This window comes from Flavobacterium nitratireducens (assembly GCF_029625335.1).
Lineage (GTDB): Bacteria > Bacteroidota > Bacteroidia > Flavobacteriales > Flavobacteriaceae > Flavobacterium > Flavobacterium nitratireducens.
The window spans coordinates 2,191,377-2,249,047 of the sequence record NZ_CP121111.1 but is presented as its reverse complement, the minus strand read 5'-3'; the positions used below and the strand labels follow the sequence as shown (position 1 = coordinate 2,249,047).

The window sequence follows — 57,671 nt, the reverse complement described above, 5'->3', positions numbered from 1 at the left end:
GTATTCCAGACATTGTTGATGACATGGCTTTTACCCAAGGTATTTATACGGATGAATACATGGTTGAACGCATGTTGCAGGTTATCCACCAATTAGAGCCATCAGGTGTAGGGGCTCGTGATTTGCAAGAATGCCTTTTGTTACAACTCAAGCACAAAACACCAACGGATTCGGTTGATTTAGCCGCTGATATTATCGAAAATCAATTTGATGCTTTTACCAAAAAACATTACGACAAATTGATTCAGAAATACAATGTTTCTAACGAACAGCTTAAAAAAGCAGTTTACGAAATTGAAAAACTGAACCCAAAACCAGGAGGAAGTTTTACAGGAAACAACAAAATCACCGAAAATGTAGTTCCTGATTTTGCCATTCGAATCATTGATAATGAACTCGAATTGACTTTGAATGGACGCAACGCTCCTTCCCTACACGTTTCTAAAGATTATCAAGAAATGTTACAAACTTATAAAGACTCTAGGGACAAATCGGGAGCTCAAAAAGAGGCAGTTCAGTTTATCAAACAAAAATTAGACTCGGCCAAATGGTTTATTGATGCCATCAAACAGCGTCAGGAAACCCTTTTTGTAACCATGAATGCCATTATGCATTATCAGGAAGAATATTTCTTTAGACGGTGACGAAACCAAGTTAAAACCGATGATCCTAAAAGATATTGCCGATATTGTAGGTCTGGATATTTCTACTGTTTCTCGAGTGGCCAACAGTAAATATGTGGAAACACCTTATGGCACCAAACTGATTAAGGAATTTTTCTCGGAAGCAATGAAAAATGATCAGGGAGAAGATGTTTCAACTCTTGAAATTAAAAAAATCCTTCAAAATGTTATTGAAGAAGAAGACAAGAAAAAACCACTTCCTGACGATCAATTAGCCGAGATTCTAAAAGACAAAGGCTACCCAATTGCCCGAAGAACCATTGCCAAATACCGTGAACAACTGGATATTCCGGTAGCTAGAATGCGGAAAAAGATATAATAAAAAAAGGCTGTTTTGAAAATTCAAAACAGCCTTTTAAACATAAACAAAAACCAAATACTATTCTTTATTACTATCAATAATGGCTCCGGTACCGGCACCTACACCTGCACCAGCTAAACCACCAATAATAGCTCCTTCTCCTTTTTTCTTACTGATGATTGCTCCTGTTGCAGCTCCCACACCAGCACCAATAACAGCCCCTTTTGCCGTGCTGCTCCATTTCTTTCTCTCTGCTGGAGCCGCAGCCGCTTGTTGTTCAACTACAACTACCTCTTTCTGAGGCGCAACTGCTTCTTGTTTAGCCATTTCCAATTTCATTGAATCAATCGCTTTTTGTTTGGCCATTTCTATTTTCATAGAGTCAATACTTGCCTGACTATCTTTAGTTACTCCTGCTGCTTCTGTTTTTTTACAAGAAACAATCATTAACGACACTAACATTATATACACATATCTCATGACTTATACTATTTAAAAATTAATACTATACAAAGATACGTGCAACAGCCTATCAGAACCGTTACAGGATTTGATCAAAATATTATAGAATTATAATCTGGGTAAAAAAAAGATGCTATTCTTCTTGATTTTTCTGAATAGCTTCAAAATATGCTGCACGGCTCAGGGGTTCATATTCTTCCGTTTCTCCTAACAAAACTAATTTATCATTGGCAGTTTTTCTAAAACTATAATGTGCTAGATTTCCTGTTCGAGTACAAACAGCATGTACCTTAGTAACATATTCGGCAGTGGCCATCAATGCAGGCATAGGGCCAAAAGGATTCCCTTTAAAATCCATATCCAATCCAGCAACAATAACTCTTATCCCTTGATTAGCTAAATCATTACAAACTCTTACTATTTCATCATCAAAAAATTGCGCTTCGTCAATACCAACTACATCACAACCTTGTGCCAAAATCGCAATATTAGCAGCAGCTGGAACAGGTGTAGAACGAATTTCATTAGCATCATGAGAAACTACCATATCGTGATGATAACGAGTATCTACTTCCGGTTTAAAAATTTCAACTTTTTGTTTGGCAAATTGAGCTCTCTTTAATCGGCGAATCAATTCTTCTGTTTTACCCGAAAACATGGAACCGCAAATAACTTCAATCCAACCAAACTGCTCTTTATGATTTACTGTATTTTCGAGAAACATTTTATACTTTTCCTAACTTAAAAAATGAATAGTTTTTATTACTTTGTAAACAGAAAATCGGTTTAAGATTTTATACTTTTACACTTTCTCAAAAGTAGAAAATTTTTAGCAATTCGAAGGTTTATGAGTACTTATTTAAAAGCAGTTCTTTAAAACCTTTGAATCCTGATAAACAAAAAGACATTCGCCAAAATACGTAACCACTATGAAAAAAAAATTAGAAGCCGACTTAATTAGCATCGCACACAGAATTTTACAATTAAAAGATAAATCTGATGTTAATCAATTGTATTTGGAAACCCAAAAACTATATGAAAAGCTGTCTGTTTTAAAATTTATTGAAGAAAATTACGGCGAAGTAAAACCTACTATTGGAAACTACAGCGAAATAGAAAAAGAGATTGAAGAATTCTACGACAAAGAAGCAACTTTGCCAGTAGAAACTGTAATCGAAATGACGGAAAGCAATATTTTTCCAGAAACAAAAACCGAAGAAGCAGTTGCGGCAATTGTAGAAGAAAAAGAAGCCGAAATAGTTAGCCCCGTAGAAGAAACCATTCAAGAGGAACCAATAGCTGAAGCTGAAGTTGAAGAAACAGAGGTAGAAGAGGAAGATCTAATCTCGGATGAAGAAGAAGCAATCGAAGAAAATGAAATAGAATTCAATGAAGAAGAAGCCGTAATCGAGGAAGAAACCGAAGAAGAGGAAGAAGTTGAAGTTCCTTCTTTTAAGGCTGCTTTTGAACTAACTGAAGCACCCGAAATCGAAGAAACAAAAAGACCAGAACCACTACAAATTTCATTTGAAGATTTATTAGGTTTAGACTATAGTGAACCGGAATTTGTAAAAGTAGATGATGTTCCAGCAGAAGTAACTAAAGAAATTGTTTTTGAAGCTGCTGAACCTATTGAAAATAAAGAAGAAAAAACGGAAATAATAGAAGAAACTCCTATTGAAAAAGCGGTAGAGACAGCAGAAAAACCAAGTGCAAAAACGGTTACTTTGAACGATAAATTTTCAAAAGGAATCGAAATCGATTTGAATGACCGAATTGCTTTTGTAAAACATCTTTTTGGCAATAGCAACGAAGATTACATTCGTGTTATGAACCAAATCATCACTTTTGATAATTATTATGAAACCAAGAGTTTTATTGATGATATGGTGAAACCAGATTACAACAACTGGGAAGGAAAAGAAGAGTACGAAGAACGTTTTATGGAAATTATTGAGAAAAAATTCCTTTAAAACAACTGAACACTAACTAATTTATGTCTAAATTATATATCGTTCCCACGCCCATAGGCAATCTCGAAGACATGACTTTTAGAGCCATAAGGATTCTAAAAGAAGTCGACTTGATTCTAGCCGAAGATACTCGTACCAGTGGAAAACTCCTCAAACATTTTGAGATTAGCACGCATATGCATAGTCATCACATGCATAATGAACACAAAACCATAGAGAACGTTATTGCACGACTCAAGGCTGGCGAAAACATCGCTTTGATTTCGGATGCGGGAACACCTGCAATTTCCGATCCTGGTTTTCTGCTTACCCGCGCCTGTGTTGAAAATGGAATTGCTGTAGAATGCCTTCCAGGAGCAACGGCTTTTGTACCCGCTTTAGTGAATAGTGGTTTGCCTAATGACAAATTTGTTTTCGAAGGTTTTCTTCCGGAAAAAAAAGGACGTCAAACCCGCTATTTAGAACTTGCCGAAGAAACCAGAACGATGATTATCTATGTTTCTCCACATAAATTAGCAAAAACACTAGCCGAATTTATAACTTATTTTGGCGAAGACCGACAAATATGTGTCTCCAGAGAACTTTCTAAACTACACGAAGAAAACAGAAGAGGAACTGCTAAAGAAGTCTTGGCTCACTTTGAAAAAACAGCTCCACGTGGCGAAATTGTAGTGGTCGTAGCTGGAAAAACTATTGTAAAAGAAGCCAAGAAAAATAAATTTCAAAAAGACGAAGAATAGAACTAATCACTTAATCTCGTTTTGTCACATCGAGCGAAGTCGAGATGCTAAGTGAGTTCGCGACTTCGCTCGAACTGACAAAAAAAATTATATACAACTCATGAATATCCAAACTTTTTTAGAAAAATTAAAACAAACACCAGAAACAATTACTTTCCCTGAAACTATTGAAGTAATCGAAGCGAACTACGAATTTACTCCAACAGCTTTCCAAAACGGAAATACACATAACGCTGCCGGAACTAACTCCGGTTCTTGCAAATTATTTGCTTTTGCTCAATTACAAAACTTATCTCAAGATGAAACTTTGGCTTGTTTTGGTGCTTTTTACCGTGATGAAGTTTTAGGCGATCCAGAAGGAACAAACCACCAAAATATCAGAAACTTTATGGTTCACGGTTGGAACGGAATCCAATTTGAAGGTACTGCTTTAGAATTAAAATAAAAATATTTTAGATTTCTGCATTCTGAAATCTAAAATCTAAAATCTAGAATCAAAATGCGTTGGACACTAAAACCCAAACCATCGGAAGATAAAATCAAACATTTGGCTCAAGCTCTAAACGTTGAAGATTTTGTTGCCCAATTGTTAGTACAACGCGGCATTGAAACTTTTGAAGACGCCAAACGTTTTTTTCGCCCTTCCTTAGATCATTTACACGATCCTTATCTGATGAAAGATATGGACAAGGCGATTGCCCGCATCGAAAAGGCCATCGAAAACGAGGAACGCATTCTGGTTTTTGGTGATTACGATGTAGATGGTACAACGGCGGTTTCATTAGTTTCTTCGTACTTAAGAAGCTTTTACCCTAATGTAGCTACTTATATTCCGGATCGATATGACGAAGGTTACGGAGTTTCCTTCAAAGGAATTGACTTTGCCGATGATAATGAATTTACTCTAATTATTGCGCTGGATTGCGGTATCAAATCCATTGATCATGTAGCTTACGCCAAAGAAAGGAATATTGATTTCATTATTTGCGACCACCACCGACCAGGAGACACATTACCCGATGCCGTAGCCATTCTCGATCCAAAAAGAGAAGATTGCCACTATCCTTATGACGAATTATGTGGTTGTGGTGTAGGATTCAAACTCATTCAGGCATTGGGTAGTAACAGAGAGCAAACTATCGAAGATTTAGTCCCGTATCTTGACTTGGTTGCCACAGCCATTGCTGCTGATATTGTACCTATTACTGGCGAAAACCGTGTTTTAGCTTATTTTGGTTTACAAGTTATTAATAATAGCCCAAGACCTGGAATTAAAGCTTTAATTCATCAGGTTAAAAAACAAACATTAGACATCACAGATGTTGTTTTTATTGTTGCCCCTCGAATTAATGCCGCAGGACGCATTAAACACGGGAATCATGCGGTAAAATTACTCAGCGAATTTGATTTTGACCAAGCACAGCAATTTGCTTCCGAAATCGAAAAATACAATGCTGATAGAAAAGACTTAGACAAACAAATAACCAAAGAAGCCTTTGACCAGATTGAAAGAAACCAAGAACAAAACCGATTTACAACCGTTGTTTACCAAGAAGATTGGCACAAAGGCGTTATCGGAATTGTGGCTTCCCGATTAATCGAAACCTATTATCGTCCGACGCTAGTTTTCACCAAAAGTGGCGACAAATACGCAGCTTCTGCCCGATCGGTGAAAGGATTCGATGTTTATAATGCTTTGGAAGCCTGTTCAGAGCATTTGGAACAATTTGGCGGACACATGTATGCAGCCGGAATGACTTTAAAAGAAGAAAATTATGCTGCTTTTAAAGAAACTTTTGAATTACAAGTACAAAAAACAATTCATCCTGACCAATTAATTCCTGAAGTAGAAATTGATGCTGAAATCAACTTTTCGGACATCACACCTAAACTTTGCCGAATCTTAAAACAATTCGAACCTTTTGGACCAATGAATATGACTCCTGTATTTTTGACTAAAAATGTCATTGACACTGGTTATGGAAAAAAAATTGGTTCAGAAGAAGAACATTTGAAACTTTTTGTGAAACAAAACCAATCGGAGGGAATAGCTGCAATTGGTTTTGGATTAGGAAACAAAATTGATTTAACAACCCATCAAAAACCATTTCAAATTGCCTATTGCATAGATGAAAACGAATGGAATGGAAAAGTTTCAACACAATTACGACTTAAAAGCATTCAATAATGACTTCTAAAAAAAGAGATAAAAAAGATCCCTATGCAGCCTTGCGATACAAAGAATTCAACACCTTTTTATTCATGCGTTTTGCTATGGTATTTGCCTGGTCCATGCAATTTATTGTTATCGAATGGCAGGTTTATAGTTTAACAAAAGATGCTCTTTCGTTAGGAATTATTGGGCTTATGGAAGTTATTCCTGCCGTATCATTAGCCCTTTTTGCGGGGCATATTGTAGACCAAAAAGAGAAAAAAGGACTACTAATGAAATGTATTTTTGGTTTCTCAATTATAAGCTTTGGTCTATTCCTATTAACTTGGCCAGCGGTGGTAAATGGGCTATCCAATACGTTTATTTTATATTCTATTTATTTTCTAGTTTTCCTAGGTGGACTTTTGAGAGCCTTTTTAGGCCCTACTATTTTCTCACTTTTATCTTTAGTAGTTCCAAAAAAAGTATATCCAAATGCAGCTACTTGGAGTAGTACTGTTTGGCAAATTGGTTCGGTAGTTGGGCCGGCTGTAGCCGGATTTTCGATTACTTTAATGGGAGTTCATTGGTCCTTGTGTTTGGTTTTTGCTTGTTCTGTAATGGGATTATTAGCCTTAACTCAAATTAGTGAAAAACCAATATTGAATCCTAAAATTGGAGAAGCCGTAATGGAAAGTTTGAGTGAAGGAATCAAGTTTGTTTTTAACAATAAAACCGTTTTAGGAGCCATAACATTGGATATGGTTGCGGTACTTTTTGGTGGTGCCATTGCTTTATTACCTGTTTTTGCCCAAGATATATTGAAAGTAGGACCTGAAGGTTTTGGTTTTTTAAGAGCCGCTCCAGCAGTGGGTGCTTTTCTAACAATGCTTGTCACAGCTTATGTCCCTTTAAGTAAAAATGCAGGAATAAAATTATTGGGAGCTATTTTTGGATTTGGTGTTTGCATCATCGTTTTTGGACTTTCTACTTACTTTTGGATTTCGCTTTTTGCTTTATTTTTTAGTGGTGTTTTTGACGGAATTTCGGTGGTGATACGTCAAACTATTTTACAATTAAAAACACCAGATCATATGCGTGGAAGAGTTTCTGCGGTAAATTCCATGTTTGTTGGCTCTTCTAATGAATTAGGTGCTTTTGAAAGTGGACTTACTGCCAAATTAATGGGAACGGTTACCGCTGTCGTTTTTGGAGGAAGTATGACTTTACTAGTTGTCATTATCACCGCCTTGGGTTCAAAATCGTTTAGAAATTTAGATTTAACTAAAGATATTGAAGAAAATGAGAAAGAATAGGAACCTACCAACTCATTGTAAATAAACCTATAACACCTTCTTGTTCAGTAGAATTTTCTTAAAAAAACAAATTAATTTGTTAAAAAAAGGAATCGTAATCCTTATATTTATGTAACTATTTGGTGTTTATAGTAATTTCACCGCTTTATAAAAAAACAAATGAGCTTTAAAACAGAAATTAATAAGGTAAGAAGAAAAGTTACGCGTACTTTAACCAAAAATATTGGAAGCACAAAATTCAATACTATTGATACCCATTCCAAGGTAGATTTTAAAAATATTTTAATATCACGTCCTAATCACCGTCTTGGAAATTTACTTCTTATCACTCCTCTAGTTCAAGAAATTAACAATACCTTTCCGGATTGTAAAATTGATATTTTTATCAAAGGAGGTTTAGGTCCCATTGTTTTTAAAAACTATTCTTCTGTAGAAAATTTTATTGTTTTACCTAGAAAACCTTTTAGCGATATTATCAATTACATAAAAGTTTGGTTTAAAATCAAACAAAAGAAATATGACTTAGTAATCAATATCGATAAAGGTTCTTCGTCTGGACGTTTATCAACTCAATTTGCGAACGCCAATTATAAATTGTTTGGGGAATTAAACGAAGCCATTATAAAATCCCATCCGGATTACAATCACATGGCTAAATATCCTGTATATGAATTACGCCATTATTTGGGCCAACTTGGTTTTGTAAATCAAACTAAAGAAGTGCCAACTATTAACATTAAACTTAGTGATAAAGAGCTTCAGGATGCCAAAGCTACATTGGATGCAATAGTTCCTAACGACAAGAAAACCATCGCTATTTTTACATTTGCGACTGGTGCAAAATGCTATCCCCCTGAATGGTGGAATCCAGTGTATGAAAAATTGCTTACCACTTTCCCGGATTATAATATCGTCGAAGTATTACCGGTTGAAAATGTATCTCAAATAGGTTTTAAAGCACCATCCTTTTACAGTAAAGACGTTCGTGAAATTGCCGCATTTATCGCTAAAACTGAAGTTTTCATAGGTGCCGATAGCGGAATAATGCATCTGGCTTGCGCATCTCAAACTCCAGTTTTAGGTTTATTTTCAGTAACTATCCCAGAAAAATATGAGCCTTACGGCAACAACAGCATTGCAATTGATACCAATGTTACGAATCTTGATGCAATAATTGAAATTGTAAAAAAACAGCTTAGTTAACAGAAGCTGTTTTTTTTAAACAATTTTATATTATTTTTATTTAGAACAATTAAAAATAATAATTATATTTGTTACCTATTCTTGAAACTATGGAACAAATACATCAAATTTATCTAAACAACATTGGAATTGCTTTCTATTGGGAAAAAGAAGAAGGAAGTATACCATGTAGAATACAGATTATCTTAAAAGAAATAGGTTTATTTTTGAACCTGAGTGAACTTAAAGATTTCAACTATTTGATTGACGAAAGTATCGCTAAAAACAGTTATTGTGAAGACTGTGCGCTTAAAAATGCTAATTGCAAATTTTTACTAAAAACACCTCTTTATCCTTTAGATCTCAGTGTTTCCATGAATGAATTAAAAGAAATAAAAGATTTAGTAAATGGAACCCTTTTTAAAGTAGAAATGGAAATATACCTTTACGGCGAAGGACGAAATTAGTTTCCAAATGTTTTTAATTTGAAAGTTTCACCATCAAAAACACCATAGGTAAAATAAGAAATCCAATCGCCCAGATTAACATAATTAGCATTTTGCCCTACGGGATGAATCATTGGTAAATGGCGGTGGCCAAAAACCAAATAATCATAATGTTTGCTTTCTAATTTTCTTTTGGAATACAAAATCAACCATTCCTTATCTTCTCCTAAAAATTTCACATCTGATTCTCCAGAAATCAATTTGTTTTTAACTGATAAATATTGAGCTAATCGCACTCCTAAATCAGGATGTAACCATCTGAAAAGCCATTTAGAAAAAGGATTAGTAAACACTTTTTTCATGCGTTTATAGCCTTTATCTCCGGGTCCTTTTCCGTCGCCATGACCTATTAAAAAAGTTTTTCCATTAAAAGTAAATTCGCGATTATCATGATAAACAGGAATGTTCAATTCTTTTTCAAAATAGTCTTCCATCCACAAATCGTGGTTACCAACGAAGAAATATATTAGAATTCCGCTGTCGCGAATTTCAGCTAATTTGCCTAGAATTCGAACAAAACCTTTAGGAACAACGGTTTTATATTCGAACCAAAAATCGAATAAATCTCCTAAAAGAAAGATAGCTTCTGCATCTTTTTTTACCTCATCCAGCCAAGCCACGAATTTTTGTTCTCTAGGAAAACTCAATTCGGCAGTAGGAGCACCAAAATGTTGGTCGGAAGCAAAATATATTTTTTTATTAGAAGCTAACTGCATGTATCAAAAGTAGGTTTTGGAAAATTATTGATTATCACTTGCAAACCATTCTGCAAATGAAGTATCAGTCTCTTGCAGTTTTAAAGAAAATAATTCAATTCCATCAGGCAATCTACTGATAATTCTTTGAGCAAAATCAATAACCATATTTTCAGAAGTAGGTTGATAATCCACTAAAATAACATGATGTCCACGATTTTTTAATTCTGCAGCCAATTCAATATGTGGAGTAGTTTCGTTAAAAACAGTAGCATGATCAAACTGATCTACTACTTCTTCTTTCACGATTTTCTTTAAATCACCAAAATCAATAACCATCCCATATTTCACATCATTGCGATTGGTAATTGGTTTCCCGATAACCGTTACCGACAATTTATAACTATGACCATGCACATTTTTACATTTTCCATCATAGCCATATAAGGCGTGACCGGTTTCGAAACTAAATTGTTTTGTGATTCTGATATTACTCATCGTGGATAAATTTTGACTGCAAATTTAAGGAATTGCTACGAGAAATAGCTATTTCGCTTTTTTAAACTGCTCCAAAGCACTTTTAGTAAAATCAGACAAGACCAATTGACCTGAAATAGCAGCTCTTTCCAATAAAAGCGTTTCCCAATCTTCTGTTCCTTCCCAAATCACTTTTTTCATTTCCTGTAAAGCCTGAGGATTGTAGGAAGCTAATTTGGTACTGAATTGAACAACCGAATGATCTAAAAGTTCAATTGTTTCAAAAACTTCGGCATACAATCCTTTTTGTTGTGCCCAAGTTGCCGATTTCCATTTCAGGGGATTTAAGGTCATTTCGGTCATAGCTGTTGTACCTATTTTTCTGGAGACAGCAGGTTCAATCACAAAAGGACCAATCCCGATTGCCAGTTCCGATAATTTAATAGCTGCATTTTCAGTTGCAAAAACATAATCACAAGCCGATGCAATTCCTACTCCTCCGCCAACGGCTTTCCCATGAATACGCCCGATAATTAACTTCGAACAAGTACGCATGGCATTAATTAAATGTGAAAAACCTGAGAAAAAATTCAATCCTTCCTCAGCATTTGAAACCGCTAACAATTCATCAAAAGAAGCGCCGGCACAAAAAGCGCCAGTCCCTGAACTCTTTATAACAATTACAACTACCTCATCATTGGAACTTAAAGCAGTAATTTCAGCTGTCAGTTTATCCAACAAGGAACGTGGAAAAGAATTACTTGCCGGATGTCCAAATTCGACTGTAGCAATTTTATTTTCTATTACTGTAGTTAATGAGCCTTTTGTATCTTGCATAAGAATTATGAATAGTTTAGGTAAAGTTAAAAATATTCAACGGAAAGCATAGTTTTTTCAAAAGTTGTTTTTTGATTCATAGAAAATACTATATTTGCGATGCTTTGGGGGATTAGCTTATTTGGCTAGGCGTCCCGATAGTAATCGGGAAGACGACCATACAAAACAATTGGGGGTTTAGCTAATTTGGCTAGAGCGTCCCGATAGTAATCGGGAAGACGACCATACAAAACAATTGGGGGATTAGCTCATTTGGCTAGAGCGCTACGCTGGCAGCGTAGAGGCGACCGGTTCGAATCCGGTATTCTCCACAAAAAAAAGCCTGTAAACATTAAATTTACAGGCTTTTACTTTTATATTTTTTTGAAATTACTTTCCAACACAATCCACAGTTGAAAATTTATATTTTACATTTTCATAATCAATAGGTTCTCCTTTTACAAAATAGGTAGCTCCCATTGAAGTTTCCAATTTCCCGTTTCCTAAAACTAACAAACTATCTTTTTTCAAGAAAGCCATTGGATTTTTATAGGTCACTTTTTCATTTCCTTCATCAATATAGGTATAGCTAACTAATAAGGTATCACCATGATATTCACCATAAATTTCCCCTATTTTTTTAGGATTGGCATAAATTTTCATCACTAAATCCCCGGATATTTTTCCACTTTTTAAAGTATTCACTTTCAAATCAACAGTGTCATTTTCATACATTGCCTTATAGCACGTACTACTTACGATTTCTTCTGCTTTTTCTTTAGCAGCATTAGCATCTTTTTCACTTTGATTATTTTTACAACTTTCAAAACTTATGCAGGCAAATAACAAACAAAACAAGGCAGGAATTCTCATATCAGTATTTTTTGATTAATAATTTGTAATAGCTAATTTACAAACAAACCCGGTTTATTATCCTATTTTCCAAGCTATATTTTTTAAAAATTAATCATTACTTCCTTTTCATTCCAATTCTAACAACAAAACCGATTGTGCCTCAATGTTAAATTCACTTTTTAAATCTACCGTTTTTCCGGACAAAACATCTTTACCCAATTTGAAATCTTTTATATTTTCCTGAAACCGTTTTGGTTCAATAACAGCTGAATTCAATCCATTATTTACAATCACCATAACGGTTTTTTTATCGGTAGATCTGAAATAAACATAGACATTATTTTCCGGTAAATAATGAGTCATTTTTCCAAAATGTACCGCTTCATTGGTTTTTCGCCATTGGAATAATTTGGATGTAAAATCAAAAAATTGTTGTTGTTCAACAGTTCTACCATTTTTTGTAAAAGCATTATTGCTGTCGCCTTGCCAGCCTCCCGGAAAATCCAAACGAATAGCTCCATCACCTTCATTTTTATTACCTGCCATTCCAATTTCAGAACCATAATACAACTGCGGAATCCCTCTAACAGTAGCCAGAATACTCATAGCCATTTGGTATTTCTTGAAATCATTTTTGTAAAGTTCGTTAAATCGTTGCGTATCATGATTTTCAATAAAAGTCATAATGTTATTCGTATTAGGATACAAAAAATCATTGGTGAAATTATCGTAAACTTTAATAAGTCCTTTATCCCAACTTGTTTGATTTTCATCAAATGCAGTTGCTAAAGCATTCATCAGTGTAAAATCCATGACACTTGGTAAATGGGAATTATAATTTTGAATAGCAGCCACTTTACTGTCCTTTTGCCAATAGGCCATTTGTGCCTGATCTTGCATCCATACTTCGCCTACGATATTAAAATTAGGATATTCATCGGTAATGGCTTTTGTCCATTTAGAAATTCCTTCTTTATCATTATAGGAATATGTATCTACACGAAATCCATCTAAATCGGTATATTCAATCCACCAAATGGCATTTTGAATCAAATAATTTAGTACCAATGAATTCGACTGGTTCAGGTCGGGCATGGATTGTACAAACCAGCCGTCCATACACATTTTTGCATCAATTTTAGAAGCATTCGGATCAAATTGGGTTGTCATTCGATAATTGGTTTGCGCATATCCAGGGAACTGATGAATCCAATCATAGGTTGGTAAATCCTTCATCATCCAGTGTGCCGCTCCCCAATGATTGGTCACATAATCCATAATGAGTTTCATGTTCCTTTTATGCAATTCGGCAGCCAATTTCAGATAATCTTCGTTTGTTCCATAGCGTGGATCAATTCGATACACATCGGATTGTCCGTATCCATGATAAGAACCCTGAGCATCATTATCTTCGCAAAGCGGTGTTGACCAGAGTGTAGTAGCTCCTAATTCCTGTATGTAATCCAAATTTTGAATAATCCCTTCGATATCGCCTCCATGCCTTCCGGACGGATTGTTTCTGTCCGCTTTTTCAGCCAGTGCTTTTTGACTGTCGTTTTTTGGATTTCCATTGGCAAAACGATCAGGCATTAGCAAATAAATCATATCCGAAGCATCGTAACTTTTGCGTGAAGCGGAATTTTCTCTTCGCTGCTTTAAAGCATACTTTTTAGTGAAAACTACTTTTTTATTTTTCGAAAAAGAAAATAATAATTCTTGTGCAGCAAGATCTTTGGTGTCGATTGTTACAAAAAGATAATTGGGATTCTCTGTTTTTTCAACTGATTTAATACTTACCGCATCAGAAACCGAAACTTCATTTTCAGCTATATTTTTGCCATAAAATACAATTTGAAGTTCGGGATTTTTCATGCCGGCGTACCAAAATGGAGGCTCTACTCGTTGAATTTGCCCTATACTTTTTAAAGAAATAAAACAACAAAACAGGAAGCTCCATTTAAAAAATGCCTTTATTTTTCTTATTGGATTCATATCACTTATTCAAAAACTGAAAAATTTAATTGGTCTTAAAATTCCAAACCTGACCTATAGTCTCCCCTCCTTTGTTATCCTTAACCACTACTTTCCAGTAATAATTGGTAGCTGCTTGTAAAGTAGAACTTGTCCAAGAAGTGCTTGTACTATTACTTGCCACCTTTATAGTTGGTATAGCTGTTGTTCCAAAATAAACATCATAAACCAGCACGTCACTAGTATCAACATCGGACGCAGTCCATTTAAGAGTTACAGTAGTTGTGTTTACAAAAGAGTTAAGTTCAGGCTGCACCATTTGAGGTAAAAATGGAGCATGGTTAGCCACGGCTTCTGCCTCGGTATAAAAACTATAGGTAGCCGAATAATTACTTGAAGCATTCTTGCTGTCAGTTGCTTTTACTCTCCAATAATAAGCTGTTCCTTTATTCAAAGTCAGACTTTGAAAATTCGAAGTTCCTTCGGCAGTTTTCACAATTTGGGTGAACTGATTATCAGTAGCAATTTGAATTTGATAGGTAATTGGATTTTTCTCCGCATCCGTTGCAGCATTCCATTCAAAATTAAGATTGTTAGTAATACACAATTGATTATCCGCTGGCGTAACTAATGTAGGTACTGTTGGGGCGGTGTTTTTGGCTTCTTCGTTAGGCGATGAATCTCCACCACCACAAGAAATCAACAAGCAGGAAGCTATTACAATAATATAAATATTCTTTCTCATGTTATTCTTTTATAATAGTTATACTTACAGGATTTTCTACTTCAACTTTGGCGATATAAACTGCCGAAGCCAATTTCCCTAAATTCATTTGCACCATTTGATTTACTACTGGATAACTTTTATTAGAAATTAATTGTCCACCAATGGAATACAAAGCAATGTTGACTTCATTTTTAGAAGTAGGAACTGCAATGGTCAAAACCTCCTGAACCGGATTAGGATAAGCTAGCACATTACCCAAATTATCTGCAATGTTTTGTGTATAGATTCCCTCGCATGGAACTGCTGTTTTTACAACTAAAACATCTCCTTTTTGAACCTCAACTGAAAAAATAGATTCGTTAGTTTCAAATTGAGTAACCCCATTCAACTCCACCTGATAAGGCGCTGTTCCTTCGGCTATTTCTATTGCCAATTTATTCGAAGAAAGGGTCGATTTTCCAACTAAAGTTCCACCAGCATTAATGGTTATTGTAAAACATTGTTCGAATGTTTTTCCTGTAATACTAATACAAACTGGGTAAGTTCCGGGAGCCAAATCAGAAACCGTCAAATTATTATTTACAAAATTGTAATTAGTTCCATTGATGTTGGCAACATAATTATAAGATTGAAGCGCAGTGATACTAATTTGCCCATTTTTTTTATTGGCACAAGTTTCTGATTTAGCCTCAACCGTAAAATTATCCGAAGGCAAAACAAAAGGAACAGTAGCAGCAAATGCGGGTTTGTTACCATAAATTCTAAATTGACCCGCCGGAATAGCAATAGTAGCATTCACATTGGTTACATTAAATGTTGAATTATCCATCAAATTGTACCATTCGCCTGAATAAGGAAATCCGGTAGCCACATTTTGGGTAGTCACATCAAAATTGCTCAAAATTACCACATCTTTCAGACTGTTAGCAGGCAAAGCAGCATCGGAAATTTTTATATTCTTAGTTAATGAACTGGTATTACTTATAGTTGCTGTACCTAAAAAAACCGGTTCTTCGGTTTTAAGCTTAATCATTTTCGCCCAATCCGAATAAATTTTAGAGCGATTGTCATTGGCTAACCAATTATTTGTCCATTGTGGTTGAGGCTTGGTAGCCAATTTACAATCGCCAGAAGTAACATCCGAATCTGAATTCACAGTTCCATCATTACAGGTAAAAATGGAATTTTCAGAACCTAATTCCCCAAAATGCCAAATCATTTTTGGTCCCGGAACCAATAAAGAAACTGCTCCAATAGCCGACATTCTAGATAAAGCTGTATTTAAGTTTTTGACATTATGAGTAGCATTGGTATTATTACCAAATTGCAGATTTTTATACATCAGGCGTTCTTCGTCATGACTTTCTGCATATCCTATCAAGCGGTTTTTACTAAAACCTCTGCTACTGCTGTTCATTCGGGCAATATTTGAGGCATACCCCATTGACAATTGGTTGTACTCATTAGTCATTTTCCCCCATAACATAATTCCTTTGCTTGGTGTTTCTTCAATTCTGTAGTTTGCCCATTGTTGCTCTTCTTGATCGGTTCCAAGATGTTCGAAAATAGTATAATGTGTTGGGTCTAAACTCCAGGAATAATCGGCATAGGATTTTAAAACTGCTACTCGATCGGCTCTATACGCATTGGTACAGGCTTCATCATTTGCGGTACATTCCTGTGTAAAACCTTTGGTTAAATCCCAACGAAAGCCATCAATTTTATACTCTTCAATCCAATGTTTAATTACGCGATGAACATAATATTGGGTTCTGGATTGTTGATGGTTAAAGTCTTCGCCAACACTGTATGAATGTTTTGCCACCGTATTAAAATAAGGGTTTTCAGTTGAAGGACTTCCCCAACCATCGCCATCAGCATCATTCATCCACATGCGTACCATTGGATTTCGACCAAAAGCATGATTCAAAGCGACATCCAAAATTACTGCAATACCGTTTTGATGGCATTTATCAATGAGTTCTTTTAATTTTTCGGATGTTCCATAAAATTTGTCCAAAGCCAAGTGGAAAGAAGTGTTGTAACCCCAACTTTCATTGCCTTCAAATTCCATTACCGGCATTAAATAAATCGCGTTTATTTTCAGGTTTTTGAAATAATCAATTTTGTCAATTAAACTTTGATAGTTTCTTTTAGCATCAAAATCTCTTACCAAAACTTCATAAACTACCAGTTTTTCTTTATCCGGTTTTACAAAATTAGTGGTCGCAGCACTCCATGAGTAAGGGGTTTGCCCCGTTTGTAAAACAGTGACTTCACGTTCCTGCCCTGTTGGGTAAGACGGTAAGTCAGGATAGGATGCAGCCGGAATTGCAGGATCATCAAAAGGCGATAAAACCAGAGTAGAGTAGGGGTCGGCTGTTTTGACCAAACTTGGAGAACCCGCCAAAGGCGTTTGATCCACCACCCAATATTGATAAGTATAATTAGTTCCTGCTGTTAGTCCTGTTAGTTCTAACCAAAATTTAGTAGATCCTGCCGTAGCATCTTTTTTCATAGCATAAGCTGCAGTAGGTTGCCAATTGTTAAAACTTCCTGCTACATATACAAAATCTTTTAACGGCGCATCTAATACCAAAGTAGCTTTAGTAGCATCATTCGGATTATAATTGATTCCATCTACTAAACCAGCTGGAATCGTTTCAGAAACAACAGTTGGACTCACAACAGCAGTGAACTTTTTAACAATAGTAGTTGTTCCTTGAGTTACTTCTAATTCATAATTTTGATTACCTGTAATATTGGTATGATTAAAAGCATAACTAGCTGTAGCCGCATCAGTATTGATAGAAACCCCATTGGATTTCAAATTGTAATTCGCAACACCATTGGTATTTGATGCTGTTATATTCAGACTCCCTCCAGAGGCTAAAATAGTAGTACTGTTTTGAGCTGGCGTATTCAATGTAACTTGAAAAGAACCAACTTCAGTCAAAATATTTTGTGATTTTTTGTCGCCAGTTCCGTCTTTAGCTTTAATCAAAAAACCAAACCTCCCTAACCCAACTCGATTAAAAAATGTACTAGGAACAAAAGTCATAGTATAAGTATCCGATGCTGAATCGTAAGTAAAACGATTTGCTTCGTTAGAACTCGCCCAAGTTCCATTGGTTGGACAATCACTTTCATTCGTATCATTGATATCATAGGACCATGCCCACATATACAGAGCATTCCCTGTTACTCCCCAGGTTGCCTCATTAATGCTAGACCCATTAACAGTAATTGTTATTGAAGTGGCTTCTTCAAAAGTAGCGGGAGCAATGGTATGAGTAACTGTTTGTTGTTGTCCAAAAACAATACACCCCCATAAAAGAATCCCTAAAAGTAAAATTTTTCTCATCCTATTTGAATTTATAAAAAATTAATGAAAAAAAGGGTTGCCATAGAGACAACCCTTTTCTTAAAACTATCACTAAATTAGTTTTTAGTGATTGTGTATTTGTAGTTTCTTGGTGAACTCAAGTCAAGAGTAATAGTATAGTTTCCAGCTGCGGCAACTTTAATATTATCACCACCGTATTCTAAACTTCCATTTGCACCTGTATCACCCATGTTTACATCCCAATTGTTATTGGCTCTAAATTTCATTTCTTTACCACCAACTAAAGCTGCAGTAATTTTCCAAACTTTAGCTGCAGGATCATAAGTCATAGCAGTACTATTATCCCATGAACCAGAAGTAGCATCTCCAACAATTCCCCATGAAGTTGCAGTGGTTTTGTAAGTTAACTTCTCTGTATCAACCTCTATTCTGTAATATCCAGCGGCAGTCATTTTCAAGTTAGCACCTTTTGGATCTAAAGTTCCAGCAGTAGCACCTGCACCAAATTCACCTTTCCACTCTGGGAAGCTTGTAAATTTAAATTCACCAGCACCAGCAAAATTAACATACCCTTCAAAATCAACTTTTCCAAATCCTGAAGCAGATAATTGTGGAGAAGAAGCTGGATCCCAATCTTTTGGATATCCTGAAGCTTCTGCATAACCGCCTGGAACCCACAATTTAGGATTTTCAGTAGTGTATGGAGTTAAAACAATTCCAATCACATTAGAATACATTGGAGCCATATTACCAGTTACAGCACTAACTCTTGCTTCAAATTCAGCAGGGGCAAAAGGAGTCGCTTTTAATGCTAATGCAGCCTTATTCATAGTCTCTACAGTCACAGAAACCTGATTTTCAGAAACAACAGATCCTATTACTTGAGGAGTTTTGAATTCATTCCCTTTTTTATCAATCTCTACAGAGTATGTTATCTGAACATCCCCAGAAAAGTTAGCAGATTTCCATGTAAAACGTTCAGCTTGAGCTGTAGCATTTTCAGGTTTTAAAACATAGGCTGCACCTGAGGTTGGAGCAGTCAACACAGGAGAATCAACTCCTTCAATTACAGGTCTATCTTGTACATCTTCAACGTTACATGATATAGCTAACATTGCAAACAATGCAATTAATGATCTTTTTATATTTTTCATTGTATCGGTTTTTTTTAATTAGTATCCAGGGTTTTGTTTCAATTTGTTGTTAGCAACTAAAGCTGTTGCTGGAATAGGGAATAAATCTCTGAAAGATTGTGTTGGAGAGCCTCCAGCTACATTACCTTTCCAAGGCCATAAGTAAGAACCACCCGTAAATTTACCGAAACGAATTAAATCAGTTCTACGGTGTCCCTCCCAGTGTAATTCTTTTGCTCTTTCGTCAAGGATAAAATCTAAAGTAAGATCTCCTGCAGAAATAGTTGTTGTTTGAGCACGAGTTCTTAGCGCATTAACATAACCTACTGCAGTAGCCACATTACCACCAGCACCTCTAGCAACACATTCGGCATACATTAGATAAGCATCAGCTAAACGAAAGATAGGGAAATCCGTATCAGCAAAATTTCCAGATTTATCAGATCCTTGAACACCTGCTTTTGTAACATTTCTGAATTTTTGAATAGCATAACCATCTGAAAAGCTTCCCACATTTTTAATCTCTTTTGATTGACCTTGTGTAAAGAAGTTTCCACGTACATCAGTTGAACCCGTAGGGAATTTATCAACAAATGCAGAAGTAGTTCTAATACCGGCCCAACCTCCGTTGATACCAAATTCTGAAGCTTTCATATCACCACCAACTGGAGCGTGAACCAAGAATGTTGTTCCACCATAAGTTTGAGTATTAAGACCATCAAAAGCAACAGCAAAAATAAACTCATTTTGAGCTCCATTTGAATTGTTATCAGCTAAGAACAAATCTTTATAATTGTTATGAATAGCATACCCAGAAGTTATTACTTTGTTAATTAATGGTAATGCACCTACATAATTATCAGTTCCAGTATACACTTTTGCATTCATATACAATTTAGCTTGCAACATCCAAGCTGCAGCCTGATCTACTCTATACAACTCATTAGTTTTTGGAGTCTTTAATTCTGGCGTCAAAGCAGTCAACTCATCGTCAATGAACTTATAAATCTCCGCTCTTGAAGCGTATTCAGGATAATAGAATGTACTTGGAGATGTTTCCGTTACAATTGAACCACCACCAAAAGTATCAACTAAGTGCCAGTATGTCAACGCTCTTAAGAAACGTGCTTCAGCTCTGTAGGTTTTAATTTCTGCTAGAGTTGCAGCATCTAGTCCTTTTCCATTTAACTTTTCATCTGTCGTTTGTCTTAAAAACTCATTACAGTTAACAATCTGAAAAGAGAAACGAGCAAAAGTAGCAGCAATAAATGTATCTAAAGAAGTCCATGTTTGATAGTGAAAATCTTTGATTGTTCCGTCATTCCATGCAATAATTGCTTCATCTGTGGTAAGCTCTTGCATCATCCAAAAACCTCTAATATATTGGCTAGCACCTTCATCTATTCCTGAAATATCAGGAGAACCAGCAGGCCCTGATTGACCTGAAGTAGCAAAACCAGCATACAACTTAGCTAAGAATTGTTTATAGGAAGCTGGATCTTTAAAAAATTCATCTCCAGGAACAGCAGCAGTATTTTCTGGAGCTTGGTCCAAATCATTGGTACACGATGGGAATAACATCACCAACAGTAACAAAGAAATACCCAATAATTTAATGTGTGTCTTTTTCATTTTTCTTGTTATTTGCATTAGAAATTAACGTTTAAACCTAACGTGAAAGTTATTGGTCTCGGGTATAAATTATTGTCAATACCTCCAGAAATTTCTGGATCAAGTCCTTTATAGTCCGTAATTAAGAATACGTTTTGAGCAGCAAAAGTTAATTTTACTAAAGAATTTGAATCTGGTTTTTGATTAAAAGTATATCCAATACTAACATTGTCCAATCTCAAGAAAGAAGCGTCTTGAATGTAGTAATCAGACTCATATCGTTTCGTATCTTGAGTTGTAAATCCAGTTTCTAAAATATTTTGAACGCCGTTCGACAAATCCGTATCTCTAATCAAAATGTTTTGGAATGAACCATTATTAGAATCTACGTTATTGTAATTGAAATTACCCCATGATCCTCTGAAAGCAGCCGCAAAATCCCAATTTTTATAAGTAACTGCCGTGTTAAACCCGTAGAATACATCAGCTGCTGGTTTGTGGAAACGGTACTTGTCTTGTTCATTTACGATTCCATCTTTATTTCTGTCAATATACACCCCGTCTAAAGGCTTTCCATCTGCTCCATAAGCTTGCTCATATACATAGAATGAACTTGGAGCATATCCTACTTGGTGATTTTGAATCGTATTTCCTGTACCTCCTGCATAACCTCCAACATTAATACCTGGAGTATTATCTTGAGCAGTAGTTAATGCTGTAATTTTAGAATTTTGGAAAGTAATATTTCCTCCAATACTCCACTCTAAGTTATCGGTTTTAACTGGAATTACATCTCCAGAAATCTCGATACCTTGATTTCTAATAGTACCAATGTTATAATTATCAGCATTTGAAAATCCAAAGAAAGGTGGATTAGCAGTAAACAACAACAAGTCTTTAGTATCTCTTTGATACACATCTACAGTACCTTTGATTCTGTTATTTAAGAATCCAAAATCGATACCTGCATTTATTGTTGTAGTTTCTTCCCATTTCAAATTACTATTGTATGGTTGTGGTCTATAAGTATTGTAATAGATATTACCAAACTGATATTTAGCTTGTGAATTTGAAACCAAATACAATGGAATTGATGGATATTGAACCCCTATATCTTGTTGTCCAGTAACTCCCCAACCCGCTCTTAATTTAAGAGTAGAAACACTCTCCACATCTTTTAAGAAATTCTCATCATTAATTTTCCAAGCCACTGCTACAGCTGGGAAGTTACCCCAACGATTCTCTTCAGTAAATCTTGAAGTACCATCTCTTCTAAATGAAGCTGTAATTAAATACTTGTCAGCAATTGTAAAATTAGCTCTAGCAAAAAATGATTGCAAATTAACTCTTGTTGCATTTGGAACACCTGGATTTACTTGATTGTTTTCAAAAACAAAGGAAGTACCATCATTAAAATCTCTAAAATCTTGATAGGTATAACCACCAGTTACATCTAGTTGTGTATCGATGGCATCAATTTTCTTGTTGTAATTCAAAAACAAATCCATCAACTTGTTGTTTCTGGTACCAGTATTTTCATACGTATTGTTAAATCCTGAACCAGGCAAACCAAATAAATAATCCGAATTAGTATTACCGAAAGATCTACCACTCAATTCATCAATACCAAAATTAGCAACCGCTTTCAATTCTGGCAAAAAGTGTAATTTATAATCAAATTGAATATTACCAATACTTCTAAAAGAAGAACCATAATTATTTTGTTGATTGATTAAGGATAATGGATTTCTACCTGCCAATTGATTGAATTGTGTTGGATTTGTCATCCACTGAAAGTAAGTTCCATCAGCATTCTTAATCGATTGCGTAGGATCAAATTGTATAGCAGCTCCAATTGCACCTCTATTACTATAATTGTTTTTCAAGTAAGAGGTATTACTATTGATTTGTACTTTTAAATGTTTGTCAAAGAAATCTCCAACTAATGTAGCAGAAAGTGTAGTTCTTTGTAAATTATCTCTTAACAAGATACCATCTAAATTAGCATATCCAACAGAAGCTCTGTAAGTAATGTTATCAGAACCACCACTTACAGCAATGTTATGATCTGTACCTAAAGCCGTTCTGTAAATCTCTTTTTGCCAATCAGTATTTGCAGCACCTAACAAAGCTTGTTGTTCTGTAGTACCATTAGCAGTAACGAAATTTCTAAATTGATTTGCAGTTAACACGTCAACTGTTTTGGTAACTTCAGAAACTTGAAAATTCCCATTATAGCTTACTTGTAAATCCCCTGCTTTACCTTTTTTGGTAGTAATGATGATTACCCCGTTTGATGCTCTTGAACCATAAATAGCGGTTGCCGATGCATCTTTTAAAACAGTGATAGATTCAATGTTATTCTGGTTAATAGTCGTTAATGGATTTCTACCACCGTTAATTCCTCCTGCTGCTACTGGAACTCCATCAATAACATACAAAGGATCATTATTAGCATTTAAAGAAGATCCACTTCTAATTCTAATAGTTGCGCCCTCACCAGGAGAACCACCACCATTTACAATTTGTAAACCGGCTACTTTACCTTGTATCATCTGATCTGCAGAAGTAACAGGCCCTTTGTTAAAGTCTTTAGTTCCCAATACGGTTACGGCTCCTGTGGCATCTTTTTTCTTAACAGTACCATAACCTACCTGAACTACAACCTCTTTTAACTGATTGGAATCCTCTGTAAGTGTAATTTGAAGTTTCTGTCCGTTTGGAGTAACTTCTTTTGAGCGATAGCCGATAAAAGATACGACTATTATAGGAGATTTTACCGTTGATACCGGTAAAATAAACGCTCCATTTAGATCGGTAATGGTACCAATATTGGTACCTTTGATTCCCACACTTGCTCCAATTAGGGGGTCTCCTTTTTGATCTATGACAGTGCCCGAGACATTTTTAACGGTAGTTTGGGCAACTACACTTGGCATAATAAATAGGATGCTGCATAACATTAGAATGCAATACATACTTTTTTTCATTTTTACCATGATTTTGGTTTTTTGGTTATTTATAAATGTTTCTAACAAAATCTGAACATATAGTAATCTATGGTGTTTAATTACTATTTCGATTTCGATAATGTAAAATTAATATAAAAATTATAGGGTTTAATGAGGGACTGTTTTTTAAACAATTAAAATGTAGTTAAACATGCTCTATTATTGATTTTTAAATACTGATTTTCAATTAATTAAATATTTTATTGTTTAAAAAAAAGTAGTGACTTTGTAGTGAAAAAAACGGGTTTTCATGCATTTTTTAAACGAATTGTAAATCACAGCTTCAAAACTACCGTAATTATATAATTCACAATTATTATTAATTTATTTTACACAAAACATAAAATAAAATTACGAAAAAAGATGAAATTAAAAAATATTTTGAAAAAATTATTTCACTGAGTATCAAGCCTCTTTTATGTCAAAAAAAACAAAAAAACAAGGTTTTAACAGCGTAAAAAAGGCTCAAAAAAGGATTCATTTCGTATTTAAATCAGCTTTTCATTAGTATTACTATTAAACTATTTTTTAAATTGAAAAAAAGTTGAAAATTGAAACAATAAAAGCCTTATTACCCAAATACAATGACTGAATCACTAACTGCTTTACATATAATTTACAGTTGATACTAAAATTCACTTAAGAAAAAAATAGTAAGTTGACTGAATATGGACAAAAAAAAGAGGCTATCTCACAAAAATGAGATAGCCTCTTGAACCAATATAGTCAGACTATAGCAACCTTCACTATATTAACCAACTACTATTCTACTTTATTAATTACTTTTTTCGATTATACTAATTGCGTATCCTCCTGCAGGTACTGACAATTGGCTCAACTTCGTTTTATTAGTCACATTCATTTTTCGAATTGTGTACGCCTGTGGATTTGTTTTGTAATGAGCATTTTTTGCATCAGCATAAATTGTAGCTTCATATTTTTTACCTTTTTCAAGGAAATCAAAACTTATGGTAGATGTACGAGCAGTTTCGCCATTTACATTACCAACAAACCAATTATTAGTCCCCTTAGCTTTTCTGGCAACAGTAATATATTCTCCTGGTTCAGCTTCTAAATATCGGCTATCACTCCAATCTACTGCCACGTCTTTAATAAATTGAAAAGCATCTGGAAAACGGTTGTAATTCTCAAGTAAATCGCCCGCCATTTGTAAAGGGCTATACATTGTAAGATACAATGCTAATTGATTAGCCAACGTACTGTTTATGTGAGAAGTGTTTTCAGGATTAAGTTTGCTAATATCCATTTCAAAAATTCCAGGAGTATAATCCATTGGCCCACCAATTAAACGAGTAAAAGGAAGAATGGTAACGTGATTAGGTTTAGACCCTCCAAATGCTTGATATTCTGTACCTCTAGCCGATTCATTTCCGATTAAATTTGGATAGGTTCTGCAAATTCCTGTTGGACGAATTGCTTCGTGTGCATTCACCATTATTTTATAATCGGCAGCTTTTTCTACAGCATATTGGTAATGATTTACAATCCATTGGTTGTAATGATTTTCACCACGTGGAAGAATTGGGCCTACATAGCCACTTTTTACTGCATCATAACCATTGTCTTTCATAAACTGATACGCTTTATCCATGTGGCGTTCGTAATTACGCGTAGAACCTGAAGTTTCATGATGCATAATCATTTTAATTCCTTTTGATTTGGCATATTCGTGAATCCCTTTTACATCAAAATCCGGATAAGGAGTCACAAAATCAAAAACATAATCTTTAGAATGACCAAACCAATCTTCCCAGCCTTCATTCCAACCTTCAACAAGAACAGCGTCAAATCCATTTGCGGCAGCAAAATCAATATGTTTTTTTACATTAGCGGTATTAGCACCGTGTTTACCATTTGGTTTTGCTTTGGAAAAATCAGTTACTCCTAACTCAACAGTTGGATATTCATCTGTATAAGCCCAAGTACTTTTTCCGGTGATCATTTCCCACCAAACGCCAATATATTTTACCGGTTTAATCCAAGAAGTATCTTCAATTTTACATGGATCATTAAGATTTAAAGTCATTTTTGAAGCCAAAATTTCTCTGGCATCATCACTAACCATTACAGTTCTCCAAGGCGTTTTACAAGGCGCCTGCATATAGCCTTTATCACCTTTAGCGTCAGGGGTTAACCATGATTCGAAAACCATATTTTTGTCATCCAAATTCAAGTGCATACATGAATAGTTGATTAATGCTGCTTCATGTAAGTTGATGTATAATCCATCGGCAGTTTTCATCATCAAAGCTGTTTGCACACCAGTAGGCGAAAAGGATTGTTGAGATACATTCTCGGTAGTGGCTTTTTGAGTCAGACTTCTGATTTCAGATAATTTTGAAGTAGTATAATCATACTCTTGCGTATCGTAATCTCCAGGGATCCAAAAAGCAGTATGATCGCCATTCATTGCAAACTGACTACGTTCTTCTTTAATAACAAAATAAGTCAGATTCTTTTGTAAAGGGAATTCATAACGGAATCCTAAACCTTCATTAAACAGACGAAAACGAATAATTATTTGTCTGTTAGTTGCTTTTTGATTTAAGGTCACTGCCAATTCGTTATAGTGATTACGAATACTGGCCACTTCACCCCAAACCGGTTTCCAGGTTTCATCAAAAGTAGTAGTCTTTGAATCAACAATTGTAAAATCATTTAATAATGATTTGGAATCATTTTTCAGTTCCAAACCTAATTTACTTGGTTTTATTACTACTTTACCTTTGTAATTCAAGCTGTAACTTGGTGTACCATCACTTTGCAAAGAAAATTCCATTTGCAATTTTTGATTGGGCGATTTTAGCTGTTGTGCTACAACACTATTGAATGCAACACACAACAGGGTTAATAAAAAGAATTTTTTCATTTTTGGTTGAGTTAATAATTAATACTATGCTTTGATAAATCTTAGCTAACCAAAATTATATTGATTTTATCCTGCATATTTTCATTAACTAAATTTGGTAGTTCAAAACTACCAAAACAAAACATAAAAAACTAATTATAAATTATTTATATTTTTAATTCACAAAAAAAAAGTAGTACTTCTGTAGTATAAAAAAACAGCCTCAATACCCTAAAAAGGCAATGAGGCTGCAATAAAAAAACAATTTATTATTTATTTGTCCCTATCCGCATCACATTTGCTTCAAACTCATCACGAGGTCCCAAAGCTTTGTTTCTTAATTTAGTCCTGTAATTATAAATGGTAGACAAAGAGTAACGTAAAAATTCAGCTATTTTAGCACTATCGGATATTCCTAAACGAATCAAAGCAAAAATTCGTAATTCTGTATTCATTAATTCTCCCGGCTTTAATTTAATATCTTCATTATCTGTCAATAAACTATTAAATTCTTCAATAAAATCAGGAAAAAGCAATAAAAATGTTTTGTCAAAATTATGATAGAATTCTTTTAATTCTTCTTCAATAAATTCTTTTGATTTTATGGCTTTTACAAGCTCGCCTGTTTTTCCACTCGAAACAATTACGTTTAATTTTCGTCGGTATTCGTCTAATTTACTGATATAGACCGAACACTGATCCATATATCTGCCAATATATATTTCTTTTACCAAATTAGCTTCTTTGAGCGTATTATTAGTTTCATTGAGTTTTTCATTAAAAAGATGCAATTCATTATTCAATGTGATTAATTGGCCATTTGCCGAACTAATTTCCTGTTTTGCTCTTGATAATTTTTTCATTTGTTTAAATAACATAAACAAAACAACCATTAAAAACAATGACAAAATACTGGCACTAACCAAAAAGACAGTTAATTGCTTGTTATTGGTATCGTTTTGTTTTTGATAGGCCTCATTAATAATAGGGAGCATTCGCGATATTTCATACGTTCGCAAACGTGCATTGCAAAAAGAGCATCTTCTAAAGAACGTTTGATATACTTATATGCCCTATCAATATCTCCTTCTTTATACATAATAAATGCTAGTGAACGAAGGGAGATATATTCTTTCTTTTCTAACTGTAAATCATGTATTGCCGAAATAATAAGCCATTTTTTTTCCTGATCAAAATCTTTTTTGCGCTGGTAAGCCTCAGAAATCATATAAGCTACAACTGATTTATCAGGATTATTATTATTCATTTTTGGAAAATAAGACTCCAAATCACGAAGCATTTCATCATATTTTCCTTGTTGAAAAAATTTATTAGACTGAGTTATAATGTATGAACCTGAATTAACCGGATCATATTTAAAAATAGAATCGCGAAATTGCTTGGTTAACTGCACATATTTGTCTTTTTCCTGCTTAGAAGCAGCATATTCAGACATGTAGAGATAAACTGAACTATTTACCCCATAATAAAAACTTTTGATTTCAGGAGTTGAACTAATATCTAAATTAGTTAGTATTTCTGTTGCCTCCTTATACATACCTAAAGTCCCCATAATAGAGGATAAATTAAGCTTTGAGGTATTAATCTTTGTTAAATCTTTTAATGTATTAGCGACTACAAGACTTTTTCGGGCATAGTTTAAGGCCGAATCCGATTGATACGCTCTATATTGATTATACAATTTCTCATAAATTTCATACTTATGTACATTTGAAGTAGTTAGTTTTAATAAACTTCTTAATTTATTAATTTCAACTTCTTTTCTTTTATGATACAATTCGCTCTTATCAATTGTAGTATCTAATTCATTTAACAATGAGTCAATTTCAACTTGAGAATACAAAAAGAATGGAGAAAAAACAATAAGGATTACCGTCCAGAATTTACACATTGTAATGAGTTTAGATTTGAGTTTAGCAGAACTAATTTATTAAATATTTTATTCATAAATGCATTTTTAAAGATCAAAAATCATTTCTGAATAATAAAACTAATCCTTTATTTTTAAAAAATTATTTTACTATAAATATAAATAGAACTTAAAAAAGATAAGACAGCATAATAGACCCATAAAAATAACCTATGTTTCTATGAAATTTCACTTCTTTTCCTCTATAGACAAAAGCATAGGATAGATTCCAATTGTTTTTTCGGTATCTTAAACCAGCCTCACCATTAAATCGAAAAGGCTTAATATCAAAAGTTACTGGACTATCATTATTAAAAAGGCCGCCTTGAATTGTTGCATCGTAAAACTGAACATTGAACGAAGGTACCATGTAAAAATAAAACTCTGTTTCATTTAAACTCTTACCCCTACTTATGGAAGCACCGTAAAAATTGGAATCAGAAATTGGCAACAATTTTTTAAATCCAATTCTAGCAACAACAGTTGTTGAAAGGGAGTTAAATACGGTACCTATTTTAGCCTCAGATTGCCAATTAAAATCAAAAGTATTGTTTTGGATTGAATGCAAAATTGGCTTTGAATAAATCCCGTATAGCTGGATTCCTAAATCATTTTTAATTTGATAATCCCATTCTTCAAAAGAAGTATAATGAAATAATTTATGTGTACCGGATTGAACTCGATCAGCATAAGAATTAGGACCTATAAAACCTATTTGAACATATTTTTTTAAAACAGATTGATTAGTATAAAATAGCGAATTCCCATATTCTCCAAAAAGATAACCTGCAAAAGGCCGGTCAACCTTTTCTTCTTCATCAACATAAATTTTTCTGGGCATGTACATAAATTGCCCTATTCGAAACTCATTTATTTTTTTAATTAGTGCCGGATTTTCCTTTTTAGACAGATACCTATAAAATAGTTGTAGTCCATTAGTATAATATTGATCGTTCTTTGAAGAAGTGTACAAATCATTATCTGTAATTAGACCCAATTCAACAGTAGCATTTTGACCCGTTAACCGGATCGACAACAAAAGAAAAAAGGAAATAAAAAGAAATCGATTCAATCGCATTAATATTCAATTTTTCCCACCGTTCTCATAACACGCATGATTTTATCTTTGCGTCTATTAATATAAGAGGAAGAACTTGTTGCTGTAAACTTTCTAGGATTAGGTAATATTGCAGCTATTCCTGCCGCTTGTTTTCGGGTTAAATTAGCTGCATCCTTTCTGTACCAATATTGTGCTGCAGCTTGGGCGCCATAAATTCCGTCGCCCATTTCAATACTGTTTAAATAAACTTCCATAATTCGCTCCTTACCCCAAATTAACTCAATCAAAACAGTAAAATAAGCTTCGAGACCTTTTCGCAAATAACTTCTGCCTTGCCATAAAAAAACATTTTTTGCCGTTTGCTGCGAAATCGTACTTCCTCCCTTTATTCTTCGGCCTCTTTCGTTATTCTTGTATGCTTTTTGCATGGCTTTAAAATCAAAACCATTATGATGAACAAACAAGCCATCTTCACTCGCGATAACCGCCTTTTGTAAATTTACCGAAATATTTTCTAGAGGTTCCCAATCGTGATTGAGATAAACAGGTTTTCCTGCCACTTTATTCTCTATAGCGCGTATAAGCATCAAAGGAGTAAAAGGAACTGGAACAAACTTGAACAACACCACTAAAAAAAGGGAAAGCCCCACAAACCATAAAATACATTTAAATATAAAAACTCTCAATCGTGTCATAATACTAGTGGAACCCTTTTTTACAGGTTTTTTTGAATTGGATTTTGAAGTGACTTTTGTCGCCATTTATAATAAATCAAATTTTTTATAAAAGTAAAAAAAATTGTTCCAGTTATTAAAATATAACTTGATTTATCTGATTCGTATTAAAATTAGAATTGGTATTTTTAAAACAATAAAAATAATTGTTCATAATGAAAAAAATAGTTCATATAACACTGATAATAATGAGTTTAAATGCCATTTCACAAAACACAATGTCACCAGAATTACTATGGAAACTAGGAAGAATAACTACTTTAGGTATTTCTAAAGACGGAAAAAATGTAATTTATGAGGTTCATATTCCTTCTATTGAAGAAAATAAATTGAATTCTAAATATTATTCTTTGCCTTTAAATGGTGGAAATCCAATTAATATTGAATCACCAGATGACTATTTGAAAAACAAAAACATCTCTCCAGATGGCAAATACATTGTTTACAATGAAGAGGTAAAAATTGACAAAGTTCACGGAAAAGATTTTTATCCAGAGCTTGAAAAATCAAATGCACAAATTTATAATGGTCTAGATTACCGCCATTGGGACAAATGGAACGAAGGCAAATTTAATCATGTTTTTTACAAAGAAAACAAGGAAGGTTCTATAGGAATTGATGTCCTAAAGGGAGAAAATTTTGATAGTCCACAAAAACCTTTTGGTGGAGACGAAGATTATATTTGGTCTCCAGACAGCAAAAGTATTTTATATGTATCCAAGAAAAAATCAGGAACAGCTTATGCTACCAGTACTAATACTGACATTTACCAATACCATTTAGATACAGGAAAAACAATTAATATAACCGAAGGTAATTTAGGTTACGACACCAATCCTACTTTTTCACCAACAGGAAATTTAACTTGGTTACAAATGAAACGTGATGGATATGAATCGGATAAAAAAGATATTATTGTTAATCACAAAGGAATGAATATCAACTTAACAACTAATTGGGATGGAACAGTTGAAAGCTTTATTTGGAGCACCGATGGCAAAAAAGTATATTTTAATGCCGCTACTGACGGAACAATCCAGTTATTTGAAGTTGATTTCCCTGGTTTAAATAAAAAAATTCCAGTTGTTAATCAATTAACCAATGGTGATTTTGATATTACTGGATTAGTTGGTTTTTCAGGTGATGCGATAATTGTTACCCGAAGTGACATCAATCACGCTTCCGAAATTTTTTCATACAATCTAAAGAAAAAAACTTGGCTACAATTATCAAATGTAAATACGGATACCTATAAATCTTTAGCGCTAAGCAAAACCGAAAGAAGATATGTAACCACAACTGACGGTAAAAAAATGTTAGTTTGGGTTGTATTTCCACCCAATTTTGATGCTTCCAAAAAATACCCAACATTACTATATTGTCAAGGTGGACCACAATCGGCATTAACGCAATTTTATTCTTTCCGTTGGAATTTTCAATTAATGGCAGCCAACGGTTACATCGTAGTTGCACCAAATCGTCGTGGAATGCCAGGACATGGAGTAGCATGGAACGAGCAAATAAGCAAAGACTGGGGCGGACAAGTTATGGACGATTACCTTTCGGCTATTGATGATGTAGCCAAAGAAAAATATGTTGACAAAAATCGTTTAGGATGTATTGGCGCCAGTTATGGCGGTTATTCCGTATTTTATTTAGCCGGAATTCACAATAATCGATTCAAAACTTTTATTGCCCATGACGGGGTCTTTAATACCCAAAGTATGTTTGGAACTACCGAAGAGGTGTTTTTTAATAATTGGGATTTTGGTGGAGCTTATTGGGAAAAAGATAATGTTGTAGCTCAAAAGGCCTACACAATATTTAATCCGATTAACAACGTAGAAAAATGGAATAGACCAATATTAATTATTCAAGGAGGAAATGACTTTAGAGTACCTATTGGTCAAGCACAGGAAGCATTTCAAGCAGCACAATTGCGAGGAATAAAAAGTAGATTATTGTATTTCCCCGAAGAAAATCACTGGGTTTTAAAACCTCAAAATGCTTTAATTTGGCAAAAAGAATTTTACAAATGGCTAAACGAAACCTTAGAAACGTTAAAAAATAATTAATGATTGTCGCTATTTTCCACATTTTCCTTTAATTTGCTCGCAAATATTCAAGCAAAATTAAAAATCATGCAAAAAGCTCCTCTTAAAAAAATCTTTATCGCTTCAACATTTATGTTGGCTTTAAACAGCATTTCGGCTCAAGATAATCTTGTGAATTCACTTCGAGTAAATGCTAGCACTAACAGCAAAGAAAGTTTCAAATTTACAGACATTATTAACCTAGCAAATACTTCAGTAAAAAATCAAGGTTCGTCAGGAACTTGCTGGAGTTACAGTACCAATTCATACCTTGAATCAGAAATGATCCGTTTAGGCAAACAACCTGTAGAATTATCACAACTATTTTCGGCTAGAAATGCCTATATCGAAAAAGGTAAAAATTATGTTCGAATGCACGGAGCTGTTTCGCTAGGTGAAGGAGGAGAGCCTCATGATGTAATAAACATGTATGCTAAATACGGTGCAATGCCACAAGAAGCCTATACAGGATTAAATTATGGCACTTCTAACAACAAACTTGCAGAAATGAGTGCTATTGCAAAAGGAGTATTAGAAGCAGTTGTTAAAAACCCTAACGGAGATCTAACACCTAACTGGGAAAAAGCATATACTGCAGTTATTGATTCCTATTTAGGATCAGTTCCTGAAACTTTTACTTATAAAGGTAAAAGCTATTCACCTAAATCATTTGCAAAAGAAGTTGTGGGTATAAATCCAAGTGAATACATTGAAATCTCTTCTTTTACAGATGCTCCTTATTATGAGAAAACCATGTTAATGGTTCCTGACAACTGGGCATTTAATCAAATTTACAATGTAAAAATCGATGATATGACTACCATTATTGATAATGCGTTGAAAAAAGGATATACTGTTGCTTGGTGTGCTGATGTAAGTGAAAAAAGCTTTAGCTGGAAAAATGGTGTTGCATTTGTTCCATCAAAAGAATACAGTGAAATGAGCAATCAAGAAATTGGTAGTATGTTTGTGGGACCTAAACCTGAAATGGAAATCACTCCTGAATTACGTCAAAAAGCATTTGACAATTATCAAACTACCGATGACCATGCTATGCATATTGTAGGACTTTCAAAAGATCAAACAGGAAAAGAATACTACATAGTTAAAAATTCTTGGGGAGCAACGAATGATTACAAAGGGTATTTATATGTAACTAAAAACTATGTAAAATATAAAACTACCGCTTTCTTAGTAAACAAAGGAGGAGTTCCAAGTGAAATTGCCAAAAAATTAGGAGTATAATATACAGCCTGTCAAGTCCTGAAAAAATAATACAGGATTAACAAAACGTACAATTTTTAAACAGTAGTAAGCTCTGGTTTACTACTGTTTTTTTATTAATTCTTAAAAACCGAAAACATTAGTTATAAAATTAAACCATTAAGAAGTTAAGTCTCATTAAGCATTTTCTTAAATCTCTTAATACCTTAATGGTTTAACTAAATTAAAGCATAAAAAAACCTCACTTTTCAGTGAGGTTTTTTTATGTAAATATAAACTTAATTATTCTGGATCATTCATTTTGAACGTTTCCATAAATGCTGTGGTATAATCTCCCGCAATATAGCGTGGATCATCCATTAATTGTCTATGGAAAGGAATCGTAGTTTTGATACCTTCAATTACGAATTCATCTAATGCTCTTCTCATTTTACTAATTGCTTCTTCACGTGTTTGTGCTGTAGTAATTAATTTAGCAATCATCGAATCATAATTAGGCGGAATTGTATAACCTGAATATACGTGAGTATCTAAACGAACTCCGTGACCACCTGGCATGTGCAAAGTAGTTATTTTTCCAGGTGAGGGTCTAAAATCATTGTATGGATCTTCAGCATTGATACGACACTCGATAGCGTGTAATTGTGGCATATAGTTTTTACCAGAAATTGGAATTCCTGCAGCAACCATAATTTGCTCACGAATTAAATCGTAATCAATAACTTGTTCTGTAATTGGATGTTCTACTTGAATACGAGTATTCATTTCCATAAAGTAGAAATTACGGTGTTTATCAACTAAGAACTCAACGGTTCCTGCACCTTCATATTTAATATATTCAGCTGCTTTTACTGCTGCCTCACCCATTCTTTGACGTAAATCGTCAGTCATAAATGGAGAAGGAGTTTCTTCAGTTAATTTTTGGTGACGTCTTTGTACAGAACAATCTCTTTCAGAAAGGTGACAAGCTTTTCCATAAGCATCCCCTACAACTTGGATTTCGATATGACGTGGTTCTTCAATTAATTTCTCCATGTACATTCCGTCATTTCCAAAAGCAGCTGCCGCTTCTTGACGAGCACTTTCCCATGCTTTATGAAGATCTTCTTCTTTCCAGATAGCACGCATTCCTTTTCCACCACCACCAGCAGTAGCTTTCATCATAACAGGATAACCTATTTCACTAGCTACTTTTTTAGCTTGCTCATAAGATTCTAAAATCCCTTCTGAACCGGGAACACATGGTACACCAGCTTCAATCATAGTTGATTTTGCAGAAGCTTTATCTCCCATTCTGTCAATCATTTCAGGAGCAGCTCCAATGAACTTAATTCCGTGTTCTTGACAAATTTTTGAAAACTTTGAGTTTTCAGAAAGGAAGCCATATCCTGGATGGATTGCATCAGCATTAGTAATTTCTGCTGCAGCAATAATATTTGACATTTTCAAATAGGATAAGTTGCTTGGTGCAGGTCCAATACAAACCGCTTCGTCAGCAAACTTTACATGCAAACTTTCTGCATCAGCAGTAGAGTAAACAGCAACTGTTTTAATACCCATTTCCTTGCATGTTCTAATTACACGAAGTGCAATTTCTCCTCTATTTGCAACTAATATTTTTTTAAACATCTTTTAAAAGTTAGAAGTTAGAAGTTAGAAATCAGAAGTCAAGAATGCTATCAACTTAAATCTAAATATTCATCAAATTCAAATCAGCAATCTAAAATCTGTAATCTAAAATCTTAAATTTATGATGGATCTACTAAGAATAATGGTTGATCAAATTCTACTGGCGACATGTCATCAACTAAAATTTTAACAATTTTTCCAGAAACTTCAGATTCGATTTCGTTAAATAATTTCATTGCCTCAACAACACAAAGCACATCTCCTTTTCCAATAGAAGTACCTACTTCAACAAAAACAGGTTTGTCTGGAGATGGTTTTCTATAAAAAGTTCCAATCATTGGAGACTTGATAGTAATATATTTAGATGAATCATCTGCTGCTGGAGCTGCTGCAACTGGAGCCGTTGGAGCTGCTGCTGCTGGAGTAGCTATAATTTGTTGTACTGGTGCTTGAGCTGGCAATTGTTGAACATAAGTTGGCTCAGGAGTAGTACTTTCTAATACAGTTCTAATGGTAATTTTAACATCATCCATTTCTAACTTTACCTCAGCAACACCAGAGTTGGATACAAATTTGATTAGGTTCTGAATTTCTTTTAAATCCATAATATTTGTGATTTTAGTTTAATTTTTATTTCTTGTCGTATGCCCATTTTAGATAGATAGAACCCCAAGTGAATCCTCCTCCAAACGCAGCAAAAATAATAGTATCTCCTTTTTTAAACAAATGTTCGAAATCATTTAATACTAAAGGTAAAGTTGCCGAAGTAGTATTTCCATACTTTTCAATATTCATCAAAACCTTAGACTCTTCTAAATTCATTCGACTTGCAGTAGCATCGATAATGCGTTTATTAGCTTGATGGGGTACTAAAAAAGCAACATCTTCATTTGTTAGATTGTTTCTTTTTAAAATTTGCTCACTAGCATCAGCCATATTAGTAACAGCATATTTAAATACTGTTTTCCCATCTTGTCTTATACTGTGTCTTTTTTCTTGAACTGTTTCAATCGTGGTAGGATTAAGTGATCCACCGGCATCAATTTTTAAGAAATCGCGACCAATACCGTCACTTCTTAAATATTCATCTTGCAATCCAAGTCCTTCGTAATTAGGTTCGAACAACACAGCTCCTGCACCATCACCAAAAATAATACAGGTTGTTCTATCCGTATAATCTACAATTGACGACATTTTATCGGCACCAATAAGCAATACTTTTTTATATCTTCCTGATTGAATGTAAGCTGAAGCCGTTGACATTCCATATAAGAAACTAGAACAAGCTGCTTGTAAATCATAAGCAAAAGCATTTGTAGCACCAATTTGAGTTGCTACATAAGCCCCTGTTGCTGAAACTTGCATATCAGGAGTTGCTGTTGCCATTAATACTAAATCAATTTCTAAAGGATCAATATTCGCTTTGGCAATTAAGTCTTGAGCCGCTTTGATAGCCATAAAAGAAGTTCCTTTATCAGCATCTTTTAAAATTCTTCTTTCTTTTATTCCTGTACGCGAAGTTATCCACTCGTCGTTTGTGTCAACCATAGTTTCTAAGACCTGATTGGTTAGCACAAAATCTGGAACATACGCTCCAACTGCAGTTATTGCGGCCGTAATTTTATTCATTATTCTTCGGATATTTTTCCTTCTATTTTCACACAGAAGAAAACATTTTAAAAGGGGTTAAAAATACAAAAAAATCTAATCCCTTCATCTTTAAAAACTTCTTATTTAACGAAAATCACAAACAACAAAAAACTCTCACAAAATGTGAGAGTTCATGTATTTTCTATTAAAATATATTAAGCAAAAGTAGCCTCAGACTTATCAATAACTACTTGTCCTCTGTAATACATTTTACCTTCATGCCAGTAAGCTCTGTGGTATAAGTGAGCCTCTCCTGTAACAGGACAAGTTGCGATTTGTGCTACTGTAGCTTTGTAATGTGTTCTTCTCTTATCTCTTCTTGTTTTAGAGGTCTTTCTTTTAGGATGTGCCATTTTACTATATTATTTATCCGTTAATAGTTGCTTTAATTTGTCCCAACGCGGGTCTATATTCTCTTCTTTAATCTCTTTTTTCTCTACTTCTTTTACTTTTAATTCATTCAGTTTCTCTAAGGCTTCGGTTTTTAAACTTCCGTCTTTAACACCTGGATGAACGCGTTTTAGAGGTACCGAAAGGACAATCATTTCATAAATATATTGCACTATATTTATTTCAAATTCCCCAAAAGGCAAAATCAGCAATTCTTCATTATCATCATTAAAAGTCTCACCAAAACGGACAATCAACTTCATTTTACCTTTGATTGGCAAATCAAAATCTTCCCCAGTTACATCACAAGGTACATTCACAGTCCCTTTGTGTTTGAAACTTAACTCAAGCATATTGCTTTTTTTCTCCAAAACAACAGATACTTTAATATCCGAATTTTGAAATTCGTCATACTCAAATATCTCAAAGAACGCATTATCAATCTGATATTCAAAATGATGTTTCCCTAGCTTTAAGCCCACGAAAGGAATTAAAAATTCTTTTGTCCTATTCATTTCAACAAAATTTTGCCCGTAACTTCGGGAGTGCAAAGATATAAAATTATTGTAAATCCAATAACCTTATTAATCTTTTTTTATTTACATTTATTTTTCCTTTACTTTTAACGGATTCTCAACCATTTCTTGATACTGAATCCTTGAACGATAGACATCTATCGCCAAATAAACCGCTTCTTTAAAAGAATTAAAATCAGCGATTCCTTTGCCTGCAATATCATAGGCTGTTCCATGATCTGGAGACGTTCTAACCTTATTCAAACCTGCTGTAAAATTCACCCCTTTACCAAAAGACAAGGTCTTAAACGGAACCAAACCTTGGTCATGATACGTCGCAATAACAGCATCAAATTTCTCATAATGCCCACTTCCAAAAAAACCATCTGCAGGAAAAGGACCAAAAACCATAGTGCCCGCATCAAATAATTTTCTCAAAACCGGACGAATCAACTCTTCATCTTCTTTCCCAATAACACCTCCATCCCCACAATGTGGATTTAATCCTAAAACTGCAATTTTAGGTTGATTGATACTAAAATCACGAATCAACGATTGCTTTACTGTATTAATTTTTTTATGATCAAATCTTCCGTCAAACGAGAAGCCACTTGATTAATTGGCACATGATCCGTTAAGAGCCCTACTCTCAAATTATCCTGAACCATAAACATCAAAGCATCACCTTCTAATTTCTGATCCAAATAATCGGTATGACCTGGAAACTTAAAATCTTCCGACTGAATATTATATTTATTTATTGGTGCAGTCACTAAAACATCGACCAAATCTTCCTTTAAAGCTTTTGTTGCCGCAACAAAGGATTTTATGGCATATTCACCTACCTTATCATCATTTGTCCCTAAATTCAAATCAACTCCTTCTTTCCAAACATTCAACACATTGATTTTCCCTGGAACAATTTGATCTAACTTATCAATCCCATGAAGACCAACCGTAAGTTCTAAATTTCTTTTTATAAATGACAAAATCTTTACATTAGCAAAAATAACTGGCGTACATAGTTCTAACATTCGAACATCTTCAAATGTTTTAAGAATAACCTCGCTTCCAATACCATTTAAATCTCCAATCGAAATTCCTACGATAATATTTTCTGCTTTTTTAATCATACCCACAAGTTTTTATTGCTAATTTTGAAGTGCAAATTTAGTAAAATAAAACAAGAATGTTTACAGGAATCATAGAAACACTTGGAACTATCCAAGAAATAAAAAAAGAAAAAGACAATATTCACGTTACAATAGATTCTTCTATCACAAACGAACTAAAAATAGACCAAAGTGTCGCTCATAACGGAATCTGCTTAACAGTTGTAAAAATTCAAGACTCACAATATACGGTTACCGCAATTGACGAGACCATTAAAAAAACCAATTTAGGAGATTGGAAAGTAGGTGATCTTGTAAACCTAGAAAGAGCGATGAAATTAGGCGATCGTTTAGACGGACATATTGTTCAAGGACATGTAGATCAAACCGGAATTTGCAAATCCATTTTAGAAACTAATGGGAGTTGGCTTTACACATTTGAATATGACGACAAACTAAACAATTTGACCATCGAAAAAGGATCTATCACAGTCAATGGGGTGAGTCTAACAGTAGTAAACTCTCAAAAAAAAGAATTTAGTGTAGCAATTATCCCTTACACTCACGAACACACTAACTTTAAAAATTTTGAAGTAGGTTCAAAAATCAATCTTGAATTTGATGTTATTGGAAAATATGTTTCTCGCCTTTACACAAATAAACTATAAAAAATAAACGCTCGAATTACATCGAGCGTTTATTTTTTTACTATCGAAAAATAAATTTTTAACAAACCATACAATAGAGCACCGACAAATAAAAACAAAAGATTATCATTTACAGGTAATCCGGGAGGAGGCGGAACAGGAGGAGGCGGTCCACCCCCTTGAGCAACTACCTCGAAACCCAAAATCAAAAAAACAAACAATAAACACTTATTTAGCATTTTCCTCATAACATCATAAAAAATGTTCGGATTTTACAAGAAAAAATATTTTTATTTGTCTATTCATACTTAAACTCCAAACATAAAAAACAAAGGTATAGCATTTAACCGAATATATTACAATAGAAAAATCCTTTACAAAGTTAATTTTAAAGGGATTTCATCGATAATTCACCTATTTTGTAAATTATATTTCACATTTTTAAAAAAATTACTCTTAACTTAAATGACAATAAAGTTTATCAAAAATGGAATTTCACAAAACAAAAAAGCCTCTACATTGCTGCAAAGGCTTGGTTTTAAAAGTGGTCCCACCTGGGCTCGAACCAGGGACCACCTGATTATGAGTCAGGTGCTCTAACCAGCTGAGCTATAGGACCGGTTAAGAGTTTGCAATATTACTACTATTTTTTGGTTGCTCCAAATATTTTTAGCTTAGTTTTTTACCTTAGAATTAATTATTAATAATCAAAAAATCAAAAACATTGATTATGAGATTTATATCGTTTGACACAATTCTATCAAAACACCATTAGTGGTTTTAGGATGCAAAAAAACAACCCATTTATTATCGGCCCCTTTCTTTGGAACTTCATTTAAAACAACAAAACCTTCCGCTTTTAACCTTTGCACCTCATCGTTGATATTAGTAACCTCAAAAGCAATATGGTGTATACCTTCTCCTTTTTTTTCTAAAAATTTTGCTATCGAACTCTCCTGATTTGTTGCTGCTAAAAGTTCAATTTTATTGGCATCTGTTTTAAAAAAAGAAGTCAAAACTCCTTCGCTTTCTACTTCTTCAAACTTATATGGCGAAACTCCAAATAGTTTTTCAAACAAAGCATTCGAAACATCAATATCTTTAACAGCAATTCCTATATGATCTATTTTTTTCATTTAAATTAAAATTAAAAAACGCTTTTCACTAAATCTAATACCGTTTATAGTTTAAAGATAATCATTATCCAGCTGAGAGAATCTTAATAAATCAATAAAAAGTTTTAATTCCAGTAATTATAATCGTTATTTTGTAACTTCTAAATTCAGAATTACATGTTGAAAGACAAATTAAAATACATCTCATTATTATTAATTATTATCTTGGCTAGTTGCGCCAAAAGAGGCAGCATTACTGGAGGACTAAAAGATACCATTGCTCCAACTTTAAGAACGAGTTTCCCAGAGAATTTCAGCACTAATTTTAATGCAAAACAAATCAAATTAGAATTTGATGAAATTGTTATTCTTAAAGGCTTAAAAAAACAATTGGTCATTTCACCTCCAATGAAAAACGAACCACTTATTTTGCCCACTACAGCAAGTCAAAAAATCACAATTAAAATTAATGATACTTTACAACCTAACACAACCTATAGCTTTAACTTTGGACAAAGCTTAACCGACAATAATGAAGGTAATCCACTTAACCAATTTAAATATGTGTTTTCAACAGGAAATTATATTGATTCCTTAGCTATTGGAGGTAAAGTAAAATATGCATTTGAGAAAGAACCTGAATCCTTTATTTCAGTAATGCTTTACGAAGTAAACGACACCTACAACGACTCTATCATTTACAACCAAAAAGATTCTGGAGGAAAAATCCCAGGACCAAGATATATTACCAATACCCTTGATAGCTTAAAAACATTCCGATTAGAAAATTTAAAAGCGGGTAAATACCGATTAATTGCTATAAAGGACCTAAACAACAACAATAAATTTGATCCAAAAACAGAAAAAATTGGATTCATCAAAGATTATATCTCGGTTCCCAATGACACCTTATACGAAATCGAACTTTTTAAAGAGGACATCCCCCTTAAAGTTTTTAAACCTACTCAAGAAGCAGCTAATAAATTATTCTTAGGTTATGAAGGAACTATAAACGAAGCAAAAGACGTCCCTAAAGTTGTTTTAAAAAATAAAAATGAAATCATAGAAAGTATTGTAACCAAATTACCCAAAAAAGATTCATTACAAATTTGGTTCAAACCTTTAAAAACAGATTCTTTAAAAGTTGATGTAAACAAAGATGCTTTCAACAAAAATTTTGCTTTAAAATTTAAAAATCAAAAGAAAGACACCCTAACTATTAACTCTGTTAATCCTACTAATTTTTATGATTCTTTTGCTTTAGAAGCTACTACTCCATTAGTAAAATTTGATGAAACAAAAATAAAATTGATTAATAAAGATTCCGTTCCGGTTAAATTCACAACCAAATATGACGCTTTTAATCAAAAGTTATTTTTTGATTTTAAGAAAGAACCAGAAGACAAATACTCCTTTCAGATTCTCCCTGGTGCAATGACCGATTTTTTTGAACGCACTAATGACACATTAAGTTATCAAGTTAGCACGAGAAAATTAGAAGAATACGGTAACTTGAAAGTTAAATTGGAAAACGTAAAACGTTATCCAATTATACTTGATTTAATAGATTCTAAAAGCGATGTAGTTACTACGCAATACCTTGAATCTTACCGTGAAGTAGACTTCAATTTATTGAATCCCGCTATTTATGGTCTTCGAATAATTTACGATGATAATAAAAATAAAAAATACGACTCTGGTAATTTTATAGAGAAAAGAAACTCCGAAGAAGTCATCTATTATTCAAAAGAAATTGAAAATGTTAGACCAAATTGGGATGCCATTGAAACTTTTGATGTTAGCATTCCTTATAGCCCTCCACCCAAAGAAAATAAACTAAAGCCAAAGAAAAAACAATACTAACACAATTGAAAAGCATCTTTATCATTCAGGAAACCAAAAGAATTCCTAGCTGATAGCATTTTATCACGATCTAAACGAATCACAAAAACATTTTCGGTTTCTTGTGGTTCCAACTCATAATTACCCAGAAAACCGATTACTTGTGAGTGCCCCACATATTGATGCTGATTATCATCTACACCAACGCGATTCACCGCTACCACATAACTCATATTTTCGATGGCACGTGCTTTTAACAAAGTATCCCAAGCTTGAATTCTTTTTTCAGGCCAGCTCGCTACATACAAAAGCAAATCGTAATTTTCTACATTTCTGGAAAATACCGGAAAACGCAAATCATAACACACCATCGGACAAATTTTCCAACCCAAATAATCGACAATTAATTTTTTATTCCCTGCTGTATACACTTTTTCTTCCCCAGCCAGCGTAAACAAATGTCTCTTGTCGTAGTGTTCAATGTCACCTGAAGGAAACACAAACAACATTCGATTATAAAAATTCCCTGATTCCTCAATTACCACACTCCCTGTTATAGCCGTTTTTTTAGCTTTCGCCAAAGATTGCATCCACAGCAGAGTTTCTCCTTGCATGCTTTCAGCTACTGCATTAGGATTCATCGTAAAGCCTGTCGTAAACATCTCAGGGAGCACAACCAAGTCAACTGACTCATTGATTTCATTGATTTTATTTTCGAAAATATCTAGATTAGCTTTAGGATTTTCCCAAATTAGATTGGATTGAATAAGTGCTATTTTCATATTAAATCGTTTGCTGCTTCACAAAGATACGCAAAGCCAAAAAGAGATTCACAAAGATTTGAAACAAACAAAAAACGTCCCAATTTTTTAGGACGTTTTTGATATAATATAGTCGAAAGTATTATCCTTTCAAGCTAGCTGAAAGATATTCTCTGTTCATACGAGCAATGTTCTCTAATGAAATTCCTTTAGGACATTCGATTTCACAAGCTCCTGTATTCGTACAGTTACCAAAACCTTCTTCATCCATTTGTTTAACCATGTTCAATACACGGTCAGCAGCTTCTACTCTACCTTGTGGTAACAAAGCATATTGAGAAACTTTAGCCGAAACGAATAACATAGCTGAAGAGTTTTTACATGTAGCCACGCAAGCTCCACATCCAATACAAGTTGCAGCATCAAACGCTTTATCAGCATCATCTTTGTTTACCGGAATCGTGTTAGCATCAATAGTATTTCCAGAAGTATTTACCGAAATAAATCCTCCTGCGTGTTGGATTCTATCAAAAGAACTTCTGTCAACAACTAAGTCTTTTACCACTGGGAAAGCTGCGGCACGGAAAGGCTCGATAGTGATAGTATCTCCGTCTTTAAACATACGCATGTGTAATTGACAAGTAGTTACTCCTCTATCTGGTCCGTGTGCTTCACCGTTAATAAATAAAGAACACATTCCGCAAATTCCTTCACGACAGTCGTGGTCAAAAGCTACTGGTTCTTCACCAGCATTGATTTGTTGTTCGTTGAATACATCAAGCATTTCAAGGAATGACATATCAGGTTCAATTCCGTCGATTTTATAATCGACCATTCTCCCTTTATCTTGAGCGTTTTTTTGACGCCATATTTTTAATGTAAGTTTCATTTTCTCTAAGTATTAAGTATTAAGAAATAAGTATCAAGACTTTCTCTGAATACTATTTATAACTACGTTGTACTAATTTAATGTTCTCGTAATTCAACGGCTCTTTGTGAAGTACCGCATCACTTGGTTTTCCTTTGTATTCCCAAGCAGCAACATAAGCAAAGTTTTCGTCATCACGAAGTGCTTCCCCTTCTTCTGTTTGATATTCTTCACGGAAGTGACCTCCACAAGACTCATTACGGTGTAAAGCATCTTTGGCGAATAATTCTCCTAACTCTAAGAAATCGGCAACACGAATTGCTTTTTCTAATTCTTGGTTGAATTCTTTATCTGTTCCGGGTACTTTTACATCTCTATAAAACTCTTCACGTAAAGCAGCGATTTCTTCGATTGCTTCTTTTAATCCTTTTTCGTTACGAGCCATACCTACTTTGTTCCACATAATTTTTCCTAATTTTTTGTGGAAGTGATCAACTGAATGTTTACCATCATTATTGATAAATTTAGCAATCAAATCTTTTACAGATTTCTCAGCCTCTTCAAATTCAGGTCTATCTGTAGAAATAGGTCCCATTTTGATATCTGGTGCTAAGTAATCACCAATTGTGTATGGCAATACGAAATAACCATCAGCTAAACCTTGCATCAAAGCAGAAGCTCCTAAACGGTTCGCTCCGTGATCAGAGAAGTTAGACTCTCCAATTGAGAAACAACCAGGAATTGTAGTCATTAAGTTATAATCAACCCATGTTCCACCCATTGTATAGTGAACCGCAGGGTAAATCATCATTGGCGTAGTATATGGATCTTCGTCAACGATTTTGTAATACATTTGGAATAAGTTTCCGTATTTACTTTTTACAATTTCAGTACCTAATTTAGTTACTAAAGCATTGTCATTAGCATCTAAACCTTTTACATAAGCCGCTTCTTTTCCGTAACGTTGAATAGCTGCAGCAAAATCTAAGTAAACTGCCTCACCTGTTTTGTTCACACCAAAACCAGCATCACATCTTTCTTTAGCAGCACGAGAAGCAACGTCACGAGGTACTAAGTTACCAAACGCTGGATATCTTCTTTCCAAGAAATAATCTCTGTCTGCTTCAGGAATATCAGTTGCTTTTTTCTTTCCTTCGCGGATAGCTTGTGCATCTTCTAATTTAGCAGGAACCCAGATACGTCCGTCATTACGTAACGACTCTGACATCAACGTTAATTTTGATTGGTGGTCACCTGAAACCGGAATACATGTTGGGTGAATTTGAGTATAACAAGGGTTTGCAAAGAAAGCTCCTTTTTTATGAATTTTCCATGCTGCAGTAGCATTAGAACCCATTGCGTTAGTTGATAAGAAGAATACGTTTCCGTAACCTCCAGAAGCAATAACAACAGCGTGAGCTGAATGTCTTTCGATTTCTCCAGTAATTAAGTTACGAGCAATGATACCTCTTGCTTTTCCGTCAATTTTTACTAATTCAAGCATTTCGTGACGGTTATACATTTTGATTTTTCCACGACCAATTTGACGGTTCATTGCAGAATAAGCTCCTAACAATAATTGTTGCCCTGTTTGACCTTGTGCGTAAAATGTACGAGAAACCAAAGTTCCTCCAAAAGAACGGTTATCTAATAATCCACCATATTCACGAGCCAATGGCACCCCTTGAGCCACACATTGGTCAATAATATTAGCAGAAACTTCAGCCAAACGATACACGTTTGCCTCACGAGCACGATAATCTCCTCCTTTTACAGTATCGTAAAACAATCTGTAAACTGAGTCACCGTCTCCTTTATAATTTTTTGCTGCGTTGATACCCCCTTGTGCTGCAATAGAGTGCGCACGACGAGGTGAATCTTGGAAACAAAATGCTTTTACGTTATATCCTAATTCTGCTAAAGTAGCAGCTGCAGAACCTCCAGCCAATCCTGTCCCAACAACAATAATATCTAAATTACGTTTGTTAGCAGGGTTTACTAAATTAATATGATCTTTATAATTTGTCCATTTGTCCGCAATTGGACCATGTGGAATTTTTGAATCTAATGCCATTATAATTGAATATTAATGATTGAAATGATGAAATAATGCAATAAACACGAATCCTAAAGGAACGATTACTGAAAACCATAATCCGAAGTTTTTCATTCCTTTAGTATATTTATTATTTTGTCCGACAGATTGGAAAGACGAACTGAATCCGTGACGCAAGTGTAAAGACAATAAAATAAATGATAAGCTGTACAAAGCTGTACGAACTGGGCTTTCAAACTTGTGTACTAATTCAGGAAAATAACGAGTCTCGTCTGCAGCATTGAATTCTACATATTTGTATACAATTTCTGGAACCCAAAAATCATAAAAATGCAATCCTAAAAACGCTAAAATAACTGATCCTGAAATAATCATGTTACGTGACGCCCAACTTGCATTTGCAGCACCATTGTAGCTAGCGTACCCAATAGGTCTTGCTTTTTTGTTTTGAATATCCAATACAAATCCCATGATGAAGTGAAAAACAACACCTATAATAAGGATTGGCTGAATAACAAACTGAACCAAAGGATTCAATCCCATGAAATGAGAAATCGAATTAAAAACATCAGCACTAAAAACTGACATCATATTAATAAAAAAATGCTGCGCTAAAAACAACATCAAAAAAAGTCCTGAAAGTGCCATAGCTACTTTTTTTGCTATTGACGATTTCAATAATCCAGATTTTGCCATAATATTTTAGAATATAATTTAAAAAAGTACACAAAAATAAAGTAATTAGCAACGAACTACAACCTTTTCGTTCTTATTTAGAAACATTATAAAGTTGTCAATAAAAAAAGTACAGACACTTATAAAAACAACCATAAAACACTTAATAACAATTAGTTAATTAAAAAATACAAAAAAACAGACAGAAAAACACTGCTAAAAAAAGAATTGCAAATCCACAGTAAAAAGCCTAAAAAAAACAGATTTAATAATTTTTATATTCTTTTGCTTTAAAATCAACAAAAACACAAATTCCAACTATTTTGTGTTGATAAAGAAACTGAATTTCTAAAACGGGATTTTATCTTTGCATTTTCAAAAAAACTGGAAATGAAAACAGGAATTGACGCACTATCTTTTGATGTAGCCAAACTACATTTACCCATAAAAACATTGGCAGAAGCCAGAAAAATAGAGCCTGAAAAACTAGAAAAAGGTTTGGGATTACTCAAAATGACTTTAACAGATGCGCACCAAGACAGCGTTGTTTTGGCAGCAAATGCTTTAACCAAATTAATTACAGACCACAACCTTAATCTTAACGAAATAGCCCGAATTTATGTAGGCACCGAAAGCGCTATTGACAATGCCAAACCTATCGGTTCCTTCCTTATTGATTTAATGGAGCAAAAATTTAGCGAAAACACCTTAGCCGAATGCGACGTGGTCGATTTTACATTTGCTTGTATCGGCGGTGTAGATGCCATGCAAAATTGCCTTGACTTCATCCGTTTAAATCCAGACAAAAAAGCGATTGTTGTTACAACTGATATTGCTAAATACGATTTGAACTCTACTGGCGAATACACGCAGGGAGCTGGAGCAATGGCGATGTTGATTACTACTAACCCAAGAATTATTGCTTTTGAAAATAATTGGGCTACCAATACCAAAGGTGTTTTCGACTTTTTCAAACCACACCGAACAATTTCTAAGGAAGCCATCACTGGAAATACAAACAACGAAGCTTGGTTTGATAATCTGGAAGCCGAAATCGAAATCCACAAAGACCAACCCGTTTTTGACGGACAATATTCGAATCAGTGTTATATGGACAGAACCCGAAACGCATATTTTTCGTTTAAAAAATTAAAAAAGACTTCAGAAACCTTATACCAAAGTTGGAATAGCATTATCATGCACTTGCCTTATTCCTTCCAAGGGAGACGTATGTTATCTGAAATCTATGCTTTGGATGCCCAAAATTCAATAATTTCAGGAAATGAAACTCCGGCAGAGTACCAAAACAAGCTAAAAGAAACTAGCAAAACGGCCGAATACAAAACTTTTGTGGATGAAAAATTAATGCCTGCCGAATTGGCCTCTTCTTTGATTGGTAATCTTTATACTGGATCTATTTTTATGGGATTCCTTTCTACTTTGTCCCTTTTTTATAATACGAATAAAGAAATTACTGGAAATACTTTTGGATTCCTAGCCTATGGAAGTGGATCTAAATCTAAAGTTTTTGAAGGAATTATTCAAGACCAATGGAAAGAAGCTTTAGCTAATGTAAAACTATTTGAAACCTTAGATCAAAGTTTCGAAATTAACTTTGAAACTTATGAAAAACTCCATAAAAAAGAACAAAAACAAAGTATTCAAACTCCAAAAAACGAATGGATTTTAGATCGAATCGAATCTGAAAATACAAATTTATTAGGAGCTCGTTACTACAAATGGGTAAATTAAAAATTTTCCAAAACACATATTCAAGCCGAAAGAATCGATTCTTTCGGCTTTTTTTATAGCAAAACTTTAAGAAATCAAACTTAACACGCGTCTCATAAATCATTAATTTTGCTGTTTTAATCAAAAAACACATTCAAACATGAAATATCATCAAATTAGCAACAGCCTTTTTATAAAAAACCGTAAAAAATTCACGGCTCAAATGAAACCTAATAGTGTTGCCGTTTTTAATTCGAACGATATTTATCCCGTAAGTGCCGACAGTACTTTGCCTTTTGCACAACACCGCGATATTTTTTATTTAAGTGGAATTGATCAAGAAGAAAGCATCTTGTTACTTTTCCCAGATGCACCTTACGAGCATCAAAAAGAAATGTTATTCCTAAAAGAAACTAACGAGCACATTGCCATTTGGGAAGGAGCTAAATTAACTAAAGACGAAGCTTTTGCTGTATCAGGAATCAAAACCGTATATTGGCTTCAGGATTTCGAAAAAATATTGTTTGAATTAATGACGTATTCAGACACTATTTATATCAATACAAACGAACATTATCGCTCTAAAATTGAAACCGAAACGCGTGAAGCGCGTTTTGTAAAATGGTGGAAAGAGAAATACCCAGCGCATCAAGTCGCTAAAAGCAACCCTATTTTGCAACATTTACGTTCGATAAAAGAAAGTGAAGAAATCGATTTGATTCAACAGGCTTGTAACATTACAGAACTTGGTTTCCGTCGATTACTATCATTTGTAAAGCCAAATGTAATGGAATACGAAATCGAAGCTGAACTGATTCACGAATTCATCCGTAACCGTTCAAAAGGTTTTGCCTATACACCAATTATTGCCTCAGGAAAGAATGCGAATGTATTACATTACATCGAAAACAACCAACAATGTAAAGAAGGCGATTTACTTTTACTGGACGTTGCTGCCGAATATGCTAATTATTCCAGTGATTTAACACGTACCATCCCTGTATCAGGCCGTTATTCTGAACGTCAAAAAGCAGTTTACAATGCCGTTTTACGCGTGAAAAACGAAGCGACTAAAATGCTTACACCGGGAACACTCTGGAAACAATACCATATTGAAGTGGGCAAAATCATGACTTCTGAATTATTAGGACTTGGACTTTTGGACAAAGCCGATGTTCAAAACGAAAATCCAGATTGGCCCGCTTACAAAAAATACTTCATGCACGGCACTTCACACCACATGGGACTAGACACTCACGATTACGGACTTTTGACTGAGCCTATGCAAGCCAATATGGTTTTCACGGTAGAGCCCGGAATTTACATTCCTGAAGAAGGTTTTGGAATCCGTATTGAAGATGATGTTGTGATCCAACCAACAGGCGAACCTTTCAATTTAATGCGCAACATCCCAATTGAAGCAGATGAAATTGAAAGCTTGATGAATGCTTAATTTTCTTTAGAAAAGAGAAACAAGATAAAACAACAAAACGGTTTGCAGCAATGTAAGCCGTTTTTTTATGGCACATCCCTTCGGGTCGGGCTGTATGCTATATCTTTTATCTCGTTCTGGAAAACGAGATAAAAGGATGCCGCTTCCATCCCTTGTGCAAAAAGAAAAACATCAGAAATTAATTTCATTTTTTGTAACTTTAACTTTCAATTTAAACGAATAAAAAAATGCGAGCACACGAAATAGATTACGAGATTTTTGGCGAAGAAATGCAATACGTCGAAATCGAACTCGACCCACAAGAAATTATCATTGCCGAGGCAGGCAGTTTTATGATGATGGACAACAACATCCAAATGCAAACCATTTTTGGAGATGGTTCTGAGCAACAAACGGGAATTTTCGGAAAATTACTCAGCGCTGGAAAAAGAGTACTTACTGGCGAAAGTTTGTTCATGACCGCTTTTATCAATCAAAATTATGGCAAAGCCAAAGTATCCTTTGCTTCACCTTATCCTGGAAAAATTCTCCCAATTGATTTAACTCAATTTAATGGAAAATTCATCTGTCAAAAAGATGCTTTTTTATGTGCGGCCAAAGGAGTAGCTGTAGGCATTGAATTTTCAAGAAAATTAGGTCGCGGACTCTTTGGTGGTGAAGGTTTCATCATGCAAAAAATTGAAGGCGACGGAATGGCTTTTGTACATTCAGGAGGAACAATGGCTAAAAAAGAATTGAAAGCAGGCGAAATTCTAAAAGTCGACACCGGTTGTATCATAGGATTTACTCAGGATGTAGATTACGATATTGAATTTATTGGAGGCATCCGTAATTCCATTTTTGGAGGCGAAGGCTTATTTTATGCCACCCTTAAAGGTCCCGGAACAGTGTACATACAATCCTTACCATTTAGCCGTCTTGCCGACAGAATCATTGCCTCAGCTCCAAAAGCTGGAGGAAATAGCCGTGACGAAGGCAGCCTACTAGGCGGATTAGGAAATTTATTGGATGGAGATAATCGTTTTTAATAACAAAACCTAACAGCTTTTAAAGAACTGTTAGGTTTAAAAAAAATAAAAATCCTATTTTTGCCGTATAAAAGTCAACCCCATTGAAATCAATTCTCTTTAAAAACACCCGCATTTCGTATACCGATTCTGGCAAAGGAACAGCAATTGTGTTGCTTCATGGATTTTTGGAGAACAAAAGCATGTGGAACGCTTTTATCCCCGAATTCTCTAAAAAATACCGCATCATTACCATTGATTTATTGGGTCATGGTGAAACCGATTGTATGGGTTATGTTCACTCCATGGAAAACAATGCCGATGTGGTTCATGCCGTTTTAGCTGAATTGCGCATTCGAAAAGCTATTTTTGTTGGGCATTCCATGGGCGGTTATGTGGCTCTGGCTTTCGCCGAATTGTATCCTGACAATGTAAAAGGGTTGGTTTTATTAAATTCAACTTCACGAGCAGACAGCGAAGAACGAAAATTGAACCGTGACCGTGCCATTAAAGCGGTTAAACAATCATTCGCTAATTTCATTTCGCTTTCGATAGCCAATTTATTCAGCGAAGAAAATCGTGAACGTTTAAAAGACCAAATAGAATTGGTAAAACAAGAAGCTTTAAAAACACCTTTACAAGGCATTGTGGCTTCACTGGAGGGAATGAAAATCCGTATGGATCGAGAAGTAATTTTACACCTGACACCTTATCCAAAAATGCTTATCCTAGGACAAAAAGATCCTGTTTTGAATTATGAAGAAAATCTGGAACAAATTGAAGAAACTGATGTTCAACTAGTCACTTTCCCAGACGGTCACATGTCCCACATTGAAAACGAAACTGAACTAACTTCGGTTTTATTGAACTTTTTTAAGAAGATTAAATAATACCACTAATTAATCTTCGCGTACTTTGCGCAAAAACTTTTCAAACTTTGCGGTTAATTTCAACCATAGACTACACGAATTTTCACAAATTAAATTATCATTTTCATTTATGAAAATAACTTATCTGAGCTTATTTACTTTTTTGAAAAGCTAAAAAAAACTTATATGACTTATATGTTTTAAATATTTTATAAAATCTTTTCCTCAAAAGATATACCTTCATCCAAAATCTCCTTCAGCAACAACACGATCTCCTCTAAATAATTAGCCATTATTTCCTGATTGATAATTTGCTGAACTTCTTTGTCTTCTTTAAAATTAAATGGTAAAAAACCTGATTTTAGATTTTTAAACGAAATGATTCCTGCTTCTATAGGTTTTCCTTGAGCTTGTTCTTCATACATAAAAGCATAAGCCAAAACCTGGATAATTTTATCGTTTTTAATTTCCTGAGTCAATCCGTTCCAAGATTTCAAACTCACATTGCCTTTCTCAACTTTCCCGGTTTTATAATCTACAATTCGAATATTTCCGTTACGTTCTTCAATACGATCGACATTTCCTTTGATTAAAACTGGAATTAGCAAATCCGGATGTTTCAAAGTACGCTCAAAAGTTTTTTCTAAAGCAATAATCTTTATCGCATCACCTGCTTTTATACTTTCTAATTCCATTTTCAGAAAATTAGAAACGTTGCGTTTAGCTACTTCAAAAGCCAAAAGATTGCGTCCTTTTTTGATTTCGCCTTCCTTATAAACAATTTTAAATTGCTTTAAAACCTCTTCATCAATTAATTTGAAAGCATCTTCAATATCTTTTTCAGAAATATACTTTCCAATAAAAGGTTCATATAAAACCCTTAAGGTTTCGTGGATAATCGTCCCTAGTGTATTCAGAGCAATATTCTCTTCTACTTCCTCTACTTCACGTATGCGTAATATTTTTTGAAAATAAAACTGAATCGGATTTCGAATATAAGATGTTAATGCCGAAGGCGAAAAACCTTCTTTCGCTATTACAGCCAAACGCTCCATCACCGCCGCCGATTTTTCGATCACCATAGGTTTATAAGCCGTTTCAGGTAAAACAGCATTATAAATTTCGTGTGTCAAAATATGATTAGGCTGTTTTTCTACTTCCAATTGCGTGATGAATCGGCTTTTTTCACCAGCATCTAAACCTTCACTTTCAGTATTGTACAATAAATAAATATTCTTAGCACGTTGCAATAAATGGTAAAAGTGATAGGTATAAATAGCATCCTTTTCTTTGAAAGTGGGCAAACCTAACTCTCTTTTTACATCATAAGGAATAAAAGAATTTTGAGATTTTCCCGCTGGAAATTTCCCTTCATTCATAGAAGTTACAATCACGGTTTCAAAATCCAAAACACGACTTTCCAGAACTCCCATTATCTGCAAACCATTCAAAGGTTCTCCTTCAAAAGACACTTCTGCCAAATCAATTACTTGCTTATAAATGGCATGTAAAGTTTCTATTTTATCAATATGCTGATGTTTTGAATAATAATTAATTAACTTATTAATCACTTTGAAAATGGCAAAAACAAAGGCTTTGGTAATTTTTTCTTCTTCGTTGTCATTACTCAAATTCTCTTTGATGGTCAATAACAATTGAGATACAGATTGTAGTACTGCAATAGAACCTGATTCCCATTTTTGAAAAAGCAGTAAAAATAAATCGGTAGGATTTTGATTGAGCTCAAGTAACTTTTGATGACTAATAAAAGTGTAATTGTTTTTATTGATGGTATTTACTAAATCACTTGTTTTAGCATAAGGTTCTACCAATGGATGTGTCAAAATATCCAATACATCTTTATAATAGAACACATAACTCGATGACTTTCTAGACAAGGCATTGGTATGCATTTTAAACAATTTAGCAATCAAAATTTGGGCAGGATTATTTTTACTTGAATATCCCATGGTGATATTTAAAGCACCCACAGTGGAAGGCAAAGAATACAAAAGAGGCACTAATACATTTTCTTCACCAAGTACAATGGCCACTTTATCCAAGGAAGTTAAAGGATTATCTTCCGTGATTTTTTCGATAATGCTGCCTGCAATTTTGGCCTGACCAATACTTTTTGGTGTCCCAATGATTTGAATGTTTTTAGTTTGCGAAAAATCATCCACAATCCATTCAAAAGGATTGGTTTTATAATGTTTCCATGTTTGCTTGAATCGACGTAAAAATAAAGCCGCATCATGGTAAGGATCATTTAAAAAAGTTTGATCGGCATCCCAATAAATTTCAGCGCAATCATTAGCTATCAAATGCTGAATGATTTTTTCTTCAGAAGCATTTAAGGCATTAAAACCGGCAAAAACAAATTGATTATTAGTTATTGAATTCGAAAAATCATTTAAATTTTTAACAGCTTCACGGTAAATTAAACCCTGATAACCAATCCCTTTTTGAAGCAAATGAACATATAAAGACTGATAATAAAGCGGCAATAATTTCCAAAAATCAATATATTTCTCAATCAATGTGGTTTTGTTCTCTACCTCAACACCCCATTTTTTGATATCTTCAATATCTTTTAGGTAGGACAAAACATGAGTAGGGTCTAACAAATAACGGTCGATTTCATTAAAATCTTGCAGTAATGTTTTAGCCCAATTAGCAAAGAGCTCAAAAGTTTGTTGATTTGACTTTTCAGTAACCGACAAATAAACTTCGTAGAACTCGAATAATAATTCAATTGGGTCAACAGTTCGAATCGCTGCTATATCCTGAATAAAATCTTCAATGCTAACAATCTTAGGAGCAAGGATATTCGTTGAAATTTGTTTTTTGAGCGCCTCAATCAAAAAAATCCTGGCTCTTTTATTCGGCAAAACTATTATCGTATTGACCAGTTTATCCGAATATTTTTCAATTAAAATCTTGGCTATTTTATCTAGAAAAGTACTATTTATCATAGTATAAAAATAAAAAAACGCCTCGATAAATCGAGGCGTTTTTCAATAATTATTTAGAAGAAATTATTTGATTAATTTCACTTCAGTTCTTCTGTTTAATGCTTTTCCAGCAGCAGTTTTATTAGTTTCAATTGGCATAGACTCACCGTATCCAACTGATTTTAATTTGCTAGAAGAGATTCCTCTGTCTAATAACGCTTTTTTAACAGCAGCAGCTCTAGACTCAGAAAGTTTTTGGTTGAAAGCATCAGAACCATCACTATCAGTGTGTCCTTCAATTAAGAACTCAGAGTTAGGGTAGTTTTTAAGTAATGCAGCCATAGCATCTAATCTTTTAGGAACGTCAGCAGTTTTGAAAGTAGATTTTCCAGTATTGAAATAGATAAATCTAGCTTGAGATTTCAATTCATCCATAGCTTCTTGTGGAACTTCTGGACATCCGTTGTTACTAGCTGGACCAGCAACCTCAGGACATTTATCATCTTTATCAGCTACACCATCATTATCAGTATCAGGCCATGGGCATCCTGCATTTTCTTTAGGACCAGCTACGTTAGGACATTTATCATCTTTATCAGCAACACCATCTTTATCAGCATCTGGACAACCTTTTAATGAAGCTAAACCAGCAACATTTGGACAAGCATCCTCAGCATCAGTGATTCCATCACCATCAGCATCTGGACAACCTTTTAATGAAGCTAAACCAGCAACTTCTGGACAAGAATCTTCTGAATCGATAATTCCGTCACCATCAGTATCAGGACATCCATTGAATTGTTTTAAACCAGCAACTTCTGGACAAGCATCTTCTTTATCGTAGATACCATCACCATCAGTATCTTTTCCACCAAATCTGAAAACGATACCAGCTGTGTGTTGGAAGTGAGAAGGAGCGTGAGGAGCTCCAGCTGCTTCATTTCTATCTCCAAATGATTTTTTATAGGTAGAAGCAAGAGCTAAACCAACATTTTCAGAAACCCAAAAAGTCAATCCAGCTCCTCCATTTACTGTACCAAAACTATTATCTCCAAAGAAAGTATAACCTCCCCCTACGTGTAGACTTGGATCAATAACTTTAGATTTAATTAAACTAGCGAAGCTATATTTAACATTAGCATCAATTCCATAATACATTAAATCACCCGGATTAGTCACAATCATTCCTCTACCATCATGACCTGGAGCAGTTGGATTAAAAGTAACAAACTTATCGATTTTATTTACCGAACCTTGAAGCCCTACTGTAAAACCACTTCCTACATAACGGGATACGCTTAAATAAGACACTGAAGGAAGAATATTCCAGTTTTGTTTCACATCAAACGGTTGAGAAAAATGACGATCTAACCAATTATTACCACCGCCTGCACTAGTTCTAGTATCTACGGCATTTACTCCAAAAGCAATAGCCCATGGATTGTTACTATCTTGAGCCTGAGAGCTTACACCCATAGCCATCAACACAGCAACAAAAAGTTTGTTAAGATGTTTCATACTTAATTTTTTTAATTACAATTTAGTTAATTATCAACAAAAGTAACGCGTAATTTTTTAACTACAAAACAGAATCTAAAAAAAAAACGTTATAAATTATTCATTTTAACATTGCTAATCAGACACAAACGTCCTAAAGACCAATAAACAAAAGACAATTTTCTTTTATTTATTTTCCTAAAAGTTAAAATAAACAAACAAACAGTCTGAAAATCAGACAAATAAAAAACAATCTAAATCCTTTTTAGCTCAAAATATCTTTTTACACTTGCACAACCTGAATTTCCTCTGCTATATATACCAATGTTTTCTTTTCAACCTTAAACCCCATTAATTCAATTGCAGCTTCATATTCCTGGAGTTGTTTTTTGTATTTTGCATTATAAACACCTGTTTTATAATCTAATAAAAATACTACTCCCTCTTTCGAAACCACCATTCTGTCAGGTTTCACAACACTTCCTTTTTTTCGGATAATAGTTTGCTCATTCAAAACCTGATTCCCTTCAGCAAAAAACATTTCCAAGACAGGATGATTAACAATTTTGTCAATAGTATCATTTACTATATTTCTTTGCTCTGCATTAATTAATCCATTTTCAATAGCTTTATTAACAGCTAAATCCACATCATTCTTTGTTTTAACAAAAGACAGAATCTCATGTATTACATTCCCATATTCAATAGATTCTTGCTGGTGCGTACCCCACATTAAAGCTTCCTTTTGTGCAATTTTTATATTCTTAGGATTTAAGGTTTCTTTTACTACACTAATTGACTTGGAAGTATCAGCATGATTTGAATAGGATGATAATTTGGACTTATCACCAAACTCATATCCAAACGTATTTTCATCAAATACATTTTTAGCGATTAAATAATTAATAAAAAATGCCGACATATCTTCTTTTTTAACCTCTCCTTTGGAAGTTAAATTCATATTTGAAATAACATACAATTGTTCTTCGGCACGGGTTAAAGCCACATATAAAACATTGATATTGTCTAATAA

At 34.2% G+C, this 57,671-nt stretch carries 42 protein-coding genes, 2 tRNA genes and 4 pseudogenes (2 of these 48 cut by a window edge); 17 read left to right on the top strand and 31 right to left on the bottom strand.

Features of this window, described 5'->3' with window-relative positions; genetic code table 11:
* Nucleotides 1–1,002 (top strand): annotated as a pseudogene (rpoN, locus tag P5P90_RS10600) (RNA polymerase factor sigma-54); it begins 460 nt to the left of the window's first position.
* 60 nt (nt 1,003–1,062) lie between these two features.
* On the opposite strand, the gene P5P90_RS10595 reads toward rpoN, so the two are convergent.
* Nucleotides 1,063–1,464 (bottom strand): YMGG-like glycine zipper-containing protein, encoded by a 402-nt coding sequence (locus tag P5P90_RS10595; RefSeq protein ID WP_278034660.1) that lies wholly within the window; start codon nt 1,462–1,464, stop codon nt 1,063–1,065.
* Nucleotides 1,465–1,579: 115 nt separating this feature from the next.
* Entirely contained in the window at nt 1,580–2,170 is a 591-nt protein-coding gene (locus P5P90_RS10590) for a thymidine kinase (protein WP_278034659.1), read from the bottom strand.
* 205 nt (nt 2,171–2,375) lie between these two features.
* On the opposite strand from P5P90_RS10590, the gene P5P90_RS10585 reads away from it, so the two are divergent.
* From P5P90_RS10585 to P5P90_RS10555, 7 genes are all read left to right on the top strand, one after another.
* Entirely contained in the window at nt 2,376–3,419 is a 1,044-nt protein-coding gene (locus tag P5P90_RS10585) for a hypothetical protein (protein WP_278034658.1), read from the top strand.
* A 23-nt stretch (nt 3,420–3,442) separates the two neighbouring features.
* Nucleotides 3,443–4,159, top strand: coding sequence for a 16S rRNA (cytidine(1402)-2'-O)-methyltransferase (gene rsmI / locus P5P90_RS10580; protein WP_278034657.1), 717 nt, complete (start codon nt 3,443–3,445; stop codon nt 4,157–4,159).
* A gap of 100 nt (nt 4,160–4,259) precedes the next feature.
* Nucleotides 4,260–4,604: a HopJ type III effector protein gene (locus tag P5P90_RS10575; RefSeq protein WP_278034656.1), complete on the top strand. Its 345-nt coding sequence runs from the start codon at nt 4,260–4,262 to the stop codon at nt 4,602–4,604.
* 54 nt (nt 4,605–4,658) lie between these two features.
* The gene (gene recJ / locus P5P90_RS10570) at nt 4,659–6,347 is read left to right on the top strand and encodes a single-stranded-DNA-specific exonuclease RecJ (protein ID WP_278034655.1); all 1,689 of its coding nucleotides are present in this window, start codon (nt 4,659–4,661) and stop codon (nt 6,345–6,347) included.
* Nucleotides 6,347–7,627, top strand: coding sequence for an MFS transporter (locus P5P90_RS10565; protein WP_278034654.1), 1,281 nt, complete (start codon nt 6,347–6,349; stop codon nt 7,625–7,627). The genes recJ and P5P90_RS10565 overlap by 1 nt, the downstream gene beginning before the upstream one ends.
* Before the next feature lie 159 nt (nt 7,628–7,786).
* Nucleotides 7,787–8,830, top strand: coding sequence for a glycosyltransferase family 9 protein (locus P5P90_RS10560; protein ID WP_278034653.1), 1,044 nt, complete (start codon nt 7,787–7,789; stop codon nt 8,828–8,830).
* A gap of 89 nt (nt 8,831–8,919) precedes the next feature.
* Entirely contained in the window at nt 8,920–9,276 is a 357-nt protein-coding gene (locus P5P90_RS10555; RefSeq protein ID WP_278034652.1) for a hypothetical protein, read from the top strand.
* Here the strand turns inward: P5P90_RS10555 and P5P90_RS10550 are convergent.
* From P5P90_RS10550 to P5P90_RS10540, 3 genes are read right to left on the bottom strand one after another with little or no spacing between them, the layout of a single operon-like run.
* Complete coding sequence (locus P5P90_RS10550; RefSeq protein ID WP_278034651.1) at nt 9,273–10,031, bottom strand: UDP-2,3-diacylglucosamine diphosphatase; 759 nt, start codon at nt 10,029–10,031, stop codon at nt 9,273–9,275. The genes P5P90_RS10555 and P5P90_RS10550 overlap by 4 nt on opposite strands.
* A gap of 24 nt (nt 10,032–10,055) precedes the next feature.
* A complete protein-coding gene (locus P5P90_RS10545; protein WP_278034650.1) occupies nt 10,056–10,508 on the bottom strand; it encodes a 6-pyruvoyl trahydropterin synthase family protein in 453 nt (150 codons plus the stop codon).
* A 48-nt stretch (nt 10,509–10,556) separates the two neighbouring features.
* Complete coding sequence (locus P5P90_RS10540; protein WP_278034649.1) at nt 10,557–11,324, bottom strand: enoyl-CoA hydratase/isomerase family protein; 768 nt, start codon at nt 11,322–11,324, stop codon at nt 10,557–10,559.
* A gap of 237 nt (nt 11,325–11,561) precedes the next feature.
* Between P5P90_RS10540 and P5P90_RS10535 the strand changes: the two genes are divergently transcribed.
* Nucleotides 11,562–11,635 (top strand) — tRNA-Ala (locus P5P90_RS10535).
* 58 nt (nt 11,636–11,693) lie between these two features.
* On the opposite strand, the gene P5P90_RS10530 is transcribed toward P5P90_RS10535, so the two are convergent.
* From P5P90_RS10530 to mtgA, 11 genes and pseudogenes are all read right to left on the bottom strand, one after another.
* Nucleotides 11,694–12,176, bottom strand: coding sequence for a hypothetical protein (locus P5P90_RS10530; RefSeq protein WP_278034648.1), 483 nt, complete (start codon nt 12,174–12,176; stop codon nt 11,694–11,696).
* Between the two features lie 108 nt (nt 12,177–12,284).
* Nucleotides 12,285–14,150: a glycoside hydrolase family 13 protein gene (locus P5P90_RS10525; RefSeq protein ID WP_278034647.1), complete on the bottom strand. Its 1,866-nt coding sequence runs from the start codon at nt 14,148–14,150 to the stop codon at nt 12,285–12,287.
* A gap of 25 nt (nt 14,151–14,175) precedes the next feature.
* Entirely contained in the window at nt 14,176–14,874 is a 699-nt protein-coding gene (locus tag P5P90_RS10520) for a glycoside hydrolase family 78 protein (RefSeq protein WP_278034646.1), read from the bottom strand.
* Nucleotide 14,875: 1 nt separating this feature from the next.
* A complete protein-coding gene (locus P5P90_RS10515) occupies nt 14,876–18,220 on the bottom strand; it encodes an alpha-amylase family glycosyl hydrolase (protein WP_278034645.1) in 3,345 nt (1,114 codons plus the stop codon).
* Nucleotides 18,221–18,297: 77 nt separating this feature from the next.
* A complete protein-coding gene (locus P5P90_RS10510; RefSeq protein WP_278034644.1) occupies nt 18,298–19,356 on the bottom strand; it encodes a SusE domain-containing protein in 1,059 nt (352 codons plus the stop codon).
* An 18-nt stretch (nt 19,357–19,374) separates the two neighbouring features.
* The gene (locus P5P90_RS10505; RefSeq protein WP_278034643.1) at nt 19,375–20,967 is read right to left on the bottom strand and encodes a RagB/SusD family nutrient uptake outer membrane protein; all 1,593 of its coding nucleotides are present in this window, start codon (nt 20,965–20,967) and stop codon (nt 19,375–19,377) included.
* Between the two features lie 17 nt (nt 20,968–20,984).
* Nucleotides 20,985–23,936, bottom strand: coding sequence for a SusC/RagA family TonB-linked outer membrane protein (locus P5P90_RS10500; protein ID WP_278034642.1), 2,952 nt, complete (start codon nt 23,934–23,936; stop codon nt 20,985–20,987).
* A 796-nt stretch (nt 23,937–24,732) separates the two neighbouring features.
* Nucleotides 24,733–26,847 (bottom strand): glycoside hydrolase family 97 protein, encoded by a 2,115-nt coding sequence (locus tag P5P90_RS10495; protein ID WP_278034641.1) that lies wholly within the window; start codon nt 26,845–26,847, stop codon nt 24,733–24,735.
* Nucleotides 26,848–27,095: 248 nt separating this feature from the next.
* Nucleotides 27,096–27,925: pseudogene (locus P5P90_RS10490) on the bottom strand (DUF6377 domain-containing protein).
* A 961-nt stretch (nt 27,926–28,886) separates the two neighbouring features.
* Entirely contained in the window at nt 28,887–29,834 is a 948-nt protein-coding gene (locus P5P90_RS10485) for a lipid A deacylase LpxR family protein (RefSeq protein WP_340696397.1), read from the bottom strand.
* A complete protein-coding gene (mtgA, locus tag P5P90_RS10480) occupies nt 29,834–30,577 on the bottom strand; it encodes a monofunctional biosynthetic peptidoglycan transglycosylase (protein WP_278034639.1) in 744 nt (247 codons plus the stop codon). Before mtgA ends, P5P90_RS10485 begins: the two co-directional genes overlap by 1 nt.
* 128 nt (nt 30,578–30,705) lie before the next feature.
* Here mtgA and P5P90_RS10475 point away from each other — a divergent pair, with 128 nt between their 5' ends.
* Together P5P90_RS10475 and P5P90_RS10470 are read left to right on the top strand one after the other, a co-directional pair.
* The gene (locus P5P90_RS10475; protein ID WP_278034638.1) at nt 30,706–32,625 is read left to right on the top strand and encodes a S9 family peptidase; all 1,920 of its coding nucleotides are present in this window, start codon (nt 30,706–30,708) and stop codon (nt 32,623–32,625) included.
* Nucleotides 32,626–32,691: 66 nt separating this feature from the next.
* Nucleotides 32,692–33,888: a C1 family peptidase gene (locus P5P90_RS10470; RefSeq protein WP_278034637.1), complete on the top strand. Its 1,197-nt coding sequence runs from the start codon at nt 32,692–32,694 to the stop codon at nt 33,886–33,888.
* Between the two features lie 261 nt (nt 33,889–34,149).
* Here P5P90_RS10470 and accC read toward each other — a convergent pair whose 3' ends face one another.
* From accC to pdxA, 6 genes and pseudogenes are all read right to left on the bottom strand, one after another.
* Complete coding sequence (accC, locus tag P5P90_RS10465; protein ID WP_278034636.1) at nt 34,150–35,496, bottom strand: acetyl-CoA carboxylase biotin carboxylase subunit; 1,347 nt, start codon at nt 35,494–35,496, stop codon at nt 34,150–34,152.
* Nucleotides 35,497–35,615: 119 nt separating this feature from the next.
* Nucleotides 35,616–36,101: an acetyl-CoA carboxylase biotin carboxyl carrier protein gene (gene accB, locus P5P90_RS10460; RefSeq protein WP_278034635.1), complete on the bottom strand. Its 486-nt coding sequence runs from the start codon at nt 36,099–36,101 to the stop codon at nt 35,616–35,618.
* A gap of 25 nt (nt 36,102–36,126) precedes the next feature.
* A complete protein-coding gene (locus P5P90_RS10455; protein WP_278034634.1) occupies nt 36,127–37,125 on the bottom strand; it encodes a beta-ketoacyl-ACP synthase III in 999 nt (332 codons plus the stop codon).
* Between the two features lie 176 nt (nt 37,126–37,301).
* The gene (gene rpmF, locus P5P90_RS10450; RefSeq protein WP_026715365.1) at nt 37,302–37,499 is read right to left on the bottom strand and encodes a 50S ribosomal protein L32; all 198 of its coding nucleotides are present in this window, start codon (nt 37,497–37,499) and stop codon (nt 37,302–37,304) included.
* A gap of 9 nt (nt 37,500–37,508) precedes the next feature.
* Nucleotides 37,509–38,051 carry a YceD family protein gene (locus P5P90_RS10445; RefSeq protein ID WP_278034633.1) on the bottom strand — a complete coding sequence of 181 codons (543 nt, stop codon included), beginning with the start codon at nt 38,049–38,051 and terminating at the stop codon, nt 37,509–37,511.
* Between the two features lie 90 nt (nt 38,052–38,141).
* Nucleotides 38,142–39,184, bottom strand: a pseudogene (pdxA, locus tag P5P90_RS10440) (4-hydroxythreonine-4-phosphate dehydrogenase PdxA).
* Between the two features lie 56 nt (nt 39,185–39,240).
* On the opposite strand from pdxA, the gene P5P90_RS10435 reads away from it, so the two are divergent.
* Entirely contained in the window at nt 39,241–39,831 is a 591-nt protein-coding gene (locus P5P90_RS10435) for a riboflavin synthase (protein WP_278034632.1), read from the top strand.
* A gap of 524 nt (nt 39,832–40,355) precedes the next feature.
* Here P5P90_RS10435 and P5P90_RS10430 read toward each other — a convergent pair.
* Together P5P90_RS10430 and mce are read right to left on the bottom strand one after the other, a co-directional pair.
* Nucleotides 40,356–40,429, bottom strand: a tRNA-Ile gene (locus P5P90_RS10430).
* Nucleotides 40,430–40,547: 118 nt separating this feature from the next.
* The gene (gene mce, locus P5P90_RS10425) at nt 40,548–40,946 is read right to left on the bottom strand and encodes a methylmalonyl-CoA epimerase (RefSeq protein WP_278034631.1); all 399 of its coding nucleotides are present in this window, start codon (nt 40,944–40,946) and stop codon (nt 40,548–40,550) included.
* A 156-nt stretch (nt 40,947–41,102) separates the two neighbouring features.
* On the opposite strand from mce, the gene P5P90_RS10420 reads away from it, so the two are divergent.
* On the top strand, nt 41,103–42,788 hold the full coding sequence (locus P5P90_RS10420; protein WP_278034630.1) for an Ig-like domain-containing domain: 1,686 nt from the start codon (nt 41,103–41,105) through the stop codon (nt 42,786–42,788).
* Here P5P90_RS10420 and P5P90_RS10415 read toward each other — a convergent pair.
* The 4 genes from P5P90_RS10415 to P5P90_RS10400 form a co-directional block, all read right to left on the bottom strand.
* Nucleotides 42,785–43,549: an amidohydrolase gene (locus P5P90_RS10415; RefSeq protein ID WP_278034629.1), complete on the bottom strand. Its 765-nt coding sequence runs from the start codon at nt 43,547–43,549 to the stop codon at nt 42,785–42,787. The two genes, P5P90_RS10420 and P5P90_RS10415, sit on opposite strands and share 4 nt — an antisense overlap.
* A gap of 121 nt (nt 43,550–43,670) precedes the next feature.
* Complete coding sequence (locus tag P5P90_RS10410) at nt 43,671–44,417, bottom strand: succinate dehydrogenase/fumarate reductase iron-sulfur subunit (protein WP_278034628.1); 747 nt, start codon at nt 44,415–44,417, stop codon at nt 43,671–43,673.
* Between the two features lie 52 nt (nt 44,418–44,469).
* Nucleotides 44,470–46,470: a fumarate reductase/succinate dehydrogenase flavoprotein subunit gene (locus P5P90_RS10405; protein WP_278034627.1), complete on the bottom strand. Its 2,001-nt coding sequence runs from the start codon at nt 46,468–46,470 to the stop codon at nt 44,470–44,472.
* A gap of 12 nt (nt 46,471–46,482) precedes the next feature.
* A complete protein-coding gene (locus tag P5P90_RS10400; RefSeq protein WP_278034626.1) occupies nt 46,483–47,148 on the bottom strand; it encodes a succinate dehydrogenase cytochrome b subunit in 666 nt (221 codons plus the stop codon).
* A gap of 369 nt (nt 47,149–47,517) precedes the next feature.
* Here P5P90_RS10400 and P5P90_RS10395 point away from each other — a divergent pair, with 369 nt between their 5' ends.
* The 4 genes from P5P90_RS10395 to P5P90_RS10380 all read left to right on the top strand — a co-directional run bounded on the left by P5P90_RS10395 (nt 47,518) and on the right by P5P90_RS10380 (nt 52,208).
* A complete protein-coding gene (locus tag P5P90_RS10395) occupies nt 47,518–48,879 on the top strand; it encodes a hydroxymethylglutaryl-CoA synthase family protein (RefSeq protein ID WP_278034625.1) in 1,362 nt (453 codons plus the stop codon).
* Nucleotides 48,880–49,018: 139 nt separating this feature from the next.
* A complete protein-coding gene (locus P5P90_RS10390) occupies nt 49,019–50,311 on the top strand; it encodes an aminopeptidase P family protein (RefSeq protein ID WP_278034624.1) in 1,293 nt (430 codons plus the stop codon).
* Between the two features lie 227 nt (nt 50,312–50,538).
* Nucleotides 50,539–51,339 carry a TIGR00266 family protein gene (locus P5P90_RS10385; protein WP_278034623.1) on the top strand — a complete coding sequence of 267 codons (801 nt, stop codon included), beginning with the start codon at nt 50,539–50,541 and terminating at the stop codon, nt 51,337–51,339.
* An 83-nt stretch (nt 51,340–51,422) separates the two neighbouring features.
* Nucleotides 51,423–52,208, top strand: a complete 786-nt coding sequence (locus tag P5P90_RS10380; RefSeq protein WP_278034622.1) for an alpha/beta fold hydrolase — start codon at nt 51,423–51,425, stop codon at nt 52,206–52,208.
* 188 nt (nt 52,209–52,396) lie between these two features.
* Here P5P90_RS10380 and P5P90_RS10375 read toward each other — a convergent pair whose 3' ends face one another.
* From P5P90_RS10375 to P5P90_RS10365, 3 genes and pseudogenes are all read right to left on the bottom strand, one after another.
* On the bottom strand, nt 52,397–55,162 hold the full coding sequence (locus P5P90_RS10375; RefSeq protein WP_278034621.1) for a PD-(D/E)XK nuclease family protein: 2,766 nt from the start codon (nt 55,160–55,162) through the stop codon (nt 52,397–52,399).
* Nucleotides 55,163–55,225: 63 nt separating this feature from the next.
* Nucleotides 55,226–56,659 carry an OmpA family protein gene (locus tag P5P90_RS10370; protein WP_278034620.1) on the bottom strand — a complete coding sequence of 478 codons (1,434 nt, stop codon included), beginning with the start codon at nt 56,657–56,659 and terminating at the stop codon, nt 55,226–55,228.
* A 262-nt stretch (nt 56,660–56,921) separates the two neighbouring features.
* A pseudogene (locus P5P90_RS10365) lies at nt 56,922–57,671 on the bottom strand (UvrD-helicase domain-containing protein); it runs 2,419 nt beyond the window's last position.

Coding starts and splice junctions, on each gene's coding strand:
- P5P90_RS10595 (WP_278034660.1), bottom strand. CDS start 1,464: ATGAGATATGTGTATATAATGTTAGTGTCGTTAATGATTGTTTCTTGT.
- P5P90_RS10590 (WP_278034659.1), bottom strand. CDS start 2,170: ATGTTTCTCGAAAATACAGTAAATCATAAAGAGCAGTTTGGTTGGATT.
- P5P90_RS10585 (WP_278034658.1), top strand. CDS start 2,376: ATGAAAAAAAAATTAGAAGCCGACTTAATTAGCATCGCACACAGAATT.
- rsmI (WP_278034657.1), top strand. CDS start 3,443: ATGTCTAAATTATATATCGTTCCCACGCCCATAGGCAATCTCGAAGAC.
- P5P90_RS10575 (WP_278034656.1), top strand. CDS start 4,260: ATGAATATCCAAACTTTTTTAGAAAAATTAAAACAAACACCAGAAACA.
- recJ (WP_278034655.1), top strand. CDS start 4,659: ATGCGTTGGACACTAAAACCCAAACCATCGGAAGATAAAATCAAACAT.
- P5P90_RS10565 (WP_278034654.1), top strand. CDS start 6,347: ATGACTTCTAAAAAAAGAGATAAAAAAGATCCCTATGCAGCCTTGCGA.
- P5P90_RS10560 (WP_278034653.1), top strand. CDS start 7,787: ATGAGCTTTAAAACAGAAATTAATAAGGTAAGAAGAAAAGTTACGCGT.
- P5P90_RS10555 (WP_278034652.1), top strand. CDS start 8,920: ATGGAACAAATACATCAAATTTATCTAAACAACATTGGAATTGCTTTC.
- P5P90_RS10550 (WP_278034651.1), bottom strand. CDS start 10,031: ATGCAGTTAGCTTCTAATAAAAAAATATATTTTGCTTCCGACCAACAT.
- P5P90_RS10545 (WP_278034650.1), bottom strand. CDS start 10,508: ATGAGTAATATCAGAATCACAAAACAATTTAGTTTCGAAACCGGTCAC.
- P5P90_RS10540 (WP_278034649.1), bottom strand. CDS start 11,324: ATGCAAGATACAAAAGGCTCATTAACTACAGTAATAGAAAATAAAATT.
- P5P90_RS10530 (WP_278034648.1), bottom strand. CDS start 12,176: ATGAGAATTCCTGCCTTGTTTTGTTTGTTATTTGCCTGCATAAGTTTT.
- P5P90_RS10525 (WP_278034647.1), bottom strand. CDS start 14,150: ATGAATCCAATAAGAAAAATAAAGGCATTTTTTAAATGGAGCTTCCTG.
- P5P90_RS10520 (WP_278034646.1), bottom strand. CDS start 14,874: ATGAGAAAGAATATTTATATTATTGTAATAGCTTCCTGCTTGTTGATT.
- P5P90_RS10515 (WP_278034645.1), bottom strand. CDS start 18,220: ATGAGAAAAATTTTACTTTTAGGGATTCTTTTATGGGGGTGTATTGTT.
- P5P90_RS10510 (WP_278034644.1), bottom strand. CDS start 19,356: ATGAAAAATATAAAAAGATCATTAATTGCATTGTTTGCAATGTTAGCT.
- P5P90_RS10505 (WP_278034643.1), bottom strand. CDS start 20,967: ATGAAAAAGACACACATTAAATTATTGGGTATTTCTTTGTTACTGTTG.
- P5P90_RS10500 (WP_278034642.1), bottom strand. CDS start 23,936: ATGAAAAAAAGTATGTATTGCATTCTAATGTTATGCAGCATCCTATTT.
- P5P90_RS10495 (WP_278034641.1), bottom strand. CDS start 26,847: ATGAAAAAATTCTTTTTATTAACCCTGTTGTGTGTTGCATTCAATAGT.
- P5P90_RS10485 (WP_340696397.1), bottom strand. CDS start 29,834: ATGCGATTGAATCGATTTCTTTTTATTTCCTTTTTTCTTTTGTTGTCG.
- mtgA (WP_278034639.1), bottom strand. CDS start 30,577: ATGGCGACAAAAGTCACTTCAAAATCCAATTCAAAAAAACCTGTAAAA.
- P5P90_RS10475 (WP_278034638.1), top strand. CDS start 30,706: ATGAAAAAAATAGTTCATATAACACTGATAATAATGAGTTTAAATGCC.
- P5P90_RS10470 (WP_278034637.1), top strand. CDS start 32,692: ATGCAAAAAGCTCCTCTTAAAAAAATCTTTATCGCTTCAACATTTATG.
- accC (WP_278034636.1), bottom strand. CDS start 35,496: ATGTTTAAAAAAATATTAGTTGCAAATAGAGGAGAAATTGCACTTCGT.
- accB (WP_278034635.1), bottom strand. CDS start 36,101: ATGGATTTAAAAGAAATTCAGAACCTAATCAAATTTGTATCCAACTCT.
- P5P90_RS10455 (WP_278034634.1), bottom strand. CDS start 37,125: ATGAATAAAATTACGGCCGCAATAACTGCAGTTGGAGCGTATGTTCCA.
- rpmF (WP_026715365.1), bottom strand. CDS start 37,499: ATGGCACATCCTAAAAGAAAGACCTCTAAAACAAGAAGAGATAAGAGA.
- P5P90_RS10445 (WP_278034633.1), bottom strand. CDS start 38,051: ATGAATAGGACAAAAGAATTTTTAATTCCTTTCGTGGGCTTAAAGCTA.
- P5P90_RS10435 (WP_278034632.1), top strand. CDS start 39,241: ATGTTTACAGGAATCATAGAAACACTTGGAACTATCCAAGAAATAAAA.
- mce (WP_278034631.1), bottom strand. CDS start 40,946: ATGAAAAAAATAGATCATATAGGAATTGCTGTTAAAGATATTGATGTT.
- P5P90_RS10420 (WP_278034630.1), top strand. CDS start 41,103: ATGTTGAAAGACAAATTAAAATACATCTCATTATTATTAATTATTATC.
- P5P90_RS10415 (WP_278034629.1), bottom strand. CDS start 43,549: ATGAAAATAGCACTTATTCAATCCAATCTAATTTGGGAAAATCCTAAA.
- P5P90_RS10410 (WP_278034628.1), bottom strand. CDS start 44,417: ATGAAACTTACATTAAAAATATGGCGTCAAAAAAACGCTCAAGATAAA.
- P5P90_RS10405 (WP_278034627.1), bottom strand. CDS start 46,470: ATGGCATTAGATTCAAAAATTCCACATGGTCCAATTGCGGACAAATGG.
- P5P90_RS10400 (WP_278034626.1), bottom strand. CDS start 47,148: ATGGCAAAATCTGGATTATTGAAATCGTCAATAGCAAAAAAAGTAGCT.
- P5P90_RS10395 (WP_278034625.1), top strand. CDS start 47,518: ATGAAAACAGGAATTGACGCACTATCTTTTGATGTAGCCAAACTACAT.
- P5P90_RS10390 (WP_278034624.1), top strand. CDS start 49,019: ATGAAATATCATCAAATTAGCAACAGCCTTTTTATAAAAAACCGTAAA.
- P5P90_RS10385 (WP_278034623.1), top strand. CDS start 50,539: ATGCGAGCACACGAAATAGATTACGAGATTTTTGGCGAAGAAATGCAA.
- P5P90_RS10375 (WP_278034621.1), bottom strand. CDS start 55,162: ATGATAAATAGTACTTTTCTAGATAAAATAGCCAAGATTTTAATTGAA.
- P5P90_RS10370 (WP_278034620.1), bottom strand. CDS start 56,659: ATGAAACATCTTAACAAACTTTTTGTTGCTGTGTTGATGGCTATGGGT.